This is a genomic window from Millisia brevis NBRC 105863 (genome assembly GCF_001552615.1).
GTDB classification, from domain to species: Bacteria; Actinomycetota; Actinomycetes; order Mycobacteriales; family Mycobacteriaceae; genus Millisia; species Millisia brevis.
The window spans coordinates 55,792-113,462 of record NZ_BCRN01000002.1 but is presented as its reverse complement, the minus strand read 5'-3'; the positions used below and the strand labels follow the sequence as shown (position 1 = coordinate 113,462).

The following is a 57,671-nucleotide window of genomic DNA, read 5'->3' as shown; positions in this document are numbered from 1 at the left end:
GGGAAGGACTCGTCGAGCACCTCGTCGAGCTTGGTCTCCGGCGTCGGGATCTGATCCTCGACGTAGTTGTGGATGTCCTTGCGGAAGGCGATCTTCGACTCGGACAGCAGGATGCGGTCCTGCGGACGCTTCGGGCCGGCGATCGACGGCACCACGGTGCCCAGATCGAGTTCGAGGTACTCGGAGTACTCGGGCTCGTGGTCCGGGTTGTGCCACATGCCCTGTTCCTTGGCATAGGCCTCGACCAGGGCGAGCTGCTCGGGGGCGCGGCCGGTGAACCGCAGGTAGTTGATCGTCTCGGCGTCGATCGGGAAGATCGCGGCGGTCGAGCCGAACTCGGGGCTCATATTCCCCAGGGTGGCGCGGTTGGCCAGCGGCACCTCGGCGACGCCCTTGCCGTAGAACTCGACGAACTTGCCGACCACGCCGTGCTTGCGCAGCATGTCGGTGACGGTCAGCACGACGTCGGTGGCGGTGACGCCGGGCTGGATCTCGCCGGTGAGCTTGAAACCGACCACGCGCGGGATCAGCATCGAGACCGGCTGGCCCAGCATGGCCGCCTCGGCCTCGATACCGCCGACGCCCCAGCCGAGCACGCCCAGGCCGTTGACCATCGTGGTGTGCGAGTCGGTACCCACACAGGTGTCCGGGTAGGCCTGACCGTTGCGCACCATGGTGACGGGCGCGAGGTACTCGATGTTGACCTGGTGGACGATGCCCATGCCGGGCGGGACGACCTTGAAGTCGTCGAATGCGGTCTGGCCCCAGCGCAGGAACTGGTAGCGCTCGCCGTTGCGCTCGTATTCGAGGTCGACGTTGCGCTCGAGGGCGTCGGCGCGACCGAAGACGTCGAGGATCACCGAATGGTCGATGACCATGTCGGCCGGGGAGAGCGGGTTGACCTTGTTCGGGTCACCGCCGAGGGTGGCGACCGCTTCGCGCATGGTGGCGAGGTCGACCACGCAGGGGACGCCGGTGAAGTCCTGCATGATCACGCGGGCGGGCGTGAACTGGATCTCGATCGACGGCTCGGCCGAAGGCTCCCACTCGGCCAGGGCACGTACGTGCTCGGTCGTGATATTCGCGCCGTCCTCGGTGCGCAGCAGATTCTCCGCCAGCACCTTCAGCGAGTAGGGCAGCTTCTCGAGGCCGGGCACCGCGGACAGGCGAAAGACCTCGTACGAGTTCTCGCCCACCTGCAGGGTGCCCTTGGCACCGAACGAATCGATTGATGCGGTCACGTCAACTCCACTCGTCTTCTCGTTAACCATCGACGGGGCTGCGTCGATGGACGTTAAGGAGGCTCTCGACGGCGTGGCCCGCGTGGTTGACGTGCTCGACCCGCGAACGGGGGGCTCCGCCAACCGGCAGGGTTTCTTCGTCGAATCCCTCGCTACTTTAACAGTACGCTTGTCCTGTGAAGTGTGCGGGTCGCAACGCCGAGTTCACCCGCCCCAATCCTTGCCTGTCGAGCGCCTCGCCACAAAGGCAGAGCGCGATTCGGCGCGTCAATTCGGTCGGTCGAGCATGCGTCCGGGTCGTTCGGGCATGCCTCGCGGCCGTTTAGCGCCCCGTCGCGTTGCTCGTCCAGGGCACCGGTCGGCGCGTCCGGGTGGACGCGTAGGGTGCGGAAGACCGCGGATCCGCCTCCGAGAGACGGGTCCGGCGATTCGCCCGTACCGCCCTCAGGCTAGACCCACCGGAAGGGACCATGGCGCCGATTCACCTGCCGACCTCGATTCCGGTCGGTGTCGACCCCGACGCGATCGCCGCGGAACTGCGACTCGACCACGTCAGTGCGGACCATGCCATCGAGCCCGGCCTGCTCGCCGTCGTCGATCGGGCTCGCGAGAGCGGCATCGATCTGAACATCGTCGTCCTCGATCGCGACCCGGTGCACGACTCGCAACTGCGCGATCTGGCGACCGATCTCGGCGATCACGTCGGTGGCACGGTCCTGGTGCTCAGCCCCGGGCAGAATGGCTCCTACAGCGACGTGATCAGTCGGGTGACGCTCGAGGCCGGCCAGGATGTCACCTATACCGGCAATCCGGTCGTATCGGCGAACAATTTCCTCGACACACTTCTGCAGCCCGGTCCGCCGTGGACGGCGATGACCATTTCTCTGCTCCTGCTGGTCGCGGTCGTATTGGGCGTTTTGTACTGGGTCAATGCGCGGCGGGATGCCGGTCGCACCGCTCCGGTTGTCCCGGGAAGCGCCGGCTCGTCCGCACCGTCCGCCGATGGGGTCGAGCCCCGCGGCGACGTTGGCTGACCCTTCGTAGCCCTTCGCTTCACCATTCTTTGGGTACCCTTCCGGGCCGCCCCTGCGGGGGTTCGCGCTGGTGAGGTCCCTTCGTCGACCCGTTCGAGCGGGCCCTCGGGACCGCTCATGAATGGTATTCGTGCGCGGATACTGCCATTGTGTGGCCGCCGTCAATGGCGTCGAACACATACCTGAGGTCTTCTTTTGCCGGCGGTTCGGAACCCAATGAATTTCATCGGCGGTCTTTGTTTCCCGTGTTACTGAAGTGGCCCGATATGAACTACAGTCATCCGGTGCCGGTTGGGGTTTCTGCACAGCAATGATTCGCAAGGGGGCAATGTGAGCCTCGGGTTCTGCGCGCGCCATGTGGTTGTGGTCTCACGGACTCTTGCGGACGGGAATAGCGAGGAGCGTCAGTGAGGACCAGCACCTTGCGTCGACCACGGAGTCGATGGACGGTGTCGTCGCGTTATGCGACGGCCACGGCGGTGACATTGGTCGTCGTGGCGTGTCTGACCGGTTCGGGCGCGATCGCGGTCGCGCAGCCCGCGGACGGTTCCGCCGAGATCGATCGGTTGACCGATCTGGTCGACGAGGTCGCCGCAGCCCAGCACGACCTCGACCAACTCGACTCCGACATCGCGCAGCGGCAGGAGGACGCGAACCGGGCACTGGTCGACGTCCAGCAGGCCCGCGACGCCGTCGACACCGCGGGCAGCGAGGCCGTCGCCGCCCGGCAGCAGCTCGACGACGCCGGCGCCGCCATCGCGCGAGCCCGATCGGAGTTCGACACCTTCGCGGCCCGCTCGTACACCGACGGGGGAACCGGCTCGGGTCTGGCGGTGGTCCTCGACGCCAACGGGCCCGCCGATCTGCTCGAGCGGACACGGATGCTCAATCTGCTCACCGAACGCCGCAAGAAGGTGATCGACGAGTTGTTGCGCACCCGCGTCGACGCCGCCAATCGGGACTCCGCCGCCCGCGCCGCCCGCGACGACGCGTTGGCCGCCGTCGACGTCGCCGAACAGCGTCGTCAGGAAGCGATCGTCGCGATCGACGCGGCCGAATCCGCGGCCGAGACCGGACGCGCCCGCCTGCAGGAGCTGACCGACCGCCGCGATTCGGCCGCGGCAGCATTGGCCGCGGCCCGCGCCCGGGATGCCGCGGCGCGAGCGCAGAACGCCGACGCGCAGTCCTCGTCGCCGGCCGCTTCGGCGTCGACCGATCCCAACTCCACACCCGCCGCGACGGCTCCCGGCACGGCCGCCGCGGCCCCCGAACCGGCCGCCGATGGTGCGGGTCCGCAGTCGACGGTCGGTGGTCCGGGAGCGGAGCCGCCCGCGGCCGATGAGGTCGCCGGCGCGCTCGCGGACGCCGCGTCGTCGGTGACCGCCGACGTCCTGGCCTCCGCCGAGACGATCGCCGAGTCGATCGCGCAGCGCAGTCGCGACCACACCGACCTGGATGAGATCCGACTCGATCCGTCGGTACTGCCCGAGATCGCGATCCGCGGGATCCAGGAATCTCTCGAGGCCGGGGACCCGCCGCGCAGCGACCCGCCGAAGGCCGACGTCCCGACGATCGATGTGCCGAAGATCGATGTGCCGAGGATCGAGATCCCCGACCTCCCGGGTACGAACGACCGGGCCGAGCTACCGGACCTGACCGATCTGCTCGATGCGGTCGACCCGCCGGCCGACCGATCCGAGGACACCACCACCCGGTCCGCCGACCCCGAGCCCGGGTCCGATCCGGCACCGACGACCGGCGCGACCCCGACGACCGGACCCACCGCGACGTCGACTCCGGACCCGCAGGAGTCGACCGGCCCCGCAACCACCACCGTGACCCCCAACCCGACCGTGACCCCCGGCCCGACCGTGACTCCCGGCCCGACCGTGACTCCCGGCCCGACCGTGACTCCCGGCCCGACAGAGACCCCGAGCTCGACCGTGACCCCGAGGCCGACGCCGAGCCCGACCGTCACGGTGACACCCAGCCCTTCGGTCACCACCACCACCCGCCCGAGCACCGGGCCGGACACCGGCGGATCGACCCCCGGCGGCACCACGTACAGCACACCCACCGGTACCGCCGCGATCGAGACGGTCATCTCCCGGGCGATGTCCCAGCGCGGCGTGCCCTACTCCTGGGGCGGCGGCAACGCGGCGGGTCCGACCCGCGGTATCCGCGACGGCGGTGTCGCCGATGCGTTCGGCGACTATCGCCGGGTCGGGTACGACTGCTCCGGACTGATGATCTACGCCTTCGCGGGCATCGGCGTCGACCTGCCGCACTACTCCGGCTATCAGTACAGCGCGGGCACGCGGGTTCCGGTCGCCCAGATTCGACGCGGCGACATGCTGTTCTGGGGCGCCGGCGGCAGCCAACACGTCGCGCTCTATCTCGGCAACGACATGATGGTCGAGGCACCACGCTCGGGCGACGTCGTCAAGGTGTCGCCGGTGCGGTACTCGGGGATGACGCCCTACGCTGTTCGCATGGTGCAATAGCGGCAGGACGCGGCCGCACCATTCGCGATCGCGGCGGCCGCGCTGTCGTCGTGGGTCCGAGGCGACCCACCGACCGTGCTGCTACAAGTGGAGGGGCCGGCTTTCCGGAGGGAAGCTCGGCGGCCTCGCGCGTGCATCCGACGTGGTACGACGAAGAAAGCGGTGGGAAAACAAGTGGCTTCGACTGACCACGATCGGCGGACCGACCTCGACGCGACGCAGGACGCCGCGCTGCTCGAAAAAGCCATCTTCGAGGTGAAACGCGTCATCGTCGGTCAGGACCAGTTGGTCGAACGCGTCCTGGTCGGGCTCCTGGCCAAGGGACACATCCTGCTCGAAGGTGTGCCGGGCGTCGCCAAGACCCTGGCGGTCGAGACCTTTGCGAAGGTCGTCGGCGGAAGCTTCTCGCGCGTGCAGTTCACCCCCGACCTCGTCCCGACCGACCTGATCGGCACCCGGATCTTCCGGCAGGGCAAGGAGCAGTTCGACATCGAACTGGGACCCGTCGTCGCGAACTTCGTATTGGCCGACGAGATCAACCGAGCGCCGGCCAAGGTGCAGTCCGCGCTGCTCGAGGTGATGGCGGAGCGGCAGGTGTCGATCGGCGGCCGGACCTTCCCCATGCCGGACCCGTTCCTGGTGATGGCCACGCAGAACCCGATCGAGAACGAGGGCGTCTACCCGCTGCCCGAGGCCCAGCGCGACCGCTTCCTGTTCAAGATCGTCGTCGACTACCCGACGATCGAGGAGGAGCGCGAGATCGTCTACCGGATGGGGGTCGAGCCGCCGACGGCCAAGCAGATCCTCGACCCTGGCGAGTTGATCCGCCTGCAGGCCGCGGCGTCGTCGATCTTCGTACATCACGCCCTGGTCGACTACGTGGTGCGGGTCATCTTCGCCACCCGCGCTCCCGAACAATTCGGCATGCACGACGTCGCCGCCTGGATCGCCTACGGCGCCTCGCCCCGCGCGACCCTCGGCATCATCTCCGCCGCCCGTGCGACGGCGCTCCTGCGCGGCCGCGACTACGTGATTCCTCGCGATGTCATCGAGGTCATCCCGGATGTCCTGCGCCACCGGCTGGTGTTGTCCTACGACGCGTTGGCCGACGAGGTCACCCCGGAATCGATCATCGGTCGGGTCCTGCAGACGGTCGGCCTGCCGCAGGTGACCGCGCAGCCGATCGGCGGGGCGGTCCCGCCGCAGCAGTATCCCGCCCAGAACGTCGCCCCGGGGCCGAACCCGCAGGGGCCGCCGAACTATCCCACCGGTCCCGGCCAGGTTGCGCCCGGTCCGGTTCCGCCGGGCGCCCCGGGACAGGTTTCGGCGAACGGGGTGCCGAGCTATCCGCAGGGCCCGCCGAACCGGCAGTACCCGGTCGCGCAGTCGGGCCCGATCGGTGGTCCGGGCGTCGGCGCACCCTATCCGGGTGGACCGCAGGCCGCCCCGGGCCCCCAGCAGGCTCCGGGATCGGTCCCGCAGGCCGGTCCGCCTCCCGCGCCGCAGGGACCGCAGCGGCCGGCCGGTTACGCGACGCCGGCGCAGCAGTATCCGGTGCGGTCCGCCCCGGCACCTCGTGTGACGACGCCGCCGCCGGCCCCCGCGCCGGTTGAGGCGTCGGCTCCGCAGCCGGTGCAGGCGCAGCAGCCCGTGCAGTCGGCGCCCCAGCCGGTGTCGTCCGCTCCGGCAACGCCGGCGGCTCCCGGACGATCGGCCGCCGAGCAGTCGACGTCCGAGCCGGTGACCTCCGATTCCTCACCGGCCGTGTCGACGGCGAAGCCCGCGTCCGAACCGAGTACCGCGGGCGCACCGGCGTCCGGAACGACGAGCACCGGGACCGCGGACGACGGCTCCCGGTCGGCCTCCTCGGCGAGCGAGACCGGCGACGGACCGACCGACACCGACTCGTCGGCCCCCGCCGATCGCCCGTCGACCGGCGCTGCGGATCGCAAGCCGGAGGACCGCGCGCCGTCCGATCCGGCGTCGTCCGATCGGAAGTCGACGGATCAGGCGCCGTCCGGTCCCGCCGGCTGGACCAGCCCGGCGTCCAACCGGTGACCCGGGTGGCGGCGTGACCCGCCCCGAGCCGGTGGGCGGGCCGACCGATCCGACCGGGGCGAGCTCCTTCGGGCCCGACGTATCGGAGGCCGCCCTCTCCGCTGCCCTGCGCACGCTGGAATTGACCGTTCGACATCGGCTCGACGGCGTCCTCAACGGGGATCACCTCGGCCTGATCCCCGGACCGGGCTGGGAGCCGGGGGAGGCGAGCCCCTACCAGCCCGGCGACGACGTCCGCCGCATGGATTGGTCGGTCACCGCCCGCACCACCCATCCACATATTCGCCAGACGGTCGCCGACCGGGAGCTGGAGACCTGGCTGGTGGTCGACATGTCCGCCAGCATGGACTTCGGCACCGCCTACCACACCAAGCGCGACCTCACGGTCTTCGCGGCCGCGGCGGTCACCCACCTGACCAGCAGCGGGGGCAATCGGATCGGCGCGGTGGTCGGGAACGGCGCCGCCCTCCGACGCGTCCCGGCCCGCTCCGGTCGGGGCAGCGGTCGCGCCCTGCTGCGGGCGATCGCCACGATGCCGCCCGCGCCGCGCGGCTCGCGGGGCGACCTCGCCGACATGGTCGACAGTCTCCGGCGCCCCCAGCGGCGTCGTGGTCTCGTCGTCGTCATCAGTGACTTCCTGGGCGAGCCGACCTGGGAGCGCCCCCTGCGCGGGCTGTCCGCCCGCCACGACATCCTGGCGATCGAGACCCTGGACCCGCGGGACGTCGAATTGCCGGACGTCGGCGATGTCGTGCTGGTCGACCCGGAAACCGGCACGGCGCGCGAGTTCACCGTCACCCCTCGGCTGCGGGCGGACTTCGCCGACGCGGCCCGGGATCATCGCTATCAGGTCGAGCGCGCGCTGCGACGCTGCGGTGCGCCCCGACTGACGCTGCGTACCGACCGGGACTGGTTGACCGATATCGTGCGATTCGTGGCGGCGCGCAAGCGCAACTTCGGCCGGTTCGGGTCCGGCGTGGCCAACGGATCGGTCTGAGGGGAGCGGCGTGTTCGGGCTCGACTTTGCTTCGCCGTGGTGGTTGCTCTTTCTGCTGGTGGTCATCGGCATCGGTGGCGGCTATGCGTACGCACAGGTGCGGCGGCGCAAGGACGCGATGCGCTTCAGCAACTTCGACCTCCTCGAGAAGGTGGCTCCGAAGCAGCCGGAGATCGTGCGACACGTCCCGACCGCCCTGGTCCTGGTCGGCTTGCTGCTGTTGACCGTCGCCCTGGCCGGTCCCCTGACCGACCAGCGGGTACCGCGCAATCGGGCGACCGTGGTGTTGGTGGTCGACGTCTCGCTGTCGATGGAGGCGACCGATGTCGAACCGTCCCGGCTGGCCGCCGCACAGGAGGCGGGCCGCAACTTCGCCGAAGGGCTGACCCCGGGGATCAACCTGGGGCTCGTCGCCTTCGCCGGTACCGCTTCGGTGCTGGTCTCGCCGACGACGAACCGGGAGGCGACCAAGTCGGCGATCGACCGGCTGCAGCTTTCGGAACGGACCGCGACCGGTGAGGCGATCTTCGCGGCCATCCAGTCGATCGACACCCTCGCATCGGTCCTCGGCGGCGGCGAGGACGCACCGCCGGCGCGCATCGTGCTGCTGTCGGACGGCAAGGAGACCGTGCCGGAGAGCCCGGACGATCCGCGCGGCGCCTATACCGCCGCACGGCAGGCGGCCGCCAAGGGCATCCCGGTCTCGACCATCTCCTTCGGCACCGCCTACGGCACGGTGGTGATCGACGGCGCCGACGGCTCACCCCAGCAGGTTCGCGTCCCGGTCGACGACCCCTCCCTGCAGGAGATCGCGGATCTCTCCGGAGGATCGTTCTTCACCGCGCAGAGCCTCGAGGAACTCAACGACGTCTACGACACCCTCGAGGAGCAGATCGGCTACGAGGTGGTCCGGGGCGACGCGTCCGGGCCGTGGATGATCGCCGGGGTGCTGTTCATCGCCGCCGGTCTGGCGACCGCCGTCGGGACTCGTCAGCGCCTGCCCTGACGGCGTCGCCCGCCGGCGCGGGCCCGGGGGCCGCGATGGCGGTCTTCCCGGGTGTCGGCGCCCCCGGGTGTCGGCGGTAGCATTCGCCGGAGCACGCCCGACCACCATGGGTGCCCACCACCACAGCTCTCGAGAGGTTCCGCCACGATGCCCACCGCACCACCGACGTCCCGTTCCGTTCTGGTCACCGGTGGTAATCGGGGAATCGGGCTGGCGATCGCCCGCCGGCTGGCCGAGGACGGGCATCGCGTCGCGGTCACCCACCGCGGTTCCGAGGGGCCGGACGGACTGTTCGGTGTGACCTGCGATGTCACCGACAGCGCCTCGCTCGATGCCGCCTTCAAGGAGGTCGAGGCCCATCAGGGACCGGTCGAGGTACTGGTGGCCAACGCCGGCGTCACGGCGGACACCCTCCTGATGCGCATGTCCGAGGAACAGTTCGAGGACGTCCTCAACACCAACCTGACCGGCGCCTTCCGGGCTGCCAAGCGCGCCTCCCGCGCGATGCTGCGGGCCCGCTACGGCCGGCTGATCTTCCTCGGCTCGGTCACCGGCCTGATGGGTGCACCCGGGCAGTCGAACTACGCCGCCTCCAAGGCCGGCCTGGTCGGTCTGGCCCGTGCGCTCGCCCGTGAACTGGGCAGCCGCTCGATCACCGCGAACGTCGTCGCCCCCGGCTTCATCGACACCGATATGACCGCGGCCCTCGACGACAAGTACCGCGAACAGCTCCAACAGCTCATCCCGCTCGGCCGCGCCGGCAAGCCCGAAGACGTCGCCGGGCTGGTCAGCTTCCTGGCTTCCGACGACGCCTCCTACATCAACGGTGCGGTCCTGCCGGTCGACGGCGGTCTCGGCATGGGGCACTGAGTCCTCACCCCGAACTCCCGCCCGACCGGCGAATCCTCTCGGCCGCGAACCCGCCGATTCGCACCGGACCAGCTCGCACAGGAAGATAACGACGCATGACCGGACTGCTCGAAAAGAAGACCATCCTCGTCACCGGCATCATCACCGACTCGTCGATCGCCTTCCACGTGGCCAAGGTGGCCCAGGAACAGGGCGCGAACGTGTTGATCACCGGCTTCGACCGACTGCGTTTGATCAACCGCATCGCGCAGCGCCTCCCGCAGCCGGTACCGGACGCGATCGAACTGAACGTCCAGGACGAGGAACACCTGGGCAACCTGGCCGAGCGGGTGCGCGAGCTGGCACCCGGCGGCATCGACGGGGTTGTCCACTCGATCGGCTTCGCCCCGCGGTCCTGCCTGGGCGCGCCCTTCCTCGATGCCCCCTGGAACGATGTCGCCACCGCGCTGGAGGTGTCGGCCTACTCCTACGCGGCGCTCGCGAAGGCGCTGCTACCGGTGATCAACGACAACGGTTCGATCGTCGGCATGGACTTCGATCCGGCCCGCGCGGTGCCCTTCTACAACTGGATGGGTGTCTCGAAGGCGACTCTCGAAGCGGTCAACCGCTACGTCGCCAAGGAGGTCGGTGGGCGCGGAATCCGGTCGAACCTGGTCTCCGCCGGACCGATCAAGACGCTCGCCGCCAAGGCGATCGCCGGCACCGCCACCGGCCCGGCCACCGAGATGGACCGGCTCAACACCGGCTGGTCCGACCGGTCGCCGATCGGCTGGAATGTCGATGATCCGACGCCGGTCGCCAAGTCGGTCTGCACCCTGCTGTCCGACTGGTTGCCCGGCACGACCGCGTCGATCGTCTACGTCGACGGTGGATTCCACGCGATGGCGATGTGACCTTCGCCCCTCGACGGCCGCGGACCGGGGAGCCGACGTGCTCTTCGGCCCCGCGGGATGGGAAGCTGAACGGATGAGCCCCGAGTACGACGCACTATTGGTGCTGTCCTTCGGCGGACCGGAGGGCCCCGCCGATGTGCGGCCCTTCCTCGAGAATGTCACCCGCGGCCGCGGCATTCCGGCCGCTCGGCTCGACGAGGTCGCCCAGCACTATCTGCACTTCGGCGGCGTCTCGCCGATCAACCGGCTGACCCGCGACATCGTGACCTCGATCGAGCGGCATCCGCTGATCCGCGACCTGAATCTGCCCGTATACCTGGGCAACCGGAATTGGCATCCGATGGCGGAGGACACCGTCGCGCGGATGGCCGACGATGGCGTCCGCTCCGCGCTGGTCTTCGCCACCTCCGCGTGGGGCGGCTACTCCGGCTGCAAGCAGTACCACGAGGACATCGCCCGGGCCCGTGCCGCGGTCGGACCGCGCGCCCCCGAGCTGCACAAGTTGCGGCAGTTCTACGACCACCCGGTCATGATCGCGATGGTCGCCGACGCCATCCGGGCCGCGGTGGCCGGGTTGCCGGCCGCCGACCGGTCGTCGACCCGGCTGGTGTTCACCGCCCACTCGATCCCGATCGCGGCCGATGTCGCGGCCGGTCCGATCGAGGCCGGGGGACGGCTGTACAGCAATCAGGTGCGAGAAGCCTCGCGGTTGGCCGCCGCCGCCGCGGGATTCGCCGAGTTCGACGTCGTTTGGCAGTCGCGCTCCGGCCCGCCCCAGATCCCGTGGCTCGAACCGGATATCGGTGACCACCTCGCGATCCTGGCCGCCGGGGGAGTGACCTCCGTGGTCGTCTGTCCGATAGGTTTCGTGTCCGATCACCTCGAGGTCATCTGGGATCTCGATACCGAGGCCGCGCAGGACGCCGAGCGGTTCGGGATGAGCTTCGCGCGCGCCGGCACCGTCGGCACCGATCCGCGGTTCGCGGACCTGGTCGCCGATCTGGTGACCGAGCGGGTGACCGCGGCCGCACCGAGTCGGCTGGGGGAGCAATGGTTGTGCGGAGCGGACGGTGGTGTCCTCGCCTGTTCGCGTGACTGCTGCCCGACGGCTCGACGTGGCTCGTCCCCGGACCGTACCGACGCCGAATCTCGTCGCACCGCCGCCGCCCACTGATCCCGGGCCCGACACAAGACGTGCGGGAGAGCGCAGGCGTGGACCTATTGTCCTCGCCGTCCCGCTGTCGATCGTGTTGTGTCGCCCGGCGCCGGTGAAGCGGGGGCCCTCAGCGCCGGTCGGACAGCAGGGCGGCGGCCGCGTGCGCCAGCGTCTCGACCCGGGCGTGCCGAACCACCGCCTCCAGCGGCCGCATCGATTGCTCGCGCAGGTGCGCGCCGCCGGCGGAGACCGCCTCGGCTGATCGTTCCGCGGCGACGGCGAGAATGGCCGCCACCCGATCCGCGGTTTCCAGAATGCGTTCCGCTCGCTCGGACAGTTCGTCAGGCCACCGGAAGCGGGCCATCGTCGCGAGACGATCGGTGACGTCCTGGCGCACGGCGCGGCCCGGGTCACCGAGGATGCCGGAACTGGTATTGACCCGGGTCAACGCCTCGGCGCTGGTGCGCACGGCGTCCCGCAGGGCGTATTCGACCTCGCCGAGCCCGGTACCGGAGGAAGACGAGTACGGCATCCGGAGGCGGTGCACACCCCAGACCACGACATCGGGACCTTCGCGACGCGGAATCAGACCGAGCCCGTCGTCACCGGGGACGCCGATCAGCATCGCCTCGCCGACCTCGAGCGCCTCGGCGCGGAACTCCGGATGCGCCGGCAGGCCCACCATGTCGCCCGGTACCGGCAGGATCAGACGGATCTCGAGACCGGGGCCGGCGACGGTCCGCAGCACCCCGAGCAGGGTCGATATGCCGTGCCCGGACAGGTCCCGCTCCGGTGCGATCGGCAGCGAATCCGACCGACGTACCGGGTCCATCGGGCCGTCGACCTGCAGGTCCTCCGGGAATTCCGGGTCGCGCCGCGTACGGCGGGCGGCGGCATCGCAGTCGACGACCGCATGCGCCCCGGCCCACGACGACAACGCATCGATGACGTCGTCGGGCGTGCATCGTCCGCCGAGCCAGCAACTGGCCCAGGCGACGAGAGACGCGGCGGGGGTGGACACGGAATACGAGCATAAGCGCGAAATGGCGGCTCTTCGAGCCCTGAATCGAATTGCTGTGGTCGTGGCGTGCGGGCGCGCCGCCGACCGGGGGCCCGACTCACCGGGCGGAAACCGGCGTTGCGGCCCGACACGGCCTCGCTCCTGCCGCCGCCGGCACGGCCTCGCCGGTAGCGTCGGTCGACGTGACAGGCGACCGGTACGGAGACATCTACGCCGGGCATCCGCGCCGCCGCGGCCGCGAGATTCCCACGGTGCCCGCCGAGCGCGATCTGGTGGTCGAGGACCTCGCCTCCGGCTTCTGTGGGGCGGTCATCGGGTTCGAACGCTCCTACGACGGCGAGTTCGTCCGCCTCGAGGATCGGCACGGCCGGACCCGGCTGTTCGCGATGCATCCGGCGGCCTTCGCCATCGACGGCGAGACCGTCACCCTCACCAAACCCGCGCCGACCGCGCCGACCGCTCCGAAGCGGTCGGCGTCCGGTTCGGTGCGCGTCGAGAATCTGCGCGCCCGCACCGCCCGCGCCTCGCGCATCTGGGTGGAGGGCGTCCACGACGCAGCCCTGGTCGAGCGGGTTTGGGGACACGACCTGCGGGTCGAGGGTGTCGTCGTCGAACATCTCGAGGGTTTGGACAACCTGGGGGAGCGGCTCGCGCAGTTCGGCCCCGGCCCGGGTCGACGCGTCGGCGTCCTGGTCGACCACCTCGTCGAGGGTTCCAAGGAGACCGGCCTGACCCGCTCGCTCGGCGAATTCGTCATGGTGACCGGCCACCCCTTCATCGACGTCTGGCAGGCGGTGCGGCCGAGCGCGGTCGGGATCTCCGCCTGGCCGGTCATCCCGCGCGGTACCGACTGGAAGACCGGCGTCTGCCGGGAGTTGGGCTGGGGCACCCCGCGCGACGGCTGGCGGCACGTCTACAACGCGGTCTCCACTTTCCGGGATCTGGAACCCTCCCTGATCGGCGCGGTCGAACGCCTGGTGGACTTCGTCACCGAGTAATTCGGACATTTCGTCACCGAATAGGGACCGAATCGACCCGTCGGCCGCCGTCACGGGGTCGGCCCGGCCACTAGAGTTGACATGTGGCTGCCATCGTGTGGTTGATCCTCGGAGTGGTCCTCGCTGTCGGCGAGGCGATGTCCGGTGCGCTCTACCTGCTGATGTTGGCCGGCGGCGCCCTGGCCGCTGCCGGATTCTCCGCGGCCACCGATTTCTCACCCGTGATCGACGCCGGTGTCTTCGCCGTGGTCTCCGCCCTGCTGGTCGCGGGGGTCCGCCCGATCGCCATGCGTCACATGCGCGACGGCAATCAACGGGAGCGTCTGGGCCTGGAGGCATTGCCGGGCAGCTCGGCGCTGGTCGTCGAGACCGTCGACCAGCACGCGGGCCTGGTGAAGATCAACGGTGAGGAATGGACGGCGCGGCCGATGGACACCCGGGACCGATTCCCGGCGGGTTCAACGGTCAGCATCGTCCGGATCGACGGAGCCACCGCGATCGTGTGGGGCGGAGTCTGACCGCTCGCGAGCGCAACGCGCCGCGGCGTCGTTCCCCGACACCACACCGATCGATGGTGAGATGGACAACGGAACGTACCTGCGCTGCGAGGAGAGTTCGCTATGAGTGCCCTGGTCATCGTGTTCGCGCTCATCTTGTTGATGGGTGTGGTGCTGGCGAAATCGGTGGCACTGGTACCGCAAGCCGAGGCGGCGGTCATCGAGCGCCTCGGGCGCTATTCGCGGACCGCCTCCGGCCAGCTGACCATTCTGGTGCCGTTCATCGACCGCATCCGCGCCAAGGTCGACCTGCGTGAACGGGTGGTCTCCTTCCCGCCCCAGGCCGTGATCACCAAGGACAACCTGACCGTCTCGATCGACACGGTCGTCTACTTCCAGGTGACCAGCCCGCAGGCGGCGGTCTACGAGATCGACAACTACATCGCCGGTGTCGAGCAGTTGGCGACGACCACCCTGCGCAACGTGGTCGGCGGGATGACCCTCGAGGACACGCTGACCTCCCGCGAGACGATCAACCGGCAGCTGCGCGGCGTCCTGGACGAGGCGACCGGCCGCTGGGGACTGCGGGTGGCCCGCGTCGAGCTCAAGAGCATCGACCCGCCGCCGTCGATCCAGGAGTCGATGGAAAAGCAGATGAAGGCCGACCGCGAGAAGCGGGCGATGATCCTGACCGCCGAGGGCCAGCGCGAGGCGGCGATCAAGACCGCCGAGGGAGCGAAGTTCAGCCAGATCCTCGCGGCCGAGGGCGCCAAGCAGGCGGTGATCCTGTCCGCCGAGGCGGAACGCCAGTCGACGATCCTGCGCGCCCAGGGTGATCGCGCCGCGCATTACCTCGAGTCCCAGGGCCAGGCCAAGGCGATCGAGAAGACGGTCGCCGCGATCAAGAACTCCCGCCCGACCCCCGAGGTCCTGGCCTACCAGTACCTGCAGACCCTGCCGGAGATGGCGCAGGGTGACGCCAACAAGGTGTGGTTGGTGCCCAGCGACTTCGGCAAGGCACTGGAGGGCTTCGCGCGTGGCCTCGGTGTGCAGGGCGACGACGGCGTCTTCCGGTACGAGCCGGGTGCCGACAGCGGTCCGCGCCGCTCGGCCACCGACGACGAGGACGAGGTCGCCGACTGGTTCGCCGCGCCGGCGGAGTCGGCCGCGACGCCGATCCCGACCGACGTTCCCGCCCCGAGCCGGGCCCACAACGGTCCGGCCCCGCAGCAGGCCGCGATCCCCGCACCTGCTTTCGGTATCGACCCGTTGGCCGGCTCGCCGATGCAGACCCAGCCCGTGTCGCGCGACTTCGCTCCCGCGGAGGGTCCGGCGGCGTCGGGGTGGAATCCCGACCAGCAGGCGTCCTGGCAGCGGACCCCCTATCCGGGCAACCAGCAGCCGTCGGGACCGCCCTCGGGGGCCGGCCAGCATCACCGGGAACCGGACTCGGACGGCTATCCCACTCGCTGACCGGTTATCGTGACCCCGGCAACCGTTCGGGGCGGTCCCGCGCATACGAGTCCGCGCGGCTGATCCCGACGCCGCCACGATCGACGCTTCGCGATCGTCCCGGCTCTACCCGCACCTGGAGGCCATCCCCGTTGTCGAGCATCGACGCTTCCGACTTCCCCACAGATCCCTTCGCGCTGTCCGATTTCTCGAAGCGATCCGCGGTGGACTACGTCTTCGACAAGCTGGTCGCGGCGATCGCCATCGGTGCGTTCTCACCCGGTGACGTCCTGCCGCCGGAGCGGGAGTTGGCGACGCAGCTGGGCGTGAGCCGGGCGACGCTGCGCCAGGCGATCGGGCAGCTGGTGGGGCTGGGGTTGCTCGCGTCCCGCCGCGGCCGGACCGGTGGCACCTTTGTCACCGAGCGGTCCTGGCAGTCGGTGGCCCCGGACGCGGCCCGCCGCACCCTGGAGTACAGCCTGCCCCGGATGGTCGAACTGTTCGACTACCGATGCCTGGTCGAGGGCATGATCGGGCGGGCCGCCGCCCAGCGGCGCAGCGCCGCCGATTGCGCGGAACTGCGCAGCCTGGTCGAGGAATTCGTCGCCGCCCAGGACATGTCGACGGCTCGGGCGATCGACCGTCGACTGCATGCGCGGGTCGCCACGGCCGCCCGCAACTCCTATCTGGTGCGGCTGCGGATGGAGTTGACCACCGCCGCCACCCTGGGGTTCGCGTCCGCCCCCTATACCCGCGAGTTCTTCCACCGGGCGGCCGTCGAGCATCGGGCGCTGGTCGACGCGATCTGCCGAGGCGACGCCGAACGGGCCTGCAGCATCGCGACCGAGCACTTTCGGATCACCGAGTTGACGCTGCGGTCGACCCTCGACCGGCTGCGCCAGGGTGTTCCGTCCGGTCCCGAGCCGCTCCCGGTCGTCCAGGAGTCACGCTCGATGGGCGCGCCGGAACCGTTGCCGGTCGTTCAGGACCGCTGAGCCGGTAGGTCCGGCCGGCCCGCCAGGCCTGTCGCTGAGCCGGTAGGTCTGTCGCATGGCGGCGCTCGCCGACCGGGTCCGCCGGTTCAGCCGATGTTCCGGCAGTGTTCAGCCGGCGACGTCCGATCGGGGGATCGACAGGTCCGCAGAAGACCCGAGGGGAGCCTGCAGGGCGGCGGAAGTGGGATCGTCCGCCGCGGCCGTCTGCTGCCCGGTCGGATCCGTCGCGGCCTCGTGCGTGTCGTGCACCCGCATCCGCATATCGACCAACAATCCGAGGATGCCGAGCGCACCGAAGCCGAAGGGGATCGCCACGGCGATCGGGTTGACGCCGGAGGTGAGCCCGATCGTCAGCATGATGACCACGATCGTGCCCGGCAGCATGCCGACCAGCGAGGCGAGCGTATAGGGGAGCACCCGCACCGGAGACACCGCCGCGGCGGCGTTGACCAGGGAGAATGGCAGGGCGCCGATCATCCGCAGCGAGCCGACCGCCAGCCAGCCCCGCCGCTCGATGCGTCGGTGGACCCGCTGCCAGGTCTGACTGTGCAGGTGGGAGGTCACCAGATCGCGGGCGGCACCTCTGATGAGCCACAGCGCCAACACCGCGCTGATCGTGCTGGCACCAACCGACAGCGCGATCGCACCCCAGGCGGGGAAGAGCAGCGCGGCGGAGACGGTGAAGACGGTCCGCGGGAATGGCGAGATCGTCACCAGGGCGTGGATGAGCAGGAAGATCACCGGGAACCACGGTCCGAGACCGAGGGACCACTGGCGCAGTTGATCGAAGTCGGGGTGGATGATCGCGGCGACCGCGCAGATGGCGGCAAATGCCGCTACGGACGCGGCCATGCGGGTGCGGGCACTCGGGCGGGTCCACACGGAACGCGCCCGGGCCCATCCTTCGGCCGTCACGTGTTGCGATCGTACCGGTACCGCGTGTACGGAGAGGGACGCGTGTCACCTTCGAACCCCCCGTATCCGATGTGGCATAGGTCTCCTGCGGCGGATCGCCCGGACCTGCGTCGCGCCGCCGACTAGCATCGAATCGGGCTCGACGGGATCTTTCGGTCGAAGGATGCGCGAGCGAACGGTGCGGCACAAGGAGGTACGGCACGTGGCCGGAGACGACGAGAGGGCGGTCGGCGATCCGAACGCCGATGCGGCTTTCGAGCGATGGCGCAAGGGTGTGGCCTCGGTGCTCGCCAAGTCCAAGCGGGTCGATGTCTCCGAGTTGCCGGACGCCCCGGAATCGCTGCTGACCACCGAGACCTACGACGGGGTACCGATCGCGCCGCTCTACGGCCCGCGCGACGAGCTGCCGGAGTCGGCCCTGCCCGGTTCCTATCCGTTCGTGCGCGGGGCGTCCGCCACCCCCGACGTCTCCCGCGGCTGGTTCGTCACCGCGCGCTTCGGTGACCCCTCCACCGGGGCGACCGACGCGGCGGCGGTCAACCGGGCGATCCTCGACGGCCTCAACAACGGTGTCGGCGCGCTCTGGGTGGCCGTCGGCGGCGACGCGCCCGCCCCCGCCGAGTTGGCGACCGTGCTCGACGGTGTGCTGCTCGACCTCGCCCCGATCACCCTCGATGCCGCGGACACCACCGCCGCGGCCGAGGCGCTGCTGGCCGTGGTCGACGCCGCGGATGTCACCGACCGCTCGGCGATCGACCTGCGGCTGGGTGCGAGCCCGCTGACCGACGCCTTCACCGGCGCCCCGGCGAATACCGACGCGGCCGTCGAGTTGGCGGTGTCGGTCGCCGACCGGCCCGAGCGGATCCGGCCGATCACCATCGACGCCACCGTCTTCCACGACGCCGGCGCCTCCGATATCCAGGAGGTCGGCGCCGCGATCGCCGCGGGAGCCGAGTACCTGCGACTGCTGACCGCGGCCGGCCTGTCGGTCACCCGGGCACTGCAGTTGGTCGAGTTCCGCTACGCCGCGACCGACAAGCAGTTCGAGACGATCGCGAAGCTGCGCGCCGCCCGACAGGCGTGGGCACGCATCGCGCAGGTCTGCGGGTCGCCCGCGCAGGGCGGAGCCCCGCAACATGTCGTGACCTCCGCGGCGATGATGACCCAGCGAGATCCCTGGGTGAACATGCTGCGCACCACGGTCGCCGCCTTCGCCGCGGGCGTGGGCGGGGCCGATGCGGTCACCGTGCTGCCGTTCGATCAGGCGATCGTCGGCGGTTCACCCGGCGTCAGCCGGACCTTCGCCGAGCGCATCGCCCGCAATACCCAGCTGCTGCTGCTCGAGGAATCCCATATCGGCGCGGTGGTCGACCCCGCCGGCGGCTCCTGGTACGTCGAGGCGTTGACCGCGGAGTATGCCGCTGCCGCCTGGGCCTACTTCCAGGGCATCGAGGCCGAGGGTGGCTACCTCGCCGCCCTCGCCTCCGGACTGCTCGAGCGCACGATCGCGCAGACCCGCGCGGCCCGCGAGGACGACATCAACCATCGCCGCTTCGCGATCACCGGCGTCAACGAGTTCCCGAACCTCGCCGAGCCCGACATCACCGCGGGCGAGGTCGACGGCCGCGTGTACCGATACGCGTCCGCGTTCGAGGCGTTGCGCGACCGGTCGGACGCGATCCTCGCGGCCACCGGCACCCGGCCCCGGGCGCGGCTGGTGCCGTTGGGCACCGTCGCCGAGTACAACGGGCGCACCACCTTCGCCGGCAACCTGCTCGCCGCCGGCGGCATCGAAGCGGTCACCGACCCCGCCGACGGCCCGTCCGCGGACGCCGCCCCGATCACGGACGTCGCGGTGATCTGCGGTACCGACAAGCGCTACGCGACCGAGGGCTCCGACACCGTTCGCGATCTGCGCCACTCCGGGGTCGGCCGCATCCTGGTCGCCGGACCGGCCAAGGCTTTCGCCGATGCTGAGCACCGGCCGGACGGATATCTCACACTGGGTATGGACGCGATCGCGATCCTGACCGAACTGCTCGACGCCGCCGCCGTCGACCCGTCCGGTGATCGGGTCGAGAAGGAGTCGATTCGATGACCACCAGGCGCATCTCCCACTCGATCGGCAGCTTCGCGGACGTTCCCCTGGTGGAACCGGGCACCCCGCAGACCCCGCCGGTCGAGCCGAAGCAGGCCGCCGAGTTCCTGGACGCGGCCGCCGCCGCGAACGGCTACACCGCCGAACAGGTCACCTGGTCGACCCCCGAGGGCATCGACGTGCCCGGCGTCTTCGTCGAGGCCGATCGGGCCGCCGCCCGGGCCGAGGGCTACCCACTCGGCAGCTACCCCGGATCGGCGCCGTTCGTGCGCGGCCCCTACCCGACGATGTACGTCAACCAGCCGTGGACGATCCGGCAGTACGCCGGCTTCTCCACCGCCGCGGAGTCCAACGCCTTCTACCGCCGCAACCTCGCCGCCGGACAGAAGGGCCTGTCGGTCGCCTTCGACCTGGCGACCCACCGCGGCTACGACTCCGACCATCCCCGCGTGCAGGGTGACGTCGGCATGGCGGGTGTCGCGATCGACTCGATCTACGACATGCGGCAGCTCTTCGACGGCATCGACCTCGGTTCGGTGTCGGTGTCGATGACCATGAACGGCGCGGTGCTGCCGGTGCTGGCGCTGTACGTCGTCGCCGCCGAGGAGCAGGGCGTCTCGCCCGACCAGCTGGCCGGGACCATCCAGAACGACATCCTCAAAGAGTTCATGGTCCGTAACACCTACATCTATCCGCCGCAGCCGTCGATGCGGATCATCTCGAACATCTTCGAGTTCACCGCGGCGAAGATGCCGAAGTTCAACTCGATCTCGATCTCGGGCTACCACATCCAGGAGGCGGGAGCGACCGCCGACCTCGAGTTGGCCTACACCCTGGCCGACGGTGTCGAGTACATCCGCGCCGGCCTCGGAGCCGGGATGGACGTCGACAAGTTCGCGCCGCGGCTGTCGTTCTTCTGGGCGATCGGCATGAACTTCTTCATGGAGGTCGCCAAGCTGCGGGCCGGCCGGCTGCTGTGGAGCGAACTGGTCGCGAAGTTCGATCCGAAGAACAGCAAGTCGCTGTCGCTGCGCACCCATTCGCAGACCTCCGGCTGGTCGCTGACCGCGCAGGACGTGTTCAACAACGTCGCGCGCACCTGCGTCGAGGCGATGGCCGCCACCCAGGGCCACACCCAGTCGCTGCACACCAACGCCCTCGACGAGGCGATCGCGCTGCCGACGGACTTCTCCGCCCGCATCGCCCGCAATACCCAGCTGCTGCTGCAGCAGGAGTCGGGGACCACCCGCCCGATCGATCCGTGGGGTGGCTCCTACTACCTCGAATGGCTGACCCACCAGTTGGCCAATCGGGCGCGCGCCCATATCGACGAGGTCGAGGCCGCCGGTGGGATGGCCAAGGCGATCGGCGAGGGCATCCCGAAGCTGCGCATCGAGGAGGCGGCCGCCCGCACCCAGGCGCGCATCGACTCCGGCCGCCAGCCGCTGATCGGTGTCAACAAGTACCTCTCCGACGAGCCGGACTCGATCGAGGTGCTCAAGGTCGACAACACCCGGGTGCGCCGCGAGCAGCACGAGAAGCTCGAACGGCTGCGCGCCGAGCGGGACCCCGGCCGGGTCGAGGCCGCGCTGAGCCGGTTGACCGCGGCCGCCGCGTCGACCGAGGGCGGTATGGAGAACAACCTGCTCGCGCTGGCGATCGACGCCGCGCGGGAGAAGGCGACGGTCGGGGAGATCTCCGACGCACTGGAGAAGGTGTACGGCCGCCATCGTGCGGAGATCCGCACGATCAGCGGCGTCTACCGGGATGAGGCCGGAGTGAACGGACGCATCGACAGCGTGACCGCCCTGGTGGCCAAGTTCGCCGAGGACGAGGGCCGCCGCCCCCGCATCCTCGTCGCGAAGATGGGTCAGGACGGCCACGACCGCGGACAGAAGGTGATCGCCACGGCCTTCGCCGACCTCGGCTTCGACGTCGACGTGGGCCCGCTGTTCCAGACGCCGGAGGAGGTCGCCCAGCAGGCGGCCGACAACGACGTCCACATCGTCGGAGTCTCGTCGCTGGCCGCCGGCCACCTGACGTTGGTTCCGGCGCTGCGCGACGCGTTGGCCGGAGTCGGACGCCCCGACATCATGATCGTGGTCGGCGGGGTGATCCCGCCCGGCGACTTCGATGAGCTGTACGCGGCGGGCGCCGCGGCGATCTTCCCGCCGGGATCGGTCATCGCGGAAGCGGCGGCCGAGCTGATCGGCAAGCTCGCCGCGTCCTTGGGCCACGAACCGGCGGCGGCGCTGACCGAATCGTGACGTCCTCACATTCGGAGATGACCGGGCAAGCGGGCACATCGTCTGCTCCCTCGCCGGCGGCACCGGTCCGCCGGCGGGGATACGACGTCGACGCCTTGGTCGACGGGATCACCGGTGGCGACCGCGCGTCGCTGGCCCGGGCGATCACGCTGGTCGAGTCGACCCGGGCCGACCATCGGTTGTTGGCGTCGGAGTTGTTGGCCCGCCTCGTGGGCGACAACGGCGGAACCCAGCGGATCGGCATCACCGGGGTGCCCGGGGTCGGGAAGTCGACGTTCATCGACGCGCTCGGCATGCGGTTGATCGAGCAGGGTCATCGGGTGGCGGTGCTGGCCGTCGACCCGACCTCGTCGATCACCGGCGGGTCGATCCTCGGTGACAAGACCCGCATGCAGCGGCTGTCGGTCGCGCCCGAGGCTTTCATCCGCCCGTCCCCGACCTCCGGCACGCTCGGTGGGGTGGCGGAGGCGACCCGCGAGACGATCTCGCTGCTCGAGGCGTTCGGTTACGACGTGATCCTTGTGGAGACTGTCGGGGTCGGGCAGTCGGAGATCACCGTCGCCGGGATGACCGACGTGTTCTGCTTCCTGACCCTGGCCCGAACCGGGGATCAGCTGCAGGGCATCAAGAAGGGTGTCCTCGAACTGGCCGACCTGATCGCGGTCAACAAGGCCGACGGTCGGCATGCGATCGAGGCGAAGGCCGCGGCCCGTGAGCTGGCCGGCGCGGTGCGGTTGATCCACCACCACGACGCATTGTGGGTGCCCGACGTGCTGACCGTCAGCGCGCTCGAGGGGACCGGGCTCGACGACTTCTGGTCATCGGTGCAGCGGCACCGCGAGGTGATGACCGCGGCCGGCGAGTTCGACGCGAAGCGTCGTCGGCAACAGGTCGAGTGGATGTGGACGATGGTGCGCGCCAACCTGTCTCGGCGCCTCGCGGCTCATCCCGGGGTGCGGTCCGTGCGTGGCAATGTCGAGCAGCGGGTCGCCGACGGTGGGGTCACCGCGGCTGCCGGCGCGGACGAGATCCTCGCCGCCTTCGACGCGACCTGAGCGCGGGAGCTTCCCGCGCTCAGCGCGCGTACTCGGATCGGCGGCGCAGCGATTCGCCGATCCGCTCGATCAGGTGGTTGAAGAAGGCGTCCGGTTCGGAGGTCGTCGCGATGTACGCGTTCGGCGGCCGCCCCCAGAAGCCGCGGCGGTCGGCGACCGTCGATCCGCGGGTCAGCGTTCCGGTCAGTTCGACGTCGACCGTCGCCGGCCGGTAGGTCGCCATCCCGGGGTGCAGCGTGATCGCCGCGGCGAAGGCATCGTGGACCTGGGCGACGTAGCCGATGCCCTGCTTGTCGTGGAACTCGAAGTAGAACCGCAGCGCGTCCGTCAGATGCCGCAGCACCGGGATCGAGGCCTCGGAGCGACGGTCGATCGGGTCGGTGGGGGACAGGAACTCGATCGGCTTGCTGCCGGCGCGCAGGGCGATGCGCTGCAAGTGTTGCGGGGTCATCACCATCGTCTCGGTGATGTCGAGCGGGCAGATCACCGGCAGCGTCGCGCCGTCGGCGGCCCCGTAGGCGTCGAATACCTCCTTGGCCGCCTCGGGGTCGACCGAGATATTCCATTCGGCGGTCGGGGTGGTGTTGCCCGGATGGTCGAACGCCCCGCCCATGATGATCAGCCGGTTGAGCAGCTTCGGCAGCCGCGGCTCGAGCCGGATCGCGAGCGCCAGGTTGGTCAGCGGGCCGGTCACCAGGCCCACCAGCCGACCCGGTTGCCGACGGGCGGCGTGTACCCAGGCCTGCGCGGCGGTGAAACGGGAGATCTGCCGAAGCGACCGGGGGAGCCGGGCGTAGCCGACGCCGAAATCCCCGTGGGTGTCCTCGGCGGTGTTCAGACCCGTGACCAGGGGCCCGTCCGCACCCCGGGCGACGTCGATGCCGATCGCATCCCACAGATCCAGCCAGGCGAGGTTGTTGGCGACCACCCGGTCGGTGGGTACATTCCCGGCGGTGCAGGCGATGCCGATGATCTGCGCCTCGGGGCTCGAGAAGAGGTAGGCGAGCGCGAGCGAGTCGTCGATACCCGTGTCGACATCCAGGAAGATCGGCACGGGATAAGCGTCGGCCCGGACGTCCGGATGCGGCGAGATCACACCGACCAACTTAGTGTGTCGGGCGCCGACGGGCGTCGCCGCCATTGCCGGTATGTCGTATTGTTGCCGACCACAGCACGTGGCGAACCATATGGTCCGTACGTGCTGTGGCCTGGACGGATGCGGGCCCCGACTACCGTTCCTCGGCGGGCTGCCGGTCGGACGCGGCCGACTCGCCGGCATCGACGGTCTGCTCGGCGGGAGCGGTCGACACCGAGTCCTCGAGGTCGTCCGGCACGAACTCCGGCGCCCGGGAGCGGCGCACCGCGATGGTTACCAGGGACGCCCAGGCGGCGATGATCACCACGTAGACGGCGACCGCGACCGGGCCGGTGATGTCGAAGAACTTCAGCAACTTCTGGGCATTGGTCAGGATGATCAGGCCGCCGACCGCCGTACCGAGGATCGCCGGGCTCACCCGGCTGACCAACCAGGCGGCGACCGGGGCGGCGATGACGCCGCCGATGGCCAGGCCGACCACGACGGGCCAGTTGTCGAGGAATTCGCTGCCCAGTCCGACCAGGAAGCCCAGGCTGGCCGAGATAGCGACGAGGAACTCCGATGCGCTGACCGAGCCGATCACCCGACGCGGGGCGGTCTTACCGCGGGACAGCAGCGTACTGGTGGTCACCGGACCCCAGCCGCCGCCACCGGACGCGTCGATGAAGCCGCCGAAGAGTCCCAGCGGCGCAAGGAACTTCGTGGTGTGCGGGGTATGACCGGTCGAGAAGGCCGGCGGCTTGCGCAGCGAGAAGCGCAGCAGCACATAGACACCGATCGCGAGCAGGATCGCCGCCATCAGCGGGGCGGCGTTCTCGGTGGACAGCGAGGACAGCACCGTCGCGCCGAGGAAGGCGCCCACTGCACCCGGAATACCCAGTCGCGCTACCAGATACCAGTCGATGTTCTGGAACTTCCAGTGTGACACCGTCGATGCCAGGGTGGTGCCGACCTCGGCGAGATGCACTGCGGCACTGGCCTGGGCGGCGGCGACGCCGCTGAGGACCAGCAGGGTCGAGGCGGTCACGCCGAACGCCATACCGAGGGCGCCGTCGACCAATTGGGCACCCACGCCGACGAACACAAATATCAACAACGAACGCATGATCACGCGCTTTCGGGGGAAGGGGCTCCGCGCGGGCGGGATCGGACAGGCGATACCCGGACGAAGCGAAATAGGGGAGTGAGTCGTAGCCGGTCGGCGGTCAGCGACAGCCGGGACGACGGCCTGCGGCACGTTGGGGCGCGCTGCGGACGTCGTCGCGCGGACACCGATCGGTGCGCGATGCGCTCATCGACACCCCCTCGCACGGCAACAGTTGCCGTGACTGTAGTCGACTCCCACCCGACGGGAGAACAACAAGAATCGGCCCGGGCAATTACCTTGCGCCCGAGCCGATGTCCTGTTTGTCTGGTTTGACGCTACTTGGGATCGAGACGATCGACCGAGAAGGTGAAACCCTCCTCGCGCAGCCGGTCGATCAGAGTGGTGCCCAGGGCGACCGCCGGGGTCAGGACGCCGCCCTCGAAGGCGGGCAGCAGCTGATGGTCGAAGGCCAGCGCGAGGCCGGCTTCGCCGAGCATCACCGAGGTGGCCTGGTATCCGGGATCGCCCTTCGCCGCCACCCGCGAACGGTAGTGGGCGCCGGTCGATGTGGTGGTGAAGATGTCGATGGTGAAGTGCCCGTTGACCCGGGTCGACTCCGACGGTCCCGTACCCGGCTTGGGGAGCAGCCGGTCGAGGACGGTGCGGGTCGGCTTGATCGCGAAAGCCGCGCCGGCGAGCCCGGTGCCGGCCGCGACCGCCGCCGCGAAGACCGGGGAGAGTCGGGAGTTGCCGACGCTCATCGCCTCGCGGTACCGGAAGGACCGGCCGTAGCGGTAGTTGCTCAACGCATTCGAGCGGCGGACGACGCGGGTGTTGTACGGCGCCATCACGAAGGGCGCGAGGCGTCCCCGCAGGGTCGAGCTGACCTGCTCGGCGTCGATCAGCCCGAAGTCACCCTCCTTGCCGAAATCGGGTTCCTTCTCGCGGTCGGGGCTCAGCGCATAGGGGTCGCCGACCGTCGCGCGGTTGTCGGCGTTTTCCGTCATCGCCGCGATCTGGGTGCGCATCGAGTCGATGGTGCCGCCGCTGAGGCCACCGCGCATCGAGGTCACCACCAGCGTCGTCGACGTCGGCTCACCCTCGCCGTCCGCCGCGATCGTATTCGCCAGATTCAGCACACCCAGATCGGACGGGATCGAGTCGAAGCCACAGGAATTGACGATCAGCGCGCCGGTGCGTTGGGCCGTCTCGTGCAGGGTGTCCGAGGCCTCGCGGACGAACAGCACCTCACCGGTCAGATCGGCGTAGTGCGTGCCCTGTTCGGCGCAGGCGCGAATCAGCTCCCGGCCGTACCGCATGTACGGGCCGACGGTGGTGACGACCACCCGGGTGCGCCGGGCCAGGTCGGTCATCTGCGCGGCGTCCGAGGCGTCCGCGACCACGATCGACCACTCGGCAGCCCGCGGTCCGAGCTCGGCCCGCACCCGCTCGAGCTTCTCCGCCGAGCGGCCGGCCAGCGCGATCCGCGCGACCCGCGGAATCCGGCGAGCGAGGTGCTCCGCGGTCAGCCGGCCGACGAAGCCGGTCGCGCCGAACAGCGTCAGGTCGAACTCGCGGTCGTCGGAGGATTCCTCGATGCTGCCGTCAGGGACCGTCTCAGCCATGGGCGCTACCGTACCCGGCCCGTCCGGCCCGTTCGGTGCTACCTAGCCCAGCGGCCAGCGGTGCACCGGCTCGCCGGAATGCATCAACTCCAGGTAGTCGCCGAGCATGCCGGTCAGCGCGGTCGGCCGCTCCTGGCCCGCCTCCTCGCGCGCCGCCACCGAGGCGCGCTGCCAGACCGACCCCGACTGTGCCGCAAGACATCGCCCCTCGATCACACCGAGATAGCGATCGCGGGTCTGCGCGGCGACGCCGAGGTCGGCCAGACCCGCGTCGGCCAGCGGCAGCAGCCGACGCAGCACCAATTCCTGCGGCGTGATCCAGCCGACCTCCGGCCAGTAGAGGCGGGCGTCGAAGGCGCCGTGCGCTCCGGCGTGCAGGTTCTCGGAGGCGGCGTCGAAGGACATCTGCGTCCACACCGGGCGGTCCGCCTTGGCGAGCGAGCGCAGCGTGCCGTAGTAGAAGGCGGCGTCGGCCATCGCATCGAGCACACTCGGCGCCGCGGGCAGCACGCGGTTCTCCAGGCGGATGTGATGCTGACCGTCGACGGTGTCGTAGACCGGCCGGTTCCACCGGTAGACCGTGCCGTTGTGCATCCGCAGCTCGGCGAGCGTGGGGACACCGCCGTCGTCGAGGACCTGACGCGGGTCCTCGTCGGAGCACTCCGGCAGCAGCGCCGGGAAGTAGCGCGAGTTCTCCTCGAACAGGTCGAAGATCGAGGTGATCCAGCGTTCGCCGAACCACACCCGCGGCCGCACCCCCTGGTTCTTGAGTTCGAGCGGTCGGGTGTCGGTGGCCTGTTCGAAGACCGGGATGCGGTTCTCGTGCCACAGCGCCCGGCCGATGAAGAAGGGCGAGTTCGCGGCCAGCGCCACCTGCACGCCGGCGAGGGCCTGGGCGGCGTTCCAGTAGGCGGCGAATTCGGTCGGCGCGACCTGCAGGTGCAGCTGGGTCGACGTGCACGCCGCCTCGGGCAGGATCGTGTCGCATTCGATGTCGATCACCTCGGCGTCGAAGGCGCCCGGCATGCGCGCCCCGGTCAGCTCGATCGCCATGTCCTCGCCGCGGGCGGCGAAGATCTGCTCGTCGAGAAGTCCGTAGCGCGGGTTGGGGGAGATCCAGCGGGCGTCGAAGTTGCGCTGTTCGAGCGTCGGCAACATGCCGATCATCACGAAGCGGCTGCCGATACGCCGGGCCCGGGCGTCGGCGGCGTTGAGGGAGCGGCGCAGTTCGTCCTCGAGGTCGATCAGCTCGTTGTCGGCCATCCGCTTGGGTGCGACATTGAGCTCGATGTTGAAGCGCCCCAACTCGGTTTGGTAGTCGGGGTCGGCGATCTCCTCGAGCACGTCCATATTGGCCATCGACGGCGTGAGGTCGTCCTTGACCAGGTTCAGCTCGATCTCCATGCCGACCCGCGGCTCGTCGACGGCAAACGTGTCGTCCGCCAACATGGTTGCCAGCGCCTCGAGACAGTCCTGCACCTTGCGACGAAATCGCTGGCGGTCCTGTCGAGTGAAGCGCTCCTGCCTGACCTCGTCACCCATGCCGGCGATCGTAGTGGTCACGCCGCGTGTCGTGGCGGCCAACGACCGAACCGTCCGGGGCGCGGATCACCAGGGGCAGGGGCTGTAGTCCTTGAGAAAGCAGCCGTAGAGATCCTCGCCCGCCTCGCCGCGCACGATCGGGTCGTAGACGCGGGCGGCGCCGTCGACCAGATCCAGCGGTGCGCGGAAGCCTTCGTCGGCCAGCCGCAGCTTCGTCGGCTGGGGCCGTTCGTCGGTGATCCACCCGGTGTCGACGGCGGTCATCAGGATGCCGTCGTCGAACATCTCGGTCGCGCTGGTGCGGGTGAGCATGTTCAGCGCCGCCTTGGCCATATTGGTATGCGGATGGCCGGCGCCCTTGTAGCGGCGTCCACCGAACTGGCCTTCCATCGCCGACACGTTCACCACGTACGTCCGGCGGTGCGGCGACGCGGCAAGGGCCTTGCGCAGCCGCGAGACCAGGATGAACGGCGCCACCGAGTTGCACAGCTGCACCTCGAGCAGTTCGAGCGGGTCGACATCGTCGACGGCGTCGACCCAGCTGTTGGTGGCCGCCGGATCCGGGGTCAGGCCGCCCGCGTCGATAGCCGTGCCCGCGCGGATCGCCATGGCGGTGGCGGAACCGGCGACCAGCGCCCGGTCGGCGACCTCCTGTGCGGACCACGTCGTGCCGGCGACCTGCGTGCCCGCGCCGAGGGCGGCCGGGTCGAGCGAGCCGAGCAGGGCCGGGTGCTCGGCCTGTTCGCGGCCGTACTCGGTGATCGCGACGGTCGAGCCCTCCGGCAGCGCCTCGTTCTCGGCGTCGACGAGCGCGGAATAGCAGCCGGGTGCGCGGCGCACGGTCTGCGCGGCGTTGTTGATGATGATGTCGAGCGGTCCGGCGGCGGCGATGTCGTCGGCGAGGGAGGCGACCGCGCCGGGGTCGCGCAGGTCGATGCCGACGACGCTCAGGCGATGCAGCCAGTCCGCGCTGTCCGGCATCGCGGAGAAGCGGCGCACCGCGTCGCGGGGGAAGCGGGTGGTGATCGTGGTGTCGGCGCCGTCGCGCAGGAGGCGCAGCGCGATGTACATGCCGATCTTGGCGCGCCCGCCGGTCAGCAGGGCGCGGCGGCCGGTCAGGTCGGTGCGCTGATCGCGCTTGCCGCGGTTGAACGCCGCGCAGGTCGGGCAGAGCTGGTGGTAGAACGCGTCGACCACGGTGTAGCGCTGCTTGCAGATATAGCAGCCCCGCGCCCGCAGCAGGGTGCCCGCCGCGGCGCCCGCCACCGAGGACACCAGGGCGATCCCGGCGGTTTCGTCGTCGATGCGGCTGTCCGACCCGGTCGCCGTCGCCGCGATCACGGCCTTGTCCGCCGCCTGCACCCGATCGCGCGAGGCCCGGCGCCGCCGCTGCTTGTGCGCCTTGAAGATGCCCGCCACCGCGCGCTGCACCGCCACCGAGTCCGGGTGGCTGTCGGGCAGTTCCGCGACCTGCTCGAGCACCGCCAGACACCGCGCCAGTTCCTCCGCGTCGACGCCGACCGGGCCGGCCGCCGCCACGTCCACCGGACCGTCCGGCACTACCGTTACCACCTGTCGACCCCTTCGCGCTCTGTTGCCACCGCCTCATTGTCCCCGACGCCGCAGGCTCGCCCGCAACGAGCGCAGCGTCCGCGTCGTGATCGCGGTTCGAATACGGTGGACGATGGGTGGGCTAAAGTGCGCGGATGCGTGATGAGCGCCATTGTCTGCCAATCTTGCAGTCCTCGAGAACAGCGCTGGCGCTTGTTCTTCCTCTCGTGCTCATCGTCGCGGGGTGCGCCATTTTCGACCGTGCCGACGGAGTGGAGGTTGCGCCCACTGAATTCAACGAAATCGGACCCTTCGAAGGTGGCGTGACCATTGGGATACCCGGCACGTCGCTGGCCGGAACCGGCCGGCTGACGGTCACCCCGATTCCGGATGTTGCCGAAGGCACAGCGTGGTCGATCGAGCTCGTCGACACTCATCTGATCGGGCCGGTCACCCTCCGCTTCCCGCTCCCGGAGCTCGACGCCGGCGAACCACTTCCGGTCGTCACGTTCGCCGAATCCGTCGACGGGCCGCGGTCTCTCGCGCCCGACGTCGTGGTCGAGGACGGGAGCCTGGTGGTGACCACCGGCCATTTCTCCGTCTGGTTCGTCGATCGCTGGGCAGACATCGCCGATGCGGCGTCGAGGTGGCTGAGCGACCGCATCGACCAATTGGTGTCTTCCGGGGCTGATCCGCCGAGCTGTCGCGACGAGCGAAAGGTCATCGATTCCGGATATCAGGCAACCGGTGACCAGGATTCGCGTGTCCTGTGGTGCTTCGGCGCCGAGACGGGGCGCCCTGTCCTTGCGGCGTCGAATGGTCGCGGATACGGCGTATCGGTCGAGTACACGCCGGGACTGTCCGTCGCGCGGATCGATCAGAGGGATTTTCTGGCCGAGGTTGCGAATCTGATGACGCCGCCTCCTCGGCGATCCGGAAACGACGTCGAACTCCTCCCCGCGGGAAGCCGGATCGACTTGGCCGTCGATTCCGACGTCGTTCGTCTCAACGACAAGGTTCGCTTCCACCCCGACCCCGGCGCCTATCTGCTGACGGCACTGGATCTGGCTGTCGGAACCGTCACGATGATGATGAAACGAGCCGGTGCCGGGCGGGCGGTGAATTCCTATGAGGCTGCCTTACTGGGCCAGCAGTGTCTCTTCAGCTTCAGTGAGATGGCGACCAATGAACTCGGATCCTCCGCCGAGGCGACCAAATTCTTCGACAGTGCGCTTCGAATGGCTCTGGATTGCGCTGCACTCGGCTTGGACGATGCCGACCTCGGCCCGATTCTCACAGAGTTGGTTCAGCGCATCCTGTGGGCGATGGCGGCGATGAAGACGCTGGGTGTCGGCGTCGTCGCCCTCGCCGACACAATGTTCGACTTCGACGGCTTCCTCATCACGATCGACCGTCCGAGCCGGGCAACCGGGTTGTGGACGGATCCGATCGTCATCGTGACACCGACCTCCGTCGGCAACGCCGTGATCGGCATGTCGGATGCCCAGATCGAGCGGGCTGCCGGTGTCGACTTTCGGGAGGTCAACCTGTACGGGCGGATGCGACGAAGCTCCGTCTGCCGACCTGGCGCCCGAACGCTATCCGACGTATCTCTCGGTTACCACGAACACCGAGGGCCGATCATTTCGGAGTATCGAAGTCGGCTTCGAGGAGACAGGGCCACAACCCGACCAGATCGTCACCACCGAGGAGGGCTTTGTCCTCGGCGACTCCGTCACCGACCTTCGCCGCATCTACGGCGACCGCCTCGAACGCTACGAGGTCATGGGATTGTCAGACATCTCCGGGTATGTGCTGGCTGATGACGGCAACTTCCTCATCTTCAATGCCGCGAGAACCAACGGCACCTTCGTCCACGAGATCATCGTCGCCGAGCATCTCTCATCCAATTGATTCGGTCCCCGGAGCCGCGCTCAGCGCGGCTGCGCGGACCGGATCGCGGCGCCCACCCGATCGAGGACGGCCGCCTCGTCGTCGACGAGGTCGCGCCAGGTGAAGCGCAGGACCGTCCAACCGGCGGCGACGAGCATGTTCTGTCGACGGCGGTCCCGGACGAAGGTCTGCGCGTCGCTGTGAAAGGCGAAGCCGTCGATCTCGATGGCGATCATCAGGGCGGGGAAGGCCACGTCGATGACTGCTCCCGACACACGAAAGTTGGCTTTCCATCCGCGGATTCCGGCGCGGCGCAGCATTGCGACGAAGCGCCGTTCGGCACCGGACCGCGCTCCGGAAGCCATGGCCTCGAGCATCAGCGTGCCGCGGCGGGAGCCTTTCCGGCCGAGGTTGCGGCGGTGGGCGGCCTCGATCGCCCGAAGCGAGGTCCGTCGGGCAATGGCTGTATCGAGCACGTCGAATCCACAGACGGTGGCGGCCTCGATGGCCGTTAGTGGTAGTGCCGTGACCTGCAGGCCGTTTCGGTGGGTCACGTCCTTCGCGGGAAGTTGCCGCCGCCTGAAGCGGACGCCGGCGCAGGACCGCGGGTGTTTGGAGCGGGGCACGCGTCACCTCGATCTCGGCGGGTGCGGCGGAGACCAGGCCGTGCCACCACGCGGCAGCAGCGCCGGAGAGGACCGCTCCGTCGCCACCTCCGAAGACCGCCACGCGGACGCGGGCGGTTTCGGTGTACTCGCGATCGCAGGCGAGGTACACGCCTCGTCCCATCCGTCGCCATGTTGCCGAACGAATCCGCCGGTCGACCGCATCTTGGGAGAGTCCACACATCCGCGCCTGCGCGCTGGTCACCACACCGTCTTGGGACCGCAACACTTCCGAGACCCGCATGGTCCCTTGGACGTCGCGATGCCGGCCACCGTTCCGATAGGGAATCTCGGTCCTCGAAGCCGCGCCCACCGCGGCTTCGAGGACCAGATCAGGACGGTAAGGTGGGGCGCCGTGGCATATGGGGGAGCGAGTCGGTGGTTGCGGGTCTTTCATCCGGCGGCGGGGGCGCCGCGGGTGGTGATCTTCCCGCACGGTGGGGGATCGGCCAGCTATTACCACGGGCTGTCCAAGGTGCTCTCGCCCGCGGTGGAGCCGGTGATCGTGCAATACCCGGGTCGGGCCGAGCGCCTCTCCGAGCCGCCGCTCGAGGACCTGTCGGCGGTGGTCGACGCGGTGATCGGGGAGCTCGACGCGCAGGCGGGCACCGGGGTGATCGGTTACTTCGGGCACAGCATGGGCGCGTCGATCGCCTTCGAGGTCGCCCGCAAGCGGCCTCCGCAGCACCTCTTCCTGTCCGGGCGACGCCCGCCGGAGCATCACCGGCAGGACAACTTCGCCGATCGCGGTGACGCGGCGATCCTCGCCGAGGTCAAGCGCCTGGCCGGTACCTCCGCCGACGTCTTCGACAACCCCGAGATCCTCGAGATGGTCATGCCCGCATTGCGGGCCGACTACCGCGCCCTCCAGGGCTATGTCCCGGACGTCGCCACGGTCGTCGACAGCCCGATCACCGCGCTGACCGGCGACGACGACCCGCGGATCGCCCCGGACGAGGCGCTCGACTGGGCCCACCACACTACCGGCCCCTTCGCCCGACACGTCTTCAGCGGCGGGCACTTCTACATCGACAATCACCTGCCCGAGGTCGCCGCGATCATCCGTTCGGGGTTGGTGGGCTGATCCGGCGGTCGTACTCGGCGCGGCGACGGGTGTCGACGTCGCGGAACGAGTTGTTGGCGCCGGAGAGCTGTGCCAGCCGGTCGGCTACCGCCGGCGGGAGCACCAACAACAGCCGCATCAGCAGGCCGAACCGCTTCGGGACGTAGAGCTCCGGCTTGCGGGAGACGAGCACTTTCGCGATCGCCTCGGCGACGTCCTCCGGTTCGACGGGCGTCGAGCCGCGCAGATTGTGGGTGCCGGCGATCAATTCGGTATTGGTGAACGCCGGAAAGACCGTCGTGACCGCGATGCCCCGCGCCCCGTATTCGCGCCGGATCGATTCGCTCATCCCGACGACACCGTGCTTGGCGGCCGAGTAGACCACCCCGCCGGGTACCCCCTGGCGTCCGGCGATCGACGCGACGTTGATGATGTGGCCGCCGCCGCGGGCGAGCATGCGGGGCAACACTTCCCGCATCCCGGCGAGGGGACCGTGCAGGTTGATGTCGACGATGCGCCGGGCGAGCGCGTCGTCGTGCTCGAGGAAGGGTGCGACCGGCATGATCCCGGCGTTGTTGATCAGGACGTCGACCGGGCCGAGGTCGACCTCGACCCGGTCGAGGAAGGCGGCGATCTGCGTCGGGTCGGAGACGTCGAGCGGCAGCCCGATAGCGCCGGGAATCTGCCCGGCGACCTCGCGTGCGGCGTCGGCGTCGAGGTCGCCGATCGCCACCAGGTAGCCGTCGGCGGCGAGCCTGCGGGCGGTGGCGCGGCCGATCCCGCGGCCCGCTCCGGTGATCGCGACAACGGTCATCGGGTGCGCACCGCCGCCGGTGCCGCGCCCGGCTCGGCCGTGCCGGTCGGCGGGCGCCGTTCGAGCCGGATCGGTAGCCCGTCGTCGGGGGTTGGCCCGGTGCCCCAGCTGGTCGACACGGTATAGCCGGGGGCGACCGACCAAGAGTGGTCGAGCAGCAGGCGATGCATGATCGCGAAGACGGTCATCCGTGCGAAATGTTGGCCGAGACATTGGTGGGCGCCGCCGCCGAAGGGGGCGAAGGCAAATCGGTTCGCCGCACCGTCCTCGCCGGCGTGCCGTTCGGGGTCGAACCGATCGGGGTCGTTCCAGGGCAATGAGCGCATCGTCAGATAGGGGTTGACGTTGACCAGGGTGCCGGCGGGAATGTACTTGCCGCACAATGCGGTATCGCGCACCGTCTCCCGCAGTTCCTGGCCGACGGGCGCGGTCAGCCGCAGGGTCTCCTTGAAGACCAACTCCAACCCGGTCATGCCGGCGATGTCGGCGTACTCGAGGGTGTCCTTGCCCAGCGCGACCGATTCTGCGCGCAGCCGCTCCTGCCACTGTGGATGCCGGGCGAGGAAGTAGCCCATCATCGACAGGGCGTTGGTGCTGGTGTCGTGGGCGGCCATCAGCACGAAGATCATGTGGTCGATCACCTCGTCGTCGGTGAGCCGGTCGCCGTCCTCGCTGCGGGCGTGGCACAGCACGCTGAACAGGTCGGCGGTCTCGGCAGCGCGCTTGCCGGGCAGCGCGGCGCGGAAGTAGTCCTGCAGGATCCGTCGACCGCGCAGCCCGCGGCGCCAGCGGCCGCCGGGGACGTCGTGTCGGACGATCGCCTGACCGCCGCGCACCGCATCCTCGAATGCCCGGGTGAGCCGATCGGCTTCGGGGCCGAGGTCGGCGCCGACGAAGACGGTGGTCGCCAGTTCGAGCAGCAGCTGTTTGCCGCGGTCGTAGAGGGGAAAGGCCGGGTCCGGCTCCCAGTGGCGCAGGCCGTCGAGGATCGCCGGGGTGGTCAGTTCGAGATAGCCGGCCAGACGCCCACGGGTGAAGGCCTGCTGCAGGATGCGGCGGTGGTAGCGGTGATCGTCGAAGTCGCGCAGCAGCAGGCCGCCGTCGAAGAAGGGGCCGATCAGGAAGCCGAAGCCCTTGACCGAGTAGTTCTTGTCGCGGTCGATCAGCACCTCGCGGGTCGCGTCCGGCCCGATGGCCGCGACCACCCGGCGGCCGAAGAGCCCGGCCCAGGAGATCTCCCCGTACTTGTCGACGTGTCTACGGCCCCAGCGCAATTGGTCGGTCATCGCATTGATCGCCGCGCCGATCCAGGGGACGCCGAATTCGCCCATCACCGGCTCGAGTCCGCTGCCGGGCGGGGGAATGGCCAACGGTTGCACCTTCCAGTTCACCCGCCCGGCGGCGGCGGCCGTCGCGAGCAGGACCCGCTTGCGGATGATCCGGGACTCGGGGATCGGAAGGGTGCGTCTCACCCGGGATGCATGGTCGCGCACTGGCGTTGAGGACACGATCGGGTACCTCGCTTCGGTTGGGTCCGCGGCTGTCCGCAAACTGATGGCACCTGCCCTCAATTAGCGCCGAGGGGGGCCCGGTTGTCAAGGACAAGGTGTCCCGGGCGTTCGGGTGGGATCGGAAGACGGCGGTGAAGCGGCACAATGGGGCGATGACCGAGGCGGACCACAGCGCGACCGGCGCCAAGCCGGCCACGTGGGGTGGCCGAACCACCGCGCAACGCCGCAGCGAGCGGCGCGGGCGGCTGATCGACGCGGCCACCGACATCTGGTGCGAGAGCGGTTGGGCGGCGGTGACGATGCGCGGTGTGTGCTCGCGCGCCGGCCTGACCGACCGATACTTCTACGAGAGCTTCACCGACCGGGACGCCCTGCTGGCCGCCATCTGGGACGACACCCTCGACCGGATCACCGAGACCCTCGGCGCGATCATGATCGAGGGTGTCGACCGGCCGGTGCTGGAGGTCTTCGAAACCGCGGTGCGAACCGTGGTCGAACAGGTCGCCGCCGACCCGCGACGCGCACCGATCCTCTTCGGAATGCACTCCGGCAGTGACGCTCTCGAGCAGCGCCGGCATGCGATGGTGCTGCGTATATCCGAGATTCTCCTCGCCGGTACGCTCCCGCGAGTCGATCCGCGACTCGACCGCGCACAGTTGCGGCGCAGTGTGCTGATGGGCGTCGGCGGCTTCATCGAACTGGTGATGCAGTGGCGGGCCGGCGAGATCGACGGCGATGCGCAGACGGTCATCGACCAGACGGTCCACTTCGGCACGGTGCTGGGCGCCTACTACGTCCCGGACGACCCCGACGCGGTCTTCGGTACCGCGCCCACCACGGCCGGCGGTGAGACTGCCCCGCCCACCTGAGGCGCGGCTCGGTTGTGCAGACTGCGAGGGTCGATCCCCTCGCGCTCCCACCCGGCGCGGGCGCACTCCACGTAGAGCCACCGCATCGGCAGGCGATTGACCACCGGGTTCAACGCCCGCACGGCCGCCGCGAATCGTTGAAAGCGCCGCTCCTGCCGTTCGTTCCACGGCAGATCGCAGACCTCGCGCAGCTGCGGGGGCAGGGTGCCGATCACCACCAGCCGCACCGCCGCGTCGAGCGGGATCGACACGATCCGCCAGACCGGGGCGGGGATCCGCCGAGGGCGGGGCAGGCCCTTGCGCAGGTATCCTGTGCCGTAGCGCACCGTCTTGTGCGGGACGAAGCGGTCGAGCATGTCGTCCCAATACCGTTGGAACTGTGCATATGTCTGCGGCTGGCTGCGGGCGCTGACGCCGTACAGCGAATACCAGATCATGCTCTCCCGGAAGATCTGTTCCTTCTCGGCGTCGCTGAGCCGGCGGATGAAGGTGTCGGTCACGTACAGGACCTGATCGACGAATGTGGCATGCGCCCAATAGAACAGCTCGGGATTGAGGGCGTGGTAACGCGAGCCGTCGTCCATCGTGCCCTTGATGGTGCGGTGATAGTCGCGGACCTGCCGACCCCAGGCGTGCGGATCACTGCCGTAGACCGCGCTCATGATCGGGGGAACGGTGCGCCGGGCGCGCCCCAGTAGATCGCTGAAGATCTTCGAGTGGTCCAGGACGCCCTGTCCGAGTTGGCCGATCGCGTTCTCCGTGCCGGCGAGTCGCTGAAATCCGAGGACTTGGCGCATATCCCCGTAGAACTTCCAGAGCAGCGAATCGGCGCCGAGGCGAGGTGCGTCGTGGTCCGCGGGGTCGAGGTATATCGGTTCGGCATGCCCGACCTGTGCGTCGAATGCCGCGGCGGCGGAGTCCGGCTCCGAGGGTGAGGCGGTCATCGACTTCTCCTCGTGAAACAAATAGTCGAATCTGTATCACGATCAGGGTAGGCGGCAGCGCCGCCCGCCGGCAAGCGCGCATCGGGCATCCCCGAAGAGGGAGGCGGAGAAAGGGTCAGCCGACCAACGGAGCGAGGTGGGTTTCGGCGAAGCGCCGCACCGAGGCGTCGTCGTCCGGATCGAAACCGACCGTGGGCGTCTCGATATAGGAGACCGTCAGCCGTACGAGGATCTCCGCCACCGTGCGCAGCCGATCCTCGGGCATCGTCGACCCCGCGGCCCGCAGATTCTCGGCGATGGTCCCCGACATCGAGGTGACCGTCCACTCGCGGATCGGGCCGGTCACCTGCGTCCACAGTGCGCTGTCCTCGACGAGCAGGCGGCGGACCAGCGGATTGCGCCGCAGCCAGCGGAAGCAGACGGTGAACGCCTCGACCACCGCATCGCCAGGGGACAGCCCAGCGATCGAGGCCTGCATATCCCGGGTCACCACCCGCCGGGTGCGGTCGAGCACCGCCGCCACGAGGGCTGCCTTGTTCGGATAGCGCCGGTACAACGTCGAGCGGCTCAGGCCCGCCGCCCGCGCGATGCTGTCGAGGCTCGCGCTGCCCAGTCCGCGCTCGGCGAATTCGCGTTCGGCGGCGTCGAGCAGGGCGGTCGAATCGTCGGCGGCCGCGCCGGACCGGATCGAAGCGGTGGTCTCGGCCACCTAGCCCACCGTCGGCGCGGTACCGGGCCCGACCGGCGGTGCCAGCGGCTTCTGCAGACCGGGAATCGCGAGGGCCGCCACGGCCCGCACCAATCCCTTGAAGACGTCGAACTGGTCGAAGTAGTCGCGCCACACGACGATTCGGCCGTCGACGACCTCGAATCGGCCACAGACCCAGAACTGCACCCGCAGGCGGCCCAGCCGCAATTCGTCGATGCGTTCGGTCAGGACGACGGGACCGTCCGAGGCGAGGTTGATGGTGTCGACACCGAACCCGAGGAGCGGCCGGTCCAGCAGGCCGAGCACGCGGGCGACGCGGGCGCGCCCGTGCACGGTCGGCAAGCCGACATTGGTGTAGACGATGTTGTCATCGACCACCTCGAGGGCGGCGCGGGAGTCGCCGCGCGCCATCTGCTCGAGAAATCCCCGTACGACCGATTCCGGTTCCATGGTCGTCGATCATCGCATTGATCGTGGAGCATCCGTGGACCCCTCCCGGGCGAGCCGGGATTCCGGGAGAAGAAAGATGAAGGGTGTCCGAGGGGGGACTTGAACCCCCACGCCCGTTAATAGGGCACTAGCACCTCAAGCTAGCGCGTCTGCCATTCCGCCACTCGGACAAGCGCTCGTCAACACCTCGGTGTTGCCGGCTGCATAAGGCTAGCCGACGACAATCCTGTTGCCCAAATCGGTCCGGTGGTAGGAAAGGGCTGTGACCGCACCTGCCGACTCTCCCCGCCCGACCACAGCGACCGACGAGGTCGTCGATCTGGTGTCGACGTTGATCCGATTCGACACCAGCAACACCGGTGACCTGCGCACCACCAAGGGTGAGGCCGAGTGTGCGCAGTGGGTGATCGAGCGGCTGGAGGAGGTCGGCTACGAGACCGAGTACGTCGAATCCGGGGCGCCCGGTCGCGGCAACGTCTTCGCCCGACTGAAGGGCGCCGACCCGACGCGCGGCGCGCTGATGATCCACGGCCATCTCGACGTCGTGCCGGCGGAGGCCTCCGATTGGAGCGTGCACCCCTTCTCCGGGGCGGTCGAGGATGGCTACGTCTGGGGCCGCGGCGCGGTCGACATGAAGGACATGGTCGGCATGACACTGGCGATAGCCCGCCAGTTCAAGTCGACCAATACGCTGCCGCCGCGGGATCTGGTGTTCGCTTTCCTCGCGGACGAGGAGAACGGCGGCAAATGGGGTTCGCAGTGGCTCGCCAAGCACCGCCCGGACCTGTTCGCCGGGGTGACGGAGGCGATCGGTGAGGTCGGTGGCTACTCGTTCACGGTGCCGACCGCCGACGGGGGCAGCCGCCGCCTCTACGCCATCGAAACCGCGGAGAAGAGCCTCGGCTGGATGAAGCTGACCGCCACGGGTCGCGCCGGCCACGGCTCGTTCATCCACGACGACAACGCGGTCACTCATCTGGCGGCTGCTGTCGCCCGGATCGGTGCGCACAAATTCCCGCTGGTGCAGACCGATACGGTCACCGAACTGCTCGCGATCCTGTCGGAGGAGACCGGGCTCGAGTTCGACGCGACCAGCGACGAGGCGATCGAGGCCCTCGCCAAGATCGGCGGCATCGCCCGCGCTCTCGGTGCGACGCTGCACGACACCGCCAACCCGACGATGCTGTCGGCCGGCTACAAGGCGAACGTGATCCCGCAGACCGCGGAAGCCGTGGTCGACTGCCGCATCCTGCCCGGCCGCCGCGAGGAATTCGACCGCACGATCGACGAGTTGATCGGACCGCACGTCACCCGCGAGTGGATCACCGACCTGCGTTCGGTGGAGACCTCCTTCGACGGGCCGCTGGTCGAGGCGATGAACGCCGCCGTGCTCAAGCACGACCCGGGTGCCCGCATCGTGCCCTACATGCTGTCGGCCGGGACCGACGCGAAGGCCTTTGCGGGCCTGGGCATCCGGTGCTTCGGGTTCGCCCCGCTCAAGCTGCCGGACGACCTCGACTTCACCGCCCTCTTCCATGGCATCGACGAGCGGGTGCCGGTCGACGCTCTGCTCTTCGGCACGCGGGTGCTGGAAGACTTCCTGCTGGCCAGCTGATCGATCCCGAGATACACCACCCCGAAAGGACTCCCATGTCGCGCGACCCCTACGCCGACCTTCCGAAGCTGCCCACCTTCGAGGTGACCTCCGCCGACGTCGCACCCGGCGGTGCCCTGGCGAACGCCCAGGTCAGCGGCATCTTCGGCGCCGGCGGCGAGGACATTTCGCCGCAGCTGTCGTGGTCGGGCTTCCCGGCCGAGACCAAGAGCTTCGCCGTCACCGTCTACGACCCCGACGCCCCGACCGCCGCCGGCTTCTGGCATTGGGCGGTCTTCGACATCCCGGTGATCACCACCGAACTGGCCGCCGACGCCGGCGACGGCACCGGCAAGGGACTGCCCGCCGAGGCGATCACCCTGCGCAACGACGGCGGTCAGGCCCGCTACATCGGCGCCGCCCCGCCCGCCGGTCACGGCCCGCACCACTACTGGATCGCCGTACACGCCGTCGACGTCGAGAGCCTCGGCATCGGCGACGAGGGCTCGCCGGCCTTCCTCGGATTCAACCTGTTCTCGCATGCCATCGCCCGCGCGACCCTGACGGGCACCTACGAACAGAGCTGAGACGAGACGGGCCCTACACGGTGATCCCGTACGACTTGAGCTTGCGGTAGAGGCTCGACCGCGCCATCCCGAGGTGCGCCGACGCGGCCACCCGGTTGCCGTCGTGCTCGCGTAGCGCCTCGACGATCGTGTCCCGCTCGGCCGCCTCCAGTGGCGTCAGCACGTGCCGCGCGGTGGTCTGGCAGTAGCCGGGCAGGTCGGCCGCCTGGATCTCGCCCACCGGCCGGCGGCGCAGGGCGTGTTCGAGCGCCTCGCGCAGTTGGGCGACATTGCGCGGCCAGGAATACCGGGCGACCACGCGTACGGCCTCCGGGCTCAGGCGTACCCGTCGCTCGGGTGCGATGTCGTGCAGCAGGGTTGCGGTGATCCCGGCCAGGTCGTCGGTGCGGTGCCGCAGACCGGGCACGGCGACGGCGACCTCGAAGTGGGCCAGCAACGGGTGGAACGGCAGGTCGGAGTCGAGCGAGGTGTCCGACAGGGTCGCGACGCACCAGGCCGGTCCTTCGAGATCGCCGACCGCGGCGAAGAAGCGGTCGAGTCGATCCACCCCGTCGGTCGAGGCCTGGTCGAGATTGCGCACGATGTACAGGCATTCGCCGGTTGGGCTGCCCAGCAGGGCGCTCAGATCCTCGCCGGGGCCGTCCGAGGTCACCTGGGCGGCGTCGATCGAGATGCTGCGCCCGGCCGGGTAGCACTCGTGGAAGGTCTCCGCCACCAAAGTGAACTTGCCCGCGCCGGTCTCGCCGTGCAGCAATGTCGGGCGGCGTTCGAGCATCGCTGCGCGCAGGTCGTCGCAGGCCCGCGTCCACGGTGGTGACCCGCCGCCCGTGATCGGGCGGCGCGCGCGACCCAGATCGCCCGCGATCGCCGAGGTCTCCCGGGTCGCGACGGCGATCGCCGGCAGTACCTGCTCGGTGAAGTGCCCGCCGCCCGCGCAGTGCGTGACCAGGTCGGCGATCACCACCGTTCCGGCGACCTCGCATCCGGCGACGATCCGGGTGCCGCGCACCGCGACGCGGCGACCGTCCGGGAGGGTGATCGTGTCGCTGGCCTGTTCGCGCCGGGTGGTCAGAAAGTCGGCGTGTTCGCGCAGCGTCTGCTGTTCGGCGGGGGAGAAGAGCGTCTGTGCGGCGGAGTTGGCCATGAAGATCGAGTCGCCGAAGGCGAAGACCGCCTGGCGCGAGGCGCGCGCGTCGGCTCGCAGGTAGGTGTCGAAGACCGCCTGCTGGCTCTGGCTGCGGTCCATCAGCAGGTTGCGGCTGATGTCCTTGGCCGCGCTCTTGACCAGGGTGTGCAGGATCGGGCTCCACGACTGGCTGAGCGTGGAGATGTCGAGAACGCCCAGCACCCGGCCGGTGATCGGGTCGAGGATCGGTGCACCGGTGCAGGCGAAGGCCTGCAGGTTCTCCGCGAAGTGCTCCGGTCCGACCACGCTGACGGGCTGCCCGGCCGCGAAGACGGTGCCGATGCCGTTGGTGCCCATCTGGGCCTCGGAGAAGTTGTAGCCGGGCGCGAGGTCGACACGGTCGAGCAGGCGCCCGACCGCGGCGGAGTTGTCGATCCGCTGCAGGACCCGCGCGCGGTCATCGCTCAGCGCGATCACCAGGGGCAGGTCGGTGGTATCGGTACCGAGTTGGCGCAGCACGGGATCGGAACATCGGGCCAGCAGGCCGCTCTCCGTCTGGGCGAAGTCGCTCTGCGGCCGAGTGCTGTCGACCCCGGCCGCCTGGCTGCGCTCCCAAGAGGCGGCGAGGACATCGGAGACCCCCGCCGCTCCCGGTCGGCCCGATTCCAGGAAGTCGGCCCGCGCAGCGGCGGCTCGCAGTAGACGGTTCGCGTTTTCCGGCACGGCGCCTCCTCATCGTTGATGACGTCCGTCGCATTCCATTTTGTACGTGACTCAGGACACATCCAACGGATGGACTGTCCGGTCTTGGGACATCTCGGCCTCCCCGGACACCGAGCAAAGTGCTCTGTATCACATCCAGCGCCTGCCCGGACGGGCATCACAGCCCCGTCGGGCGCCTTCAGTGGAACCCAAGGAGACCCGGATGGACACCCTGATCAATATCGACAACGGGGGAACCCTCACCGATATCTGTGTCTGGGACGGCACCGATTTCACCTTCACCAAGACCCTGACCACCCCGCACGATTTGTCCGAATGCCTCTTCGCCGGTATCGAGAAGGTCTCGGCGGCGCTCTACGGTCAGGCCGACATCGAACGGATCCTGCACGCCACCAAGCACATCCGCTACTCGACCACGCAGGGCACCAATGCTCTGGTCGAGCGGCGCGGCCCGGCGATCGGCCTGCTGACCACGATGCCCGAGTTGGCGACCGCCATGCGTAAGTCCGAGTCCGAACAGCAGCTCTTCGACGCACTGGTCGGCGAGCGGGTGGCCACGCTCGGGCTCGACGGCGACGACCCGGAGGCGGTCGACTTCGAGGTCGTCCAGCAGGTCAACCGGCTGACCACCCTCGGCGCGGCGCGCGTCGTGGTCGCCGGGCGCAGCCGCCTCGAGGAGCAGCACCTGCGCAAGGTGCTCCTGCGGAAGTTCCCGCGGCATCTGCTCGGCTCGATCCCGCTGATCTACAGCTGGGAGCTCGCCGGAGACCGCACCGACGCCCGTCGCGCCTGGTCCTGCGTACTGAATTCCTTCCTCCACCCGACGATGGAACGATTCCTCTACGGAGCGGAGCGGCGGCTCAAGGAGTACAAGGTCACCAATCCGCTGCTGGTCTACCGCAACGACGGCGCCTCCTCCCGGGTCGCCAAGTCGGTCGCGCTCAAGACCTACTCGTCCGGACCCCGCGGCGGCCTCGAGGGCACCGCGGCGTTGGCGCGCGCCTACGGGCTCGCCCACACGGTGATGATGGACATCGGCGGCACCACCACCGACGTCGGAGTTGTTGTCGAGGACACGGTCTCGGTCGACGAGCGCGGCACGATCAAGGGCGTCCCGATCTCGTACCCGATGAGCAATGTGCACTCCACGGGCGTCGGCGGCTCCTCGGTGATCGCGGTGACCGACGGCGAGATCACCGTCGGACCCGAATCGGTCGGCGCCGCACCGGGACCCGCCTGCTTCGGCTTCGGCGGCAAGCGCGCGACGATTACCGACGTCAACCTGCTGCTCGGGGTCCTCGACGCGAATACCTATCTGGGCGGTACGTTCACCCTCGACGCCGCGCGGGCCGAGGCGGTCATCCGGTCGAGTGTCGCCGAACCGCTGGGCATCTCGCTGGAGGAGGCGCTGATCCGGATGGAGGCGGCGTTCTTCGCCGCGGTCGCGGACTCCTTCTCCGACAAGGTGGTTCCGGGCACCACGCTGGCGGCCTTCGGCGGTGCCGGGCCGATGAGCGCGGCCGGGGCGGCGCGACCCGCGGGGGTCGACCGGGTGCTGATTCCGAGGTCGGCGGCGGTCTTCTCCGCGCTCGGCATCTCCTTCTCCGACGTGGGCAAGACCTACGAGGTCGGCATCGACGAGCCGACGACCGCGGCGGCCGAGACCACCTACCGTGACCTGCTCGCCCGCGCGGAACGCGACATGTTCCAGGAGGGCTACGCACTCGCCGATTGCCGCACCGCGTGGGAGCTGGTGGTCGAAGGGGTCGACGGCACCATCGTCAGCCGGATTCCCTATGCCCCCGGCGACACGGCGGACCACCCCGGCGAGCAGACCGGCCTGCGGCTGACCGTCGGTGCGGCGCTGTCCCAGCCGGTGCTCACCCCGGACCGCGACATCCCCGGGACGCCCGCCCCGGCCGCCGGCACCCGCCGGGTGCGCTCGGCCGCCGACCGGGTGGACGACGTTCCGGTGCACGTGCTCGACGCGCTCGAACCCGGCGCCGCCGGCAGCGGGCCCGCGATCGTCGAGGGCCCCTTCTTCACCGCCCGAGTGCTGCCGGGGTGGGACTTTCGGGTGACCTCCGCCGGTGACCTGATCCTCACCGACACCCCCTGATCCTCCCGCTCCACCGATTCAGTACTCCCGCACAACCGATTTCACCCGACCACCGACGACTCGAGGAGAGCGACGATGCGCGTTCCCATGACCGAATATCTGGTCATCGACCTGGAAACCGAACGCTGGACCTGCCGCGTCTGCGAGCAGGACATGGGTTCGGCCCACGAGAACTACAAGCCCGGAACGCTGGTCTACGACCGCGATCCGCGCGAGATCCACCAGCCGATCATCGATCCCGAACGCTACGAGTACACCTTCAGCCCCGACCCCGGCTACTGCCGCATCCTCGAGTACTACTGCCCGGGATGCGGCACCCAGATCGAGGTCGAGTACCTGCCGCCGGGCCATCCGCCGGCCGTCGACATGCTGATCGACATCCCCGCGCTGCGCGCCCAATGGGAGGCCCGCGGCCTCGACGCCGAAAAGGTGCACAACTACGGCCCCGGCGAGGACGCCCAGAAGTACACCGCCGCCCTCAAGGCCGCCGGCCACATCCGTTGATCGCCCGAGAACAGGAGACACACACCATGAAACGCATCTCGGTCGACATCGGTGGGACGTTCACCGACTGCTTCTTCGTCTGGGACGACCAGTACATCGACGCCAAGGCCCTCACGACACATCACAACCTGGCGCTCGGCTTCAACGAGGCGCTCGACCTGGCCTGCAAGCGATCCGGACTCGACCGCGCGACCGTCCTGTCCGAGGTCGACTCGGTCCGCTACGCGACCACGCTGGGCACCAATGCGCTGATCGAACGCAAGGGACCGCGGGTGGCGGCGATCGTCACCCACGGCTTCGAGGACACGATCCCGCTCTCCCGCGGCCGCGGCTACGGCGAGGGCCTCGACTACACGATGCAGCAGAACCTGCCCGCCGCCGAGCGGCCGGTCCCGCTGGTGCCGCGCTCGCTGATCCGATCGGTCAAGGAGCGGATCAACTCGGCCGGCAAGGTCGTCGCCGCCCTCGACCCGGAGGACGTGCGGTCGGTGGTCCGCCAGCTGGTCGACGCCGGCGCGGAGGCGATCGTCGTCTCGCTGGTCAACGCCACCGAGAACCCCGACCACGAGCTGGCGATCCAGGAGATCATCCTCGACGAATTCCCGCCGCACGAGTTGGGCGCGATCCCGGTCCTGCTGGGCCACCAGGTCTCCGGCCGCAAGGGGGAGTACGTGCGGGCCACCTCGACCATCGTCGACGGCTTCCTGCACGAGATCATGTTCCACGCCCTCGCCCAGCTGTCGAACAACCTGCGCGACTTCGGCTACGACAAGCCGATGCTGGTGATCCACAACTCCGGCGGTATGGCGCAGATGAATTCGACCGATGCCCTGCAGACCATCCACTCCGGCCCGATCGCCGGCGTGGGCGCCGCCGAGCACCTGTCCAGCGAAACCGGTCTGGGCCACGTCATCTCGACCGACATGGGCGGCACCTCCTTCGACATCGGCCTGGTGCCCGAGGGCGGCGTCAAGCACTACGACTTCCTGCCGACGATCGACCGCTGGCTGGTGTCGGTGCCGATGGTCCACCTGGACACCCTCGGCGCGGGCGGCGGATCGATCGCCTCCTACGACCGCATCCACAATGCGATCAAGATCGGCCCGGAGTCGGCCGGCTCGAATCCCGGCCCGGCCTGCTACGACCGCGGCGGTCTGCGTCCGACGGTCACCGACGCCGACCTGCTGCTCGGCTACCTCGACCCCGACAACTACGCCAACGGGTACATCGCGCTCAACCGCAAGCGTGCGGTGTTCGCGGTCGAGGAGAACCTCTGCGACCACCTCGACATGGACGTCATCGACGTCGCGCGGGTGATCAAGGACAGCGTCGACGAGCAGATGGCGATCGGCATCGGCAAGGAACTGCGGGTGCGCGGCTACCTGCCCGAGGACTTCACCATGCTCGCCTACGGGGGCAATGGACCGCTGCACGCCTGTGGTATCGCCCGGCACGCAGGCATCAAGCGGGTGCTCGCCCCGCCGTTCGCGTCGGTCTTCTCCGCCTGCGGCGCCGGCAATATGAAGCAGCTGCACTTCCACGAGCGCGGCGTGCACGTGACGATGTACAACGCCACCAACCGCAAGCTCTACGACGACTACGACGCGTTCAACAAGGTCGTCTTCGAACTCGAGCAGCGCGGTATCGAGGATCTGGTCCGCCAGGGCTTCGAGGCGCAGCACGTCAAGCATCGGCTCGAACTCGACATGCGATACGGCAATCAGCTGCTCACGCAGGCGGTCGCGCTGACCGACATCAACCGCATCGACGGGGTCGGCGACGTCCTGGAGATCATCAAGACCTTCGGCGACGTCTACAGCCACCGGTTCGGCGCCTCGTCCGCCGCACCGGAGGCCGGCATCCGGGTCAGCACGATTCGGGTCGCGTCCTATGTCGACGGCGACGTGGTCAACTTCGAGTCCCTCGAGGCCGGCGGCAAGCGCACCACACCGCTCCCGTTGGGACAGCGCCGCGCGTACTTCATCGGCCACGACGCGGCCGTCGACACCCCGGTCTACGACCAGAGCGCCCTGACCGCGACCAGCGTCATCCCCGGTCCGGCGATCGTCACCACGGAGACCACCACCTTCCTCGTCGAGCCGGGCTGGCGCCTGGAACCGACGCAGCAGGGCGCCGTGTGGTTCCTGCAGGACTGACCCGACCTCCGCAGCAACGACTTTCGAAGGACCCATCATGACCACATTCGAACCACATCCGACCGCGCCCGCGCTCACCCCACAGGAGCAGGAGTGGGTCGACGCCTTCATGGACGAGACCACCCTCTTCCTCGGCCCGGACCGCGAGATCATGCGCAGCCATTCGATCTCCGAGCGCAGCGATCACGAGGAGCTGGCGATCGCCGCCGGCGTCGACCGCATGGAGGTCGAGCGCATCCGCAAGCGCATCGCCGGCGCCCTCGACGAGGGCTACGAGATGTGTGAGGCCCAGGGCGCCGCGCCCGGCGCGAAGTGGGGCGACCTGACCACCGCGATCTACACCGCCTCCGGCGACGTGTCCTACCTGTCGTGCCACGGCGTTATCGCGTTCAGCGCGATTCTGCACCACCCGATTCGGTACATCATGAAGTACTGGAAGGACGAGCCGACCGTCGGCGTCCACGAGGGTGACGGCTTCATCCACAACGACGCCCGCTACGGCAACGTGCACAACACCGACCAGTCGATGATCATGCCGATCATGCGCGAGGGGCAGATCGTCGCCTGGGTGGCCGCGACCATCCACGAGGGCGAGAACGGCGCCTGCGAGCCCGGCGGAATGCCGTCGGGTTCGGAGACCCCCTTCGACGACGGCCTGCGGATGAGCCCGTTCAAGATCGTCGAACGCGGTGAGCTGCGCCGCGATCTGCTGACCTTCCTGCAGCATTCGGTGCGCGACCCCAAGCTGCAGCTGGCCGACCTGAAGGTCAAGATCACCGCGGTCCGCAAGATCATGGAACGCGTCGACGCCGTCATCGACGAGGTCGGGGTGGACACGTTTGTCGCCGCCCTGCGCACCACCGTCGAGGACGTCGATGTCGAGGTGCGCCGCCGGATCGCCGAATTGCCGGACGGCACCTACCGATTCGATCAGTTCATGGACTCCACCCTCAAGGAGAACATCCTGATCAAGATCGCCTGCAAGATCACCGTGAAGGGCGACCACATGACGGTCGACCTGCGCGGTACCGGTCCGGAGATCCTCAACCGGGCGATCAACTCGCCGCTCTGCTCGGTGAAATCGATGATGATGCAGGCGATCCTGGCGTTCTGGTGGCCCGATCTGCCGCGCTGCACCTCGGCGATGAGCTGCATCGAGATCATCTCCGACGAGGGCACCTGGGCGGACGCCTCCTACGACGCGCCGATGGGCCAGTCGCTGCAGGCCTCCTTCCGCGGCTTCTCGGCGATGCAGGCGCTCTACAGCCGGATGTCGTTCTCGATGCCGCACAAGTACTCCAACGTCGTCGCGAACTGGTTCAACCAGATCAACACCTTCCTGTGGGGCGGCGAGACCCAACACGGCGACATGGTCGGCAACCTGTGCGCCGACCTCAACGGCATGCCCGGCGGCGCGAAGCCCTTCCTCGACGGCGAGGACGCGATCTCCCCGCTGTTCTGCGCGATGGCCGATACCGCCGAGCAGGAGGTCATGGAGGAGGAGGTCCCCTTCATGCAGCTGGTCGCCAAGCGCCTGGTCCGCGACAATATGGGCTTCGGCAAGTTCACCGGCGGCATGGGCTACGAGATGATCGTCGCCGCGGAGGGCACCCCGCAGTGGGGATTCATGACGGTGACCTCGGGGGCGAAGTTCTCCTCGGTCTACGGCATGTACGGCGGCTACGGCTGCGGCACCTATCCGCTGTCGATGGTCAAGGGCACCAACGTCTACGAGCACTTCCGGCAGGACAACAAGAAGTTCGACCTGTCGATCGAGAAGATCATGAACGAGCGACCCTTCCCGGACGGCCGCTACTCGACCTACCACATGGGCCTGCAATTCGACCTGGCCAAGGACGGCGAGCTGTACATGATCAGCCAGGGCGCCGGCGGCGGCTACGGCGATCCGCTCGAGCGGCAGCCCGAATCGGTGGTGAAGGACGCCGAATTGGGGCGCATCAGCCAAAAGGTCGCGGAGACCATCTTCGCGGTGCACTACGACCCGGAGACCTTCCGCCTCGATGCCGCGGCCACCGAGCAGGCCCGTGCCGACGCCCGCAAGGCACGTCTGCAGCGGGGCAAGCCGTTCGCCCAGTTCTGCGAGGAGTTCGTGAAGCCGGAGCCGCCGAAGGACCTGGCGTTCTACGGATCCTGGGGCGATACCGAGGAATTGACGGCGACGGTCTACACGATCGACGGGCCGGAGCGGGTGACCGCGCCGCTGTCCGAGTTGCCGATCATCATGGTGCCGGATCGCCGTGAGGTGAAGATCGCCGCGCTCGAAAAGCGCCTCGCCGAGCTGGAATCCACCTACGGCATCACGGTCGACCGCCGCTCCTGACCCCTCCGCCCGGTTGATCCGCCGGCCCGGCTCGCGATCCGAGCCGGGCCGGCGGACCCGGATGTCCCCTCCCCGCGTCGAAAGGGTCCTCCCGTGACCACCTCACTGTCCGCGCTGCTCGAAGCGGCGCCGAGCGGCCGGCCCCGCCCGCTGCTGCTCGACCACGGCGACTACGCCACCGCCGTCATCCGTCAGGGCCAACCGGTGCCCTGGCACGACCTCGCCGCCCTCACCGGCCACCAGGGGCAGGTGCACGCCCTGCTCGACCCCGACGCGACCTGGCTCGATGTCGGCGCCTTCTACGCCGCCCACCTCGACGCGCATCCCGACCTGGTCGACGCGATGGGGGAGCGCACCCGCACCGGCTACGCCCTGCGCACCCTGCTCGCCGACCAGGACGCGATCGACGCGCTGGTCCGCACCGGGCGCACCCTCGCGCAGGCCGCGCACCGGCCCCTGGTGGTCCGACTGCCCGCGCCGGGCCGCTGGCTCGTCCGCGCGCACGCGGTCGCCGGTACCCCGTTGACCGAGGTCGACGCCGATCGGGCCGACACTGCGTCGCTGTACATCGCCGAATGGTTGGGCAAGCTGGGCGACCTGGCGGTCGGCCTGGTGCTGCTCGACGCCCGCGCCGGGGCCGGCGATCCCGACGACATGCCCGTCGAGGTGCCCGGCGACTACTCCGCGCTGCGCAATATCGTCGGACACTTCGAATGGTCGCTCGCCCTGCGCGACGACACCGGCGTCCAGGTACCGGACGGAGTGGAACCGATCGGCGTTCTGCCGGAATCGTTCTGGCTGTCCGAGGTGGCCGACGAGTCCGTGGTCCCGGAAGGCGTCGCTGTGCTAGCGACCATTCCGGCCGACGCACGACCCGAGGTGGTCCTCGATCGGCTGGCCCTGCTGGGCTCCGGAGGGCGGTGACCGTGGACAAGACGGTAGCCACCGCGGCGGAAGCGGTGACCGTGGTCGAACCGGGAATGACGATCGCCTCCGGCGGCTTCGGCCTCTGCGGCATCCCGTCGGTCCTGCTCGCCGCGCTCGCCGACCGCGGCGCCGACGACCTGACCGTCATCTCCAACAACTGCGGCGTCGAGGACATCGGCAACTCGTTGTTGTTGCAGAACGGGCAGATCCGTCGGCTGATCGCCTCCTACGTCGGGGAGAACAAAGAACTCGAACGGCAGTATCTGACCGGTGAGGTCGAGATCGTGCTGACCCCGCAGGGCACGCTGGCCGAACAGTTGCGGGCCGGCGGCGCCGGGGTCGCGGCGTTCTACACCCGCACCGGCGTCGGCACGGTCGTCGCCGACGGCGGCCTGCCGATCCGCCACGGCCCGCTCGGCGAGGTGGTGCTGACCTCGGACCCCAAGCCGACCGCCACCTTCGACTGGGACGGCGGCCCGACGACCTTCGTCCTCGAGCGGGCGCTGCGCGCCGATGTCTCCCTCGTCCGGGCGTGGAAGGGGGACCGCCACGGAAACCTGGTCTTCCGCAAGGCCGCCCGCAACTTCAACCCGCTCTGCGCCATGGCCGGCGGCTACACGATCGCCGAGGTCGAGCACCTGGTCGAACCTGGGGAGATCGACCCCGACCAGGTCCACCTGCCGGGCATCCACGTGCAATGTGTACTCCCGCTGACCGCGCAGCAGGCGGCCGACAAGCACATCGAACGGCGCACGGTGCGACCGCGCACCCCGACCGGACAGGAGGCGTGACGGCGATGGCCTGGACGCGTGCACAGATGGCCGCCCGCGCGGCGACGGAACTGCGCGACGGCGACTACGTCAACCTCGGCATCGGGCTGCCGACCCTGGTACCCGGCCAGGTACCCGACGGTGTCGAGATCGTCCTGCAATCCGAGAACGGCATCCTCGGGCTCGGCCCCGCGCCGTGGGACGGCGACGAGGACCCGGACCTGATCAACGCCGGGAAGGAGACGGTGACCACCGCGGTCGGAGCGAGCTTCTTCGACTCCGCCGACAGCTTCGCGATGATCCGCGGCGGCAAGGTGGCCGCGGCGATCCTCGGCGGCATGCAGGTCAACGTCCGCGGCGACCTGAGCAACTGGGTGGTGCCGGGCAAGCTGGTCAAAGGGATGGGCGGGGCGATGGACCTCGTCCACGGGGCGGGCACCGTCATCGTGCTGATGGAGCACGTCTCCAAGGACGGCTCCCCGAAGCTGCTCGACGACAACACCCTGCCGCTGACCGGTGCGGGGGTGGTCGACCGGGTGATCACCGACCTGGGGGTGCTCGACATCGACCGCGACGGCGGCGCCTTCGTGCTGCGCGAACTCGCGCCGGGGGTGGACGTGGCGGACGTCGTCGCGGCCACCGGCGCGCCGGTACGCGACGGGCGCACCGACCGGCCCACCTGACCCGGCCCGCCACAGGGACTCCCGAAAAGGGACCGCCGCGACAATAGTTGTCGCGGCGGTCCCGTTTACCGGTGGTGTGGAGCCGAGCCGAACCGTCGTAGGGTCAGGAACCGGCGCCCACCGTCTGCGGGGTCTCGACCACATCCGGGACGGGCTCGGTGGAGGGCACCTCGGCGCCGGGGCCGAAGTGCGCGAACCGCTCGATGTGGTGATCGAGCGCCAGCGGGCTCGGCGTGCCGTAGGTGAAGTAGGTCTCCCACGGAAGCTTCGCGCCGCCGATCGCCAGGCCGGTGTCGATATCCGACATCTGCCAGGTCTGGGTTTCCGCGGCCGGGTCGAGGTGCAGGTAGCCGGCCTCGCCGAAGAGCTCGATGCGGTTGCCGCCGGGCTCGAAGACGTAGAGGAACTGGCCCTGGGTGATCCCGTGCCGGTCCGGCCCCGCCTCGATCTGAATGTCGTACTCGCGGAACATCTCCGCGGCGTCGACATTGTGCTGGCCGGTGCCGTAGTAGAAGGCCAGGTGGTGCAGCTTCCCGCGCCCGCCGGTCATATCCCGCATGCAGGCGACCTCGTGGCCGAGGATATTCGAGCTCATCCACGCGCCGATCTCCACCTCACCGTCGACGACCCGCTCGGTGGTGCGGAAGCCGAGGTGCCGCTCGAAGGACTCCTTGACCGCCGTGACGTCCGAGGCCATCAGGTTGAGGTGGTCGATGCGCTTGACCGGGATGCCCTGCAGCGGCTTCTTCGAGGCGCGCGTGACGATCTTGCTCTCCAACTCCGGCGGGGCGACGTACTTCTCGGCCTCCCACAGCAGCGACAGGTTGTGGCCGTCCGGGCTGCGGTATTCGAAGGTCTTGCCGTAGCCGAACTGGTCCTCCGACCAGGTGCCGTCGATGTTCGCATCGATCAGCGACTTCGCCCGCCGCTCGAGCGCGTCGGCGGAGCTGGTCCGCAGGGCGGCATGCCCCATGCCCGCTGTCGGCGATTCGGTGACCTTCAGGCTCCACTGGTACGGGTCCTCGTAGGCGCGCAGATAGACCGACTGGCCCTCGCGCTTGGTGATGTACATCCCGAGGAAGCGGGTGAAGAAGTCCACGGTCTCGTCCGGCTTGGGGCTGAACAGTTCGACCCGCGCCAAGTGTGCGATCTCGTGGCGGGCGGGGTTGTCGCTCATGGGTTCTCCCTGTCGTGATGTGTGCTGGTGACTCGGTCGGGCTCGTTGACTCGAGAATGGCCCGGGTTGTGACGGCGGTCACCGGTGTTCGGGATAGCCGAACACCGGGGGCGCTTTCGAGTCGCCGATTCGGGCAGTCCGTCGATCCCCGCACGGGGAGCCGGTGTCTTCCTACCGTCGAACACAACGCCCCCGGGTGCGGGCCCGCGGGCCCACCACCCGGACAGCCCAGTGGAGGAGACGAGATGAGTCGATTGACGGCCGCGATCGTCGGTTCCGGAAATATCGGTACCGACCTGATGTACAAGCTGCTGCGCTCGCAGCACGTCGAACCGCGGTACATGGTGGGCATCGACCCGGCCAGCGAGGGCATCGCCCGCGCTCGGACCGAGGGGCTCGAAGCCTCCGCCGGCGGTGTGGACTGGTTGTTGGAACGCGACGAGCTGCCCGACCTGGTCTTCGAGGCGACATCGGCCAAGGTGCACGCCGCGGCGGCGCCCCGCTACGCGGCGGCCGGGATCACCGCGATCGACCTGACCCCGGCCTCGGTCGGCCCCTATGTGGTGCCGGCGGTCAACCTGACCGAGCACCTCGGCGCTCCGAACGTCAACATGGTCAGCTGCGCCGGCCAGGCGACGATCCCGATCCTGCGCGCGATCAACTCCGCCGGCGACGCCACCTACGGCGAGATCATCGCCGCGCTGGCCTCCAAGAGCGCCGGACCCGGTACCCGACAGAACCTCTCGGAGTTCAGCGAGAAGACCGCCCGGGCGCTCTCGAAGGTCGCCGGGGTGGAGCAGACCAAGGCGATCGCGGTCATCAACCCGGCCGAGCCGCCGATGAATATGCGCGACACCGTCTACGCGAAGGTCCGCAACCCCGATGCCGCGGCGATCGAACGCGCCGTGATCGACATGGTCGCCGAGGTCCAGAAGTACGTCCCCGGATACGGCCTGCGGCTGGTCGACGTCGAGGGCGACCTGGTGACCGTCATGGTCGAGGTCGTCGGCGCCGGCGATTTCCTGCCCACCTACGCGGGCAACCTCGACATCATCACCGCGGCCGCCGTTCGGGTGGCCGACGTTGTGGCGCAGCAGAATCTGATGACAGGAGCCTCCCGGTGAGCACCGTTACCACCCCCTCGAACGGCGTCGCCCCGTCGGCCCGTCCCCGCGTGACCCTGGTCGATACGACGCTGCGGGACGGCATGTCGAGCGTCAAGCATCAGTTCACCACCGAGAACGTCGCCGCGATCGCGGCCGGTCTCGACCGCGCCGGCATCCCGACGATCGAGGTCGCCCACGGCATCGGTATCGGCGCCTCGTCGATCCAGTACGGTTTCGCCGCGGCCACCGACCCGGAGTACGTGCGGGCGGCGGTCGACGCGGTCGACAACGCCGACATCGCGGTGCTCTACGTACCGGGGATCGCGACGCTCACCGAGCTGGGCAAGGCGATCGACGCGGGCATCCGCACGGTGCGGGTCGCGGTGCACTGCACCGAGGCCGACTGCGCCCAGCAGCCGGTGGAATGGGCCAAGGAGCAGGGCCTGACGGTGATGACCTTTCTGATGATGAGCCACAAGCTCGAACCGGAACCGCTCGCGGAGCAGGCCGCGAAGCTCGACTCCTATGGCGCGGACGTCATCTACGTCGTCGACTCCGCCGGCGCGATGGTGCCGGCGCAGGCCGGGGCGCGGGTGGCCGCGCTGCGGTCGGCGATCGGCGCCGATATCGGGTTCCACGCGCACAACAACCTCGGTGTCGGTGTCGCGAACGCGTTGTCCGCCGCCGAGCAGGGTGCGACCTTCATCGACGGCTCGCTGCGCGGACTGGGCGCCAGCGCCGGCAACGCGCAGACCGAGGTGCTCGCCGCGGCCTTCGAGCGGGCCGGCTGGGATACCGGTACCGACCTGTTCCCGCTGATCGACACCGCCGAGCATGTGGTGGCGCCGTTGATGACCGAGCCGCAGATCGTCGACGAGACCGCGCTGGTCCTCGGCTACGCCGGCGTGTACTCCACCTTCTTCCACCCGACCAAGCGGGCGGCGAAGAAGTTCGGGATCTCGACTCGCGAGATCCTGCTGGAGCTCGGCCGACGCGGGGTGATCGGCGGCCAGGAGGACATGATCATCGACGTCGCCTCCGAGCTCGCCGGCCGCACCTACGAGACCCCGGCGATCGCCGCGGTCTGAGCGCACCCACGACCACACCCTTCACCACGACCCGGGACGGAATCGACCCCATGGCTGGAACAGAACTGGCAGGAGCACCCGCGGCGGACACAGCGCCGACCGAGGTCAAGCATCTGATCGGCGATCAATGGAGGTCCGCCTCCGACGGTGCGAGCTTCGAATCCCGCGATCCGCACGACGGCTCGCTGCTGGCGAATGTCGCCCGCGGCAGCGCCGCCGACGGGGAGGCGGCGATCGCGGTGGCCCGCGATACCTTCGACTCCGGGGACTGGTCGGACCTGTCGCCGAAGCAGCGGGCGGTGATCCTGCACCGGGTGGCCGATGCGGTCGACGCTCACCGCGAGGAACTCGCCGAGCTGGAGACCCGCGACGGCGGCAAGACGATCACCCAGTCGCTGCACGCCGAGATCCCGCGGGTGGCGCACAATTTCCGCTTCTTCGCCGACTACGTGGCGATGGCGGCCAACGAGGCCTACCCGGACGGCGACCTGCTGTCCTATGTGCTCTACCCGCCCGCCGGGGTGGTCTCGGCGATCAGCCCGTGGAACGCGCCGCTGATGCTGGCGACGTGGAAGATCGCCCCGGCGTTGGCCTTCGGCAATACCGTGGTGCTCAAGCCGGCGCCGCAGACCCCGCTGACCGCCCACCGGTTCGCCGAATTGGCGCTCGAGGCGGGGCTGCCGCCGGGGGTGCTCAACGTCGTGCACGGCTTCGGCGGCGACGAGGTCGCCGGACCGTTGACCTCCGATCCGCGGGTCGACCGGATCACCTTCACCGGTTCGAGCGTCACCGGGGTCAAGATCCTGCAAGCGGCGGCGGTCAACCACACGCCGGTCTCGGCGGAGATGGGCGGCAAGTCGGCGAATATCGTCTTCGCCGACGCCGATCTCGATGTCGCGGTGCCCAAGTCGATCCGGGCGATCTTCGGTGGCAACGGCCAGGTCTGCCTCTCCGGGACCCGGCTGCTGGTGCAGAACTCGATCCGCGAGGAGTTCCTGGAGCGATTTGTCGCCGAGGCCGCCGCGCTGACCGTCGGTGATCCCAAGGACCCGACCACCTTCATGGGCCCGCTGATCGAACAGCAGCACCTCGAAAAGGTGCACGGCTATGTGGAATTGGCGCAGGAGGAGGGCGGCAAGGTCCTCGTCGGCGGCGAGCGGCTGCGCGATCCGGCCCGGGCGGGCGGTTTCTACTACCCGCCGACGGTCATCACCGGCCTGACCAATCAGGCGCGGGCGGCCCGCGAGGAGATCTTCGGACCGGTCGAGACGGTGCTCGGCTTCGACACCGAGGAGGAGGCGCTGCGCATCGCCAACGACTCGCCGTACGGCCTGGCCGGGATGCTGTTCACCCAGAACCTCGACCGGGCGCACCGGATGGCCGCCAAGTGGCGGGCGGGCACGGTGTGGATCAACACCTTCTTCGAGCGGGACCTGCGACTGCCCTTCGGTGGTGAGGGCATCAGCGGTCTCGGCCGCGAGGGTGGCCAGTACTCGCGGGACTTCTTCACCGAGCCGCGGGCGGTCACCCTGCGGCTGGGACGCTGAGCGTCGTGACCGACCCCGCAACCGCGCCGGCCCCGCTGCCGGCGCGGTTGTGCGTCGTGGTCGGGGCCACCGGGGCGATGGGGTCGGTGATCACCGAACGTCTGGTCGCCCGCGGCCTGCGGGTGGTGGCGGTCGGTCGTGACGCCGACGCCCTCGAGAAGCTGGTGCAGGGCAGGACCGAGTCGATCGTCGCCTGCCCCGCCGATATCGCGGACGACGAGGCGATCGAGACGATACGGGCGGCGGTGGACGAGCCGGTGCTGTTGGCGCTCTTCGCCGCCGGGCTGCCGGTGCGCGGATCGGCGGACACCATCGAACCGGGATTGTTGGGGACGGCGGCAAATATC

46 protein-coding genes, 1 tRNA gene and 1 pseudogene (2 of these 48 only partly in view) are annotated in these 57,671 nt (G+C 69.3%); 31 read left to right on the top strand and 17 right to left on the bottom strand.

All coding sequences use genetic code 11. The annotated features are described in order from the left end of the window. Positions 1–1,241, bottom strand: the beginning of a protein-coding gene (locus MB1_RS03290; protein ID WP_066903663.1) for an aconitate hydratase. 1,564 nt of this gene lie to the left of the window's left edge; the window shows 1,241 of its 2,805 coding nt (coding positions 1–1,241); the start codon lies at positions 1,239–1,241; its stop codon lies beyond the left edge, outside the window. 470 nt (positions 1,242–1,711) lie between these two features. On the opposite strand from MB1_RS03290, the gene MB1_RS03285 reads away from it, so the two are divergent. The 8 genes and pseudogenes from MB1_RS03285 (at position 1,712) to MB1_RS03250 (ending at position 11,777) form a co-directional block, all read left to right on the top strand. Then, positions 1,712–2,275 (top strand): Rv1476 family membrane protein, encoded by a 564-nt coding sequence (locus MB1_RS03285; protein WP_157083881.1) that lies wholly within the window; start codon positions 1,712–1,714, stop codon positions 2,273–2,275. A 449-nt stretch (positions 2,276–2,724) separates the two neighbouring features. After that, a complete protein-coding gene (locus MB1_RS26765; protein ID WP_066903661.1) occupies positions 2,725–4,779 on the top strand; it encodes an NlpC/P60 family protein in 2,055 nt (684 codons plus the stop codon). A gap of 162 nt (positions 4,780–4,941) precedes the next feature. After that, positions 4,942–6,105, top strand: a pseudogene (locus MB1_RS03275) (AAA family ATPase); the annotation flags it as partial. A 745-nt stretch (positions 6,106–6,850) separates the two neighbouring features. Then, the gene (locus MB1_RS03270; protein ID WP_084350752.1) at positions 6,851–7,834 is read left to right on the top strand and encodes a DUF58 domain-containing protein; all 984 of its coding nucleotides are present in this window, start codon (positions 6,851–6,853) and stop codon (positions 7,832–7,834) included. Positions 7,835–7,844: 10 nt separating this feature from the next. Next, the gene (locus MB1_RS03265) at positions 7,845–8,840 is read left to right on the top strand and encodes a VWA domain-containing protein (protein ID WP_066903659.1); all 996 of its coding nucleotides are present in this window, start codon (positions 7,845–7,847) and stop codon (positions 8,838–8,840) included. Between the two features lie 147 nt (positions 8,841–8,987). After that, positions 8,988–9,710 (top strand): 3-oxoacyl-ACP reductase FabG1, encoded by a 723-nt coding sequence (fabG1, locus tag MB1_RS03260; protein ID WP_066903657.1) that lies wholly within the window; start codon positions 8,988–8,990, stop codon positions 9,708–9,710. A gap of 95 nt (positions 9,711–9,805) precedes the next feature. Further along, on the top strand, positions 9,806–10,603 hold the full coding sequence (inhA, locus tag MB1_RS03255; RefSeq protein WP_066903655.1) for an NADH-dependent enoyl-ACP reductase InhA: 798 nt from the start codon (positions 9,806–9,808) through the stop codon (positions 10,601–10,603). A gap of 73 nt (positions 10,604–10,676) precedes the next feature. Continuing rightward, entirely contained in the window at positions 10,677–11,777 is a 1,101-nt protein-coding gene (locus MB1_RS03250; protein WP_066903653.1) for a ferrochelatase, read from the top strand. Positions 11,778–11,886: 109 nt separating this feature from the next. On the opposite strand, the gene MB1_RS03245 is transcribed toward MB1_RS03250, so the two are convergent. Then, positions 11,887–12,780, bottom strand: a complete 894-nt coding sequence (locus MB1_RS03245) for an Rv1486c family protein (RefSeq protein WP_066903651.1) — start codon at positions 12,778–12,780, stop codon at positions 11,887–11,889. Between the two features lie 182 nt (positions 12,781–12,962). On the opposite strand from MB1_RS03245, the gene MB1_RS03240 reads away from it, so the two are divergent. The 4 genes from MB1_RS03240 (at position 12,963) to MB1_RS26760 (ending at position 16,722) form a co-directional block, all read left to right on the top strand. Then, positions 12,963–13,778, top strand: a complete 816-nt coding sequence (locus tag MB1_RS03240; RefSeq protein WP_066903649.1) for a DUF3097 domain-containing protein — start codon at positions 12,963–12,965, stop codon at positions 13,776–13,778. An 83-nt stretch (positions 13,779–13,861) separates the two neighbouring features. After that, on the top strand, positions 13,862–14,296 hold the full coding sequence (locus MB1_RS03235; RefSeq protein ID WP_066903647.1) for an NfeD family protein: 435 nt from the start codon (positions 13,862–13,864) through the stop codon (positions 14,294–14,296). A gap of 102 nt (positions 14,297–14,398) precedes the next feature. Continuing rightward, positions 14,399–15,748 carry an SPFH domain-containing protein gene (locus MB1_RS03230; protein WP_066903645.1) on the top strand — a complete coding sequence of 450 codons (1,350 nt, stop codon included), beginning with the start codon at positions 14,399–14,401 and terminating at the stop codon, positions 15,746–15,748. Between the two features lie 131 nt (positions 15,749–15,879). Beyond that, a complete protein-coding gene (locus tag MB1_RS26760; protein WP_066903643.1) occupies positions 15,880–16,722 on the top strand; it encodes a FadR/GntR family transcriptional regulator in 843 nt (280 codons plus the stop codon). Between the two features lie 108 nt (positions 16,723–16,830). On the opposite strand, the gene MB1_RS03220 is transcribed toward MB1_RS26760, so the two are convergent. Next, positions 16,831–17,637: a TVP38/TMEM64 family protein gene (locus MB1_RS03220; protein ID WP_245650009.1), complete on the bottom strand. Its 807-nt coding sequence runs from the start codon at positions 17,635–17,637 to the stop codon at positions 16,831–16,833. A gap of 163 nt (positions 17,638–17,800) precedes the next feature. Here MB1_RS03220 and MB1_RS03215 point away from each other — a divergent pair, with 163 nt between their 5' ends. The 3 genes from MB1_RS03215 to meaB are packed head-to-tail and all read left to right on the top strand — an operon-like array spanning position 17,801 to position 23,057. Beyond that, a complete protein-coding gene (locus MB1_RS03215) occupies positions 17,801–19,735 on the top strand; it encodes a methylmalonyl-CoA mutase family protein (protein WP_084350748.1) in 1,935 nt (644 codons plus the stop codon). Then, positions 19,732–22,002, top strand: a complete 2,271-nt coding sequence (scpA, locus tag MB1_RS03210) for a methylmalonyl-CoA mutase (protein ID WP_066903639.1) — start codon at positions 19,732–19,734, stop codon at positions 22,000–22,002. Before MB1_RS03215 ends, scpA begins: the two co-directional genes overlap by 4 nt. Before the next feature lie 17 nt (positions 22,003–22,019). Next, a complete protein-coding gene (gene meaB, locus MB1_RS03205) occupies positions 22,020–23,057 on the top strand; it encodes a methylmalonyl Co-A mutase-associated GTPase MeaB (RefSeq protein ID WP_066903637.1) in 1,038 nt (345 codons plus the stop codon). A 19-nt stretch (positions 23,058–23,076) separates the two neighbouring features. On the opposite strand, the gene MB1_RS03200 is transcribed toward meaB, so the two are convergent. The 5 genes from MB1_RS03200 to MB1_RS03180 form a co-directional block, all read right to left on the bottom strand. After that, positions 23,077–24,153 (bottom strand): nucleoside hydrolase, encoded by a 1,077-nt coding sequence (locus tag MB1_RS03200; protein WP_281189749.1) that lies wholly within the window; start codon positions 24,151–24,153, stop codon positions 23,077–23,079. A 133-nt stretch (positions 24,154–24,286) separates the two neighbouring features. Next, on the bottom strand, positions 24,287–25,258 hold the full coding sequence (locus tag MB1_RS03195) for a sulfite exporter TauE/SafE family protein (RefSeq protein WP_066904149.1): 972 nt from the start codon (positions 25,256–25,258) through the stop codon (positions 24,287–24,289). Between the two features lie 317 nt (positions 25,259–25,575). Further along, on the bottom strand, positions 25,576–26,865 hold the full coding sequence (locus MB1_RS03190) for a saccharopine dehydrogenase family protein (protein ID WP_066903635.1): 1,290 nt from the start codon (positions 26,863–26,865) through the stop codon (positions 25,576–25,578). Positions 26,866–26,907: 42 nt separating this feature from the next. After that, positions 26,908–28,407 carry a glutamate-cysteine ligase family protein gene (locus MB1_RS03185; protein ID WP_066904147.1) on the bottom strand — a complete coding sequence of 500 codons (1,500 nt, stop codon included), beginning with the start codon at positions 28,405–28,407 and terminating at the stop codon, positions 26,908–26,910. 66 nt (positions 28,408–28,473) lie between these two features. Then, positions 28,474–29,979, bottom strand: a complete 1,506-nt coding sequence (locus MB1_RS03180) for an SDR family NAD(P)-dependent oxidoreductase (protein ID WP_245650008.1) — start codon at positions 29,977–29,979, stop codon at positions 28,474–28,476. A gap of 134 nt (positions 29,980–30,113) precedes the next feature. Between MB1_RS03180 and MB1_RS03175 the strand changes: the two genes are divergently transcribed. Next, positions 30,114–31,781: a hypothetical protein gene (locus MB1_RS03175; RefSeq protein WP_157083880.1), complete on the top strand. Its 1,668-nt coding sequence runs from the start codon at positions 30,114–30,116 to the stop codon at positions 31,779–31,781. 111 nt (positions 31,782–31,892) lie between these two features. Here the strand turns inward: MB1_RS03175 and MB1_RS26450 are convergent, their stop codons facing one another. Further along, positions 31,893–32,327, bottom strand: a complete 435-nt coding sequence (locus MB1_RS26450) for an endonuclease domain-containing protein (protein ID WP_066903631.1) — start codon at positions 32,325–32,327, stop codon at positions 31,893–31,895. 544 nt (positions 32,328–32,871) lie between these two features. Between MB1_RS26450 and MB1_RS03165 the strand changes: the two genes are divergently transcribed. Then, entirely contained in the window at positions 32,872–33,600 is a 729-nt protein-coding gene (locus MB1_RS03165) for a thioesterase II family protein (protein WP_218000179.1), read from the top strand. Here the strand turns inward: MB1_RS03165 and MB1_RS03160 are convergent. Beyond that, a complete protein-coding gene (locus MB1_RS03160) occupies positions 33,575–34,393 on the bottom strand; it encodes an SDR family oxidoreductase (protein WP_066903626.1) in 819 nt (272 codons plus the stop codon). The two genes, MB1_RS03165 and MB1_RS03160, sit on opposite strands and share 26 nt — an antisense overlap. Next, positions 34,390–35,865, bottom strand: a complete 1,476-nt coding sequence (locus tag MB1_RS03155) for a cytochrome P450 (protein WP_245650007.1) — start codon at positions 35,863–35,865, stop codon at positions 34,390–34,392. The genes MB1_RS03160 and MB1_RS03155 overlap by 4 nt, the downstream gene beginning before the upstream one ends. Positions 35,866–36,056: 191 nt before the next feature. On the opposite strand from MB1_RS03155, the gene MB1_RS03150 reads away from it, so the two are divergent. After that, positions 36,057–36,773 (top strand): TetR/AcrR family transcriptional regulator, encoded by a 717-nt coding sequence (locus MB1_RS03150; protein WP_066903624.1) that lies wholly within the window; start codon positions 36,057–36,059, stop codon positions 36,771–36,773. On the opposite strand, the gene MB1_RS03145 is transcribed toward MB1_RS03150, so the two are convergent. From MB1_RS03145 to MB1_RS03130, 4 genes are all read right to left on the bottom strand, one after another. Next, entirely contained in the window at positions 36,695–37,717 is a 1,023-nt protein-coding gene (locus MB1_RS03145) for an oxygenase MpaB family protein (RefSeq protein ID WP_084350875.1), read from the bottom strand. The genes MB1_RS03150 and MB1_RS03145 overlap by 79 nt on opposite strands. A 115-nt stretch (positions 37,718–37,832) precedes the next feature. Further along, entirely contained in the window at positions 37,833–38,426 is a 594-nt protein-coding gene (locus tag MB1_RS03140; protein ID WP_066903622.1) for a TetR/AcrR family transcriptional regulator, read from the bottom strand. Further along, complete coding sequence (locus MB1_RS03135) at positions 38,427–38,876, bottom strand: limonene-1,2-epoxide hydrolase family protein (protein WP_066903620.1); 450 nt, start codon at positions 38,874–38,876, stop codon at positions 38,427–38,429. An 84-nt stretch (positions 38,877–38,960) separates the two neighbouring features. Further along, positions 38,961–39,046: transfer RNA gene (locus MB1_RS03130), tRNA-Leu, on the bottom strand. Between the two features lie 92 nt (positions 39,047–39,138). On the opposite strand from MB1_RS03130, the gene MB1_RS03125 reads away from it, so the two are divergent. After that, positions 39,139–40,491, top strand: coding sequence for a M20/M25/M40 family metallo-hydrolase (locus tag MB1_RS03125; RefSeq protein ID WP_066903618.1), 1,353 nt, complete (start codon positions 39,139–39,141; stop codon positions 40,489–40,491). Positions 40,492–40,526: 35 nt separating this feature from the next. After that, positions 40,527–41,057, top strand: a complete 531-nt coding sequence (locus MB1_RS03120; RefSeq protein ID WP_066903616.1) for a YbhB/YbcL family Raf kinase inhibitor-like protein — start codon at positions 40,527–40,529, stop codon at positions 41,055–41,057. A gap of 13 nt (positions 41,058–41,070) precedes the next feature. On the opposite strand, the gene MB1_RS03115 is transcribed toward MB1_RS03120, so the two are convergent. Then, positions 41,071–42,906 carry a sigma-54-dependent Fis family transcriptional regulator gene (locus MB1_RS03115; protein ID WP_066903614.1) on the bottom strand — a complete coding sequence of 612 codons (1,836 nt, stop codon included), beginning with the start codon at positions 42,904–42,906 and terminating at the stop codon, positions 41,071–41,073. Positions 42,907–43,108: 202 nt separating this feature from the next. Here MB1_RS03115 and MB1_RS03110 point away from each other — a divergent pair, with 202 nt between their 5' ends. The 7 genes from MB1_RS03110 (at position 43,109) to MB1_RS03080 (ending at position 52,406) form a co-directional block, all read left to right on the top strand. After that, positions 43,109–45,025 (top strand): hydantoinase/oxoprolinase family protein, encoded by a 1,917-nt coding sequence (locus MB1_RS03110; RefSeq protein WP_066904141.1) that lies wholly within the window; start codon positions 43,109–43,111, stop codon positions 45,023–45,025. A 75-nt stretch (positions 45,026–45,100) separates the two neighbouring features. Beyond that, positions 45,101–45,529, top strand: a complete 429-nt coding sequence (locus tag MB1_RS03105; protein ID WP_066903612.1) for an acetone carboxylase subunit gamma — start codon at positions 45,101–45,103, stop codon at positions 45,527–45,529. Positions 45,530–45,555: 26 nt separating this feature from the next. After that, entirely contained in the window at positions 45,556–47,685 is a 2,130-nt protein-coding gene (locus tag MB1_RS03100; RefSeq protein WP_066903610.1) for a hydantoinase/oxoprolinase family protein, read from the top strand. Positions 47,686–47,722: 37 nt separating this feature from the next. Beyond that, the gene (locus tag MB1_RS03095) at positions 47,723–50,026 is read left to right on the top strand and encodes a hydantoinase B/oxoprolinase family protein (RefSeq protein WP_066903607.1); all 2,304 of its coding nucleotides are present in this window, start codon (positions 47,723–47,725) and stop codon (positions 50,024–50,026) included. Positions 50,027–50,119: 93 nt separating this feature from the next. After that, the gene (locus MB1_RS03090) at positions 50,120–50,950 is read left to right on the top strand and encodes a hypothetical protein (protein ID WP_066903605.1); all 831 of its coding nucleotides are present in this window, start codon (positions 50,120–50,122) and stop codon (positions 50,948–50,950) included. 2 nt (positions 50,951–50,952) lie between these two features. Then, the gene (locus tag MB1_RS03085) at positions 50,953–51,744 is read left to right on the top strand and encodes a CoA transferase subunit A (RefSeq protein WP_066904139.1); all 792 of its coding nucleotides are present in this window, start codon (positions 50,953–50,955) and stop codon (positions 51,742–51,744) included. Positions 51,745–51,749: 5 nt separating this feature from the next. Then, the gene (locus MB1_RS03080) at positions 51,750–52,406 is read left to right on the top strand and encodes a 3-oxoacid CoA-transferase subunit B (protein WP_066903603.1); all 657 of its coding nucleotides are present in this window, start codon (positions 51,750–51,752) and stop codon (positions 52,404–52,406) included. Positions 52,407–52,509: 103 nt separating this feature from the next. Here the strand turns inward: MB1_RS03080 and MB1_RS03075 are convergent, their stop codons facing one another. After that, the gene (locus MB1_RS03075) at positions 52,510–53,583 is read right to left on the bottom strand and encodes a VOC family protein (RefSeq protein WP_066903601.1); all 1,074 of its coding nucleotides are present in this window, start codon (positions 53,581–53,583) and stop codon (positions 52,510–52,512) included. A gap of 245 nt (positions 53,584–53,828) precedes the next feature. On the opposite strand from MB1_RS03075, the gene MB1_RS03070 reads away from it, so the two are divergent. The 4 genes in view from MB1_RS03070 to MB1_RS03055 are tightly spaced (at most 50 nt apart) and all read left to right on the top strand, a layout consistent with a single transcriptional unit that may run on beyond the window. Continuing rightward, positions 53,829–54,707, top strand: a complete 879-nt coding sequence (locus MB1_RS03070) for an acetaldehyde dehydrogenase (acetylating) (protein WP_066903599.1) — start codon at positions 53,829–53,831, stop codon at positions 54,705–54,707. Further along, complete coding sequence (gene dmpG / locus MB1_RS03065) at positions 54,704–55,777, top strand: 4-hydroxy-2-oxovalerate aldolase (RefSeq protein ID WP_066903597.1); 1,074 nt, start codon at positions 54,704–54,706, stop codon at positions 55,775–55,777. Before MB1_RS03070 ends, dmpG begins: the two co-directional genes overlap by 4 nt. 50 nt (positions 55,778–55,827) lie before the next feature. Continuing rightward, positions 55,828–57,324 (top strand): aldehyde dehydrogenase, encoded by a 1,497-nt coding sequence (locus MB1_RS03060; RefSeq protein ID WP_066903595.1) that lies wholly within the window; start codon positions 55,828–55,830, stop codon positions 57,322–57,324. A gap of 5 nt (positions 57,325–57,329) precedes the next feature. Then, positions 57,330–57,671 carry the start of an SDR family NAD(P)-dependent oxidoreductase gene (locus MB1_RS03055; protein ID WP_281189742.1) on the top strand. The gene runs 441 nt beyond the window's last position, so the window shows 342 of its 783 coding nt (coding positions 1–342); it begins with the start codon at positions 57,330–57,332; its stop codon lies beyond the right edge, outside the window.

Bases quoted from the DNA above. Each gene is read 5' to 3' on its own strand.
- MB1_RS03285 (WP_157083881.1), top strand. From the start codon at position 1,712: ATGGCGCCGATTCACCTGCCGACCTCGATTCCGGTCGGTGTCGACCCC.
- fabG1 (WP_066903657.1), top strand. From the start codon at position 8,988: ATGCCCACCGCACCACCGACGTCCCGTTCCGTTCTGGTCACCGGTGGT.
- inhA (WP_066903655.1), top strand. From the start codon at position 9,806: ATGACCGGACTGCTCGAAAAGAAGACCATCCTCGTCACCGGCATCATC.
- MB1_RS03250 (WP_066903653.1), top strand. From the start codon at position 10,677: ATGAGCCCCGAGTACGACGCACTATTGGTGCTGTCCTTCGGCGGACCG.
- MB1_RS03230 (WP_066903645.1), top strand. From the start codon at position 14,399: ATGAGTGCCCTGGTCATCGTGTTCGCGCTCATCTTGTTGATGGGTGTG.
- MB1_RS03215 (WP_084350748.1), top strand. From the start codon at position 17,801: ATGCGCGAGCGAACGGTGCGGCACAAGGAGGTACGGCACGTGGCCGGA.
- scpA (WP_066903639.1), top strand. From the start codon at position 19,732: ATGACCACCAGGCGCATCTCCCACTCGATCGGCAGCTTCGCGGACGTT.
- meaB (WP_066903637.1), top strand. From the start codon at position 22,020: ATGACCGGGCAAGCGGGCACATCGTCTGCTCCCTCGCCGGCGGCACCG.
- MB1_RS03195 (WP_066904149.1), bottom strand. From the start codon at position 25,258: ATGCGTTCGTTGTTGATATTTGTGTTCGTCGGCGTGGGTGCCCAATTG.
- MB1_RS03190 (WP_066903635.1), bottom strand. From the start codon at position 26,865: ATGGCTGAGACGGTCCCTGACGGCAGCATCGAGGAATCCTCCGACGAC.
- MB1_RS03185 (WP_066904147.1), bottom strand. From the start codon at position 28,407: ATGGGTGACGAGGTCAGGCAGGAGCGCTTCACTCGACAGGACCGCCAG.
- MB1_RS03175 (WP_157083880.1), top strand. From the start codon at position 30,114: ATGCGTGATGAGCGCCATTGTCTGCCAATCTTGCAGTCCTCGAGAACA.
- MB1_RS03160 (WP_066903626.1), bottom strand. From the start codon at position 34,393: ATGACCGTTGTCGCGATCACCGGAGCGGGCCGCGGGATCGGCCGCGCC.
- MB1_RS03150 (WP_066903624.1), top strand. From the start codon at position 36,057: ATGACCGAGGCGGACCACAGCGCGACCGGCGCCAAGCCGGCCACGTGG.
- MB1_RS03145 (WP_084350875.1), bottom strand. From the start codon at position 37,717: ATGACCGCCTCACCCTCGGAGCCGGACTCCGCCGCCGCGGCATTCGAC.
- MB1_RS03135 (WP_066903620.1), bottom strand. From the start codon at position 38,876: ATGGAACCGGAATCGGTCGTACGGGGATTTCTCGAGCAGATGGCGCGC.
- MB1_RS03120 (WP_066903616.1), top strand. From the start codon at position 40,527: ATGTCGCGCGACCCCTACGCCGACCTTCCGAAGCTGCCCACCTTCGAG.
- MB1_RS03110 (WP_066904141.1), top strand. From the start codon at position 43,109: ATGGACACCCTGATCAATATCGACAACGGGGGAACCCTCACCGATATC.
- MB1_RS03105 (WP_066903612.1), top strand. From the start codon at position 45,101: ATGCGCGTTCCCATGACCGAATATCTGGTCATCGACCTGGAAACCGAA.
- MB1_RS03100 (WP_066903610.1), top strand. From the start codon at position 45,556: ATGAAACGCATCTCGGTCGACATCGGTGGGACGTTCACCGACTGCTTC.
- MB1_RS03095 (WP_066903607.1), top strand. From the start codon at position 47,723: ATGACCACATTCGAACCACATCCGACCGCGCCCGCGCTCACCCCACAG.
- MB1_RS03080 (WP_066903603.1), top strand. From the start codon at position 51,750: ATGGCCTGGACGCGTGCACAGATGGCCGCCCGCGCGGCGACGGAACTG.
- MB1_RS03075 (WP_066903601.1), bottom strand. From the start codon at position 53,583: ATGAGCGACAACCCCGCCCGCCACGAGATCGCACACTTGGCGCGGGTC.
- MB1_RS03070 (WP_066903599.1), top strand. From the start codon at position 53,829: ATGAGTCGATTGACGGCCGCGATCGTCGGTTCCGGAAATATCGGTACC.
- MB1_RS03060 (WP_066903595.1), top strand. From the start codon at position 55,828: ATGGCTGGAACAGAACTGGCAGGAGCACCCGCGGCGGACACAGCGCCG.